The 42006-nt window shown below is 74.4% G+C and carries 29 protein-coding genes and 4 riboswitches; of the genes, 15 read left to right on the top strand and 14 right to left on the bottom strand.

The annotated features are described in order from the left end of the window. The 7 genes from metE to ACFY4B_RS37450 form a co-directional block, all read right to left on the bottom strand. Positions 1 to 2123, bottom strand: a 2123-nt coding sequence (metE, locus tag ACFY4B_RS37480; protein ID WP_387975601.1) for a 5-methyltetrahydropteroyltriglutamate--homocysteine S-methyltransferase, incomplete at its 3' end; no start/stop codon positions are given. A 164-nt stretch (positions 2124 to 2287) separates the two neighbouring features. Continuing rightward, positions 2288 to 2525: riboswitch (cobalamin riboswitch) on the bottom strand. 82 nt (positions 2526 to 2607) lie between these two features. Beyond that, positions 2608 to 2925: a hypothetical protein gene (locus tag ACFY4B_RS37475; RefSeq protein ID WP_387975598.1), complete on the bottom strand. Its 318-nt coding sequence runs from the start codon at positions 2923 to 2925 to the stop codon at positions 2608 to 2610. Positions 2926 to 2943: 18 nt separating this feature from the next. After that, a complete protein-coding gene (locus ACFY4B_RS37470; protein ID WP_387975595.1) occupies positions 2944 to 3828 on the bottom strand; it encodes an ECF transporter S component in 885 nt (294 codons plus the stop codon). After that, positions 3825 to 5468: an ABC transporter ATP-binding protein gene (locus ACFY4B_RS37465; RefSeq protein WP_387975592.1), complete on the bottom strand. Its 1644-nt coding sequence runs from the start codon at positions 5466 to 5468 to the stop codon at positions 3825 to 3827. The genes ACFY4B_RS37470 and ACFY4B_RS37465 overlap by 4 nt, the downstream gene beginning before the upstream one ends. Then, positions 5465 to 6703 carry a CbiQ family ECF transporter T component gene (locus ACFY4B_RS37460; protein WP_387975589.1) on the bottom strand — a complete coding sequence of 413 codons (1239 nt, stop codon included), beginning with the start codon at positions 6701 to 6703 and terminating at the stop codon, positions 5465 to 5467. Before ACFY4B_RS37460 ends, ACFY4B_RS37465 begins: the two co-directional genes overlap by 4 nt. Positions 6704 to 6707: 4 nt before the next feature. Then, on the bottom strand, positions 6708 to 7799 hold the full coding sequence (locus tag ACFY4B_RS37455) for a hypothetical protein (RefSeq protein WP_387975586.1): 1092 nt from the start codon (positions 7797 to 7799) through the stop codon (positions 6708 to 6710). Beyond that, positions 7796 to 10651, bottom strand: a complete 2856-nt coding sequence (locus ACFY4B_RS37450) for a prenyltransferase/squalene oxidase repeat-containing protein (protein ID WP_387975583.1) — start codon at positions 10649 to 10651, stop codon at positions 7796 to 7798. The genes ACFY4B_RS37455 and ACFY4B_RS37450 overlap by 4 nt, the downstream gene beginning before the upstream one ends. Before the next feature lie 107 nt (positions 10652 to 10758). Beyond that, positions 10759 to 10903, bottom strand: a riboswitch (cobalamin riboswitch). A gap of 78 nt (positions 10904 to 10981) precedes the next feature. Then, positions 10982 to 11058: riboswitch (cobalamin riboswitch) on the top strand. Positions 11059 to 11190: 132 nt separating this feature from the next. Between ACFY4B_RS37450 and ACFY4B_RS37445 the strand changes: the two genes are divergently transcribed. After that, on the top strand, positions 11191 to 12603 hold the full coding sequence (locus ACFY4B_RS37445) for a hypothetical protein (protein ID WP_387975580.1): 1413 nt from the start codon (positions 11191 to 11193) through the stop codon (positions 12601 to 12603). Between the two features lie 84 nt (positions 12604 to 12687). On the opposite strand, the gene ACFY4B_RS37440 is transcribed toward ACFY4B_RS37445, so the two are convergent. Next, the gene (locus ACFY4B_RS37440) at positions 12688 to 13167 is read right to left on the bottom strand and encodes a flagellar hook-length control protein FliK (RefSeq protein WP_387975577.1); all 480 of its coding nucleotides are present in this window, start codon (positions 13165 to 13167) and stop codon (positions 12688 to 12690) included. 29 nt (positions 13168 to 13196) lie between these two features. After that, on the bottom strand, positions 13197 to 14288 hold the full coding sequence (locus ACFY4B_RS37435; RefSeq protein WP_387975575.1) for a prenyltransferase/squalene oxidase repeat-containing protein: 1092 nt from the start codon (positions 14286 to 14288) through the stop codon (positions 13197 to 13199). A 97-nt stretch (positions 14289 to 14385) separates the two neighbouring features. Continuing rightward, positions 14386 to 14526: riboswitch (cobalamin riboswitch) on the bottom strand. A 118-nt stretch (positions 14527 to 14644) separates the two neighbouring features. On the opposite strand from ACFY4B_RS37435, the gene cobF reads away from it, so the two are divergent. From cobF to ACFY4B_RS37405, 6 genes are all read left to right on the top strand, one after another. Next, the gene (cobF, locus tag ACFY4B_RS37430; RefSeq protein WP_387975572.1) at positions 14645 to 15403 is read left to right on the top strand and encodes a precorrin-6A synthase (deacetylating); all 759 of its coding nucleotides are present in this window, start codon (positions 14645 to 14647) and stop codon (positions 15401 to 15403) included. Between the two features lie 262 nt (positions 15404 to 15665). Next, positions 15666 to 17549 (top strand): amidohydrolase, encoded by a 1884-nt coding sequence (locus ACFY4B_RS37425; protein WP_387975621.1) that lies wholly within the window; start codon positions 15666 to 15668, stop codon positions 17547 to 17549. A 72-nt stretch (positions 17550 to 17621) separates the two neighbouring features. Continuing rightward, positions 17622 to 18284, top strand: a complete 663-nt coding sequence (locus tag ACFY4B_RS37420) for a hydrolase (RefSeq protein ID WP_049653335.1) — start codon at positions 17622 to 17624, stop codon at positions 18282 to 18284. 50 nt (positions 18285 to 18334) lie between these two features. Then, positions 18335 to 18859: a DoxX family protein gene (locus ACFY4B_RS37415; RefSeq protein ID WP_387975569.1), complete on the top strand. Its 525-nt coding sequence runs from the start codon at positions 18335 to 18337 to the stop codon at positions 18857 to 18859. Next, positions 18840 to 19577, top strand: a complete 738-nt coding sequence (locus ACFY4B_RS37410) for a YoaK family protein (RefSeq protein ID WP_387975566.1) — start codon at positions 18840 to 18842, stop codon at positions 19575 to 19577. Before ACFY4B_RS37415 ends, ACFY4B_RS37410 begins: the two co-directional genes overlap by 20 nt. 55 nt (positions 19578 to 19632) lie before the next feature. Further along, complete coding sequence (locus tag ACFY4B_RS37405; RefSeq protein ID WP_387975563.1) at positions 19633 to 20568, top strand: VOC family protein; 936 nt, start codon at positions 19633 to 19635, stop codon at positions 20566 to 20568. A 16-nt stretch (positions 20569 to 20584) separates the two neighbouring features. On the opposite strand, the gene ACFY4B_RS37400 is transcribed toward ACFY4B_RS37405, so the two are convergent. The 3 genes from ACFY4B_RS37400 to ACFY4B_RS37390 form a co-directional block, all read right to left on the bottom strand. Beyond that, positions 20585 to 21628, bottom strand: a complete 1044-nt coding sequence (locus tag ACFY4B_RS37400) for a helix-turn-helix domain-containing protein (protein WP_387975561.1) — start codon at positions 21626 to 21628, stop codon at positions 20585 to 20587. 86 nt (positions 21629 to 21714) lie between these two features. Beyond that, entirely contained in the window at positions 21715 to 22683 is a 969-nt protein-coding gene (locus tag ACFY4B_RS37395; protein ID WP_387975558.1) for a helix-turn-helix domain-containing protein, read from the bottom strand. Between the two features lie 61 nt (positions 22684 to 22744). Next, a complete protein-coding gene (locus tag ACFY4B_RS37390) occupies positions 22745 to 25528 on the bottom strand; it encodes a BREX system ATP-binding domain-containing protein (protein WP_387975555.1) in 2784 nt (927 codons plus the stop codon). 336 nt (positions 25529 to 25864) lie between these two features. Between ACFY4B_RS37390 and ACFY4B_RS37385 the strand changes: the two genes are divergently transcribed. The 6 genes from ACFY4B_RS37385 (at position 25865) to ACFY4B_RS37360 (ending at position 38038) form a co-directional block, all read left to right on the top strand. After that, complete coding sequence (locus tag ACFY4B_RS37385; protein ID WP_387975552.1) at positions 25865 to 26860, top strand: hypothetical protein; 996 nt, start codon at positions 25865 to 25867, stop codon at positions 26858 to 26860. Further along, entirely contained in the window at positions 26860 to 28212 is a 1353-nt protein-coding gene (locus tag ACFY4B_RS37380) for a cytochrome P450 (RefSeq protein ID WP_387975549.1), read from the top strand. Before ACFY4B_RS37385 ends, ACFY4B_RS37380 begins: the two co-directional genes overlap by 1 nt. 240 nt (positions 28213 to 28452) lie before the next feature. Further along, positions 28453 to 29601, top strand: a complete 1149-nt coding sequence (locus ACFY4B_RS37375) for a serine hydrolase domain-containing protein (RefSeq protein WP_387975546.1) — start codon at positions 28453 to 28455, stop codon at positions 29599 to 29601. 504 nt (positions 29602 to 30105) lie between these two features. Beyond that, positions 30106 to 34989 carry a hypothetical protein gene (locus ACFY4B_RS37370; RefSeq protein WP_387975544.1) on the top strand — a complete coding sequence of 1628 codons (4884 nt, stop codon included), beginning with the start codon at positions 30106 to 30108 and terminating at the stop codon, positions 34987 to 34989. Between the two features lie 85 nt (positions 34990 to 35074). Then, positions 35075 to 36091 (top strand): ribosome-inactivating family protein, encoded by a 1017-nt coding sequence (locus ACFY4B_RS37365; protein ID WP_387975542.1) that lies wholly within the window; start codon positions 35075 to 35077, stop codon positions 36089 to 36091. A 132-nt stretch (positions 36092 to 36223) separates the two neighbouring features. Beyond that, positions 36224 to 38038 carry an amidohydrolase gene (locus ACFY4B_RS37360; RefSeq protein WP_387975540.1) on the top strand — a complete coding sequence of 605 codons (1815 nt, stop codon included), beginning with the start codon at positions 36224 to 36226 and terminating at the stop codon, positions 38036 to 38038. Between the two features lie 85 nt (positions 38039 to 38123). Here the strand turns inward: ACFY4B_RS37360 and ACFY4B_RS37355 are convergent, their stop codons facing one another. Together ACFY4B_RS37355 and ACFY4B_RS37350 are read right to left on the bottom strand one after the other, a co-directional pair. Next, positions 38124 to 39119 (bottom strand): TauD/TfdA family dioxygenase, encoded by a 996-nt coding sequence (locus ACFY4B_RS37355; RefSeq protein ID WP_387975537.1) that lies wholly within the window; start codon positions 39117 to 39119, stop codon positions 38124 to 38126. Between the two features lie 41 nt (positions 39120 to 39160). After that, positions 39161 to 40147, bottom strand: coding sequence for a hypothetical protein (locus ACFY4B_RS37350; RefSeq protein WP_387975535.1), 987 nt, complete (start codon positions 40145 to 40147; stop codon positions 39161 to 39163). A gap of 258 nt (positions 40148 to 40405) precedes the next feature. Between ACFY4B_RS37350 and ACFY4B_RS37345 the strand changes: the two genes are divergently transcribed. Both ACFY4B_RS37345 and ACFY4B_RS37340 read left to right on the top strand, forming a co-directional pair. Further along, entirely contained in the window at positions 40406 to 40546 is a 141-nt protein-coding gene (locus ACFY4B_RS37345; RefSeq protein ID WP_387975532.1) for a hypothetical protein, read from the top strand. Between the two features lie 116 nt (positions 40547 to 40662). Beyond that, complete coding sequence (locus ACFY4B_RS37340) at positions 40663 to 41835, top strand: serine hydrolase domain-containing protein (RefSeq protein ID WP_387975530.1); 1173 nt, start codon at positions 40663 to 40665, stop codon at positions 41833 to 41835. Positions 41836 to 42006 lie beyond the last annotated feature (171 nt).

The following is a 42006-nucleotide window of genomic DNA, read 5'->3' as shown; positions in this document are numbered from 1 at the left end:
ACGGACGCGGCAATGACATGACAGCCACACCCGGCATCCCTGGGTGCCCTGATCTTACGAATGACCAGAACGATCCCACGAAGAAAGGTATGGATGACGTCGGCGTCGAGGTCGTCGATCGCCGTCATGATGGCGCCGAACTCGGCGTAGCACATGTGGGTGTGGATCTGGGTGTCGGCGCGGACGCCGGAGGTGGCGAGGCGGAAGGCCTCGGTGGCCCAGTCCAGGTACGCCGGGCGGGCGGCGGCCCGCAGCGGGAGGGTCTCGCGCAGGGCCGGCTCGTCGACCTGGACGACGGCGGCGCCCCCGGCCTCGAGGTCGACGACCTCGTCGCGCAGGGCGAGGGCGACCTGGCGGGCGGTGTCGGCGAGCGGCTGGTCGTCGCGGACGAAGGACCAGGCGAGCATGGTGACCGGGCCGGTGAGCATGCCCTTCACGGGGCGGTCGGTCAGGCCCTGCGCGTAGCGGAACCAGTCGACGGTCATCGGGTGCGGCCGGGAGATGTCCCCGGCGAGGACCGGCGGGCGCACGTACCGGGTGCCGTAGGACTGCACCCAGCCGTGCCGGGTGGCCAGGTAGCCGGTGAGCTGCTCGGCGAAGTACTGGACCATGTCGTTGCGCTCGGGCTCGCCGTGCACCAGGACGTCCAGTCCGGCCTTCTCCTGGTACGCGATGACCTCGCGGACCTCGGCCTCCATCCGCTCCCGGTACGTGGCGCCGTCGATCCGACCGGCCGTCAGGTCGGCCCGGGCGACGCGCAGTTCGGTGGTCTGCGGGAAGGAGCCGATGGTGGTGGTCGGCAGCAGCGGCAGGCCGAGCCGGGCGCGCTGGGCCTCGGCCCGCTGCGGGTAGGCCTGGGCGCGGCGGGCGTCCGCGTCGGTGACGGCGGCGATCCGGGCGCGCACCGCCGGGTCGCGGGTGATCGGCGAGCCCGCGCGGGAGGCCAGGTCGGCCCGGTTGGCGGCGAGGTCGGCGGCGATCGCGCCGGTGCCCTCGCGCAGGCCGCGGGCGAGCAGCGCCGCCTCGGTGGCCTTCTGCTTGGCGAAGGCCAGCCAGCGGGCGATCTGCGGGTCGATGTCGCGTTCGAGGGTGGCGTCGATCGGCACGTGCAGCAGGGAGCAGGACGGCGCGACGTCGACGGTGTCGGCGAGGCCCAGCAGAGTCGCCAGGGTCGTGAGGGACTTCTCCAGGTCGTTGATCCAGATGTTGCGCCCGTCGATCACCCCCGCCACCAGTCGCTTGCCGGGCAGGCCGCCGGCGGCGGCGAGGTCCTCCAGGTTGGCCGCGGCCGGGCCGGTGAAGTCCAGTGCCAGACCCTCGATCGGGGCCTTCGCCAGGACCGGCAGGGCGTCGCCGAGCCGGTCGAAGTAGCTGGCGACCAGCAGCTTGGGCCGGTCGGTGAGGGCGCCCAGCTCGCGGTAGGCGCGGGCGGCGGCGTTGAGCTCGGCCGGGGTGCGGTCCTGGACCAGCGCGGGCTCGTCCAGCTGCACCCAGTCGGCGCCGGCGGCGCGCAACCCGGCCAGCAGCTCCGCGTAGACGGGCAGCAGCCGGTCCAGCAGGGTGATCGGCTGGAAGTCGGCGGCCACCCCGGGCGCCGGCTTGGCGAGCAGCAGATAGGTGACCGGCCCGACCAGCACCGGCCGGGCCGCGTGGCCGAGCAGCAGCGCCTCGCGCAGTTCGCCCACCGCCTTGGCCGGGTTCGCCGTGAACACCGTGTCCGGCCCCAACTCCGGCACCAGGTAGTGGTAGTTGGTGTCGAACCACTTGGTCATCTCCAGCGGGGCGACGTCCTGGTTGCCGCGCGCCATGGCGAAGTACCCGTCCAGCGGGTCGGCTTCGACCGCGTCCCGGTGCCGGGGCGGGATCGCGCCGACGGCGACGGTGGTGTCCAGCACGTGGTCGTAGAACGAGAAGTCACCGGTCGGGACCTCTTCGACGCCGGAGTCGACGAGCTGCTGCCAGTTCCCCCGGCGCAGGTCGGCGGCGGTGGCCAGCAGCACCTCGGCGGTGACCGAGCCCTTCCAGTAGCCCTCGATGGCCTTCTTGAGCTCCCGGCCCCGGCCCTGGCGGGGGTAGCCGTACGCGGTGGCGACGCTCGCCGCGGCTGCGGACTTCGTGGTCAAGGGACTCTCCTTCGCGAGTCTGTTCTCCTCAGGTACCCGGAGACGGCACGAGGGCGCGAAGGGATGACGTACCCGGCGGCGGCCGTCACGGGAACGTACGGGCCTGGTCCGCCTGGTATGGTCGCCGACCCGCCCACGAGGTCACCGGATAGCCGCGCGCGGGTCGTCCGCGGGCGGGCAGTGGCAGGTCTTCGGACTCGCGGGCGCGTCCGTCCCGTGAAGGGCGGACACCTACTGGCCGTCGCTTCCCAGACCCGTCCCGGGTCCAGTGCGTATGACGGCGGTCGTTCCCACTCACCGCTGCGGGGCAGTCCCGGACTGGCCAGTCGAAAGGCGTCACCGGGTTCCCTCTTGCGACGCCCTGCCTGGCGGACAGGGCGAACCAGCTGCACCGTCAGCTTAGGGGCAAAGCGCCGGGCCCGGCGCGGGAATCTCGGAACCCGTCCGGATGGTGGGACGCCACCATGGCTCGCGGGGCCGGTGGTCAGGTCCGCGTCGGGGTGTCCGGCGTGCACGGCAGGGCGGCGCGGATGTCCGCGAGCAGTCCGGTCAGGCCGCGTCCCGGACCCAGTCGGCCGTCCAGTCGCGCGAGCTGGTCGGCGGGGATGCCCGCCAGTATCCGTTCGGCTTCGCCCAGCAGCTGCCGTCCCCGCTGGAGGTCTGACCTCATCCTGGCGACCTGCGCCTGCGCTCCGCCCAGCTGGCGGCGGGCGGATTCCAGTGCGGCGTGCTGTTCCGGGGTCAGGACGACGACGTCGACCCCGTCCAGCGTCATCGTCCGGTGCTTCGCGGGCTTGGGCACGATGGTCGGCCTTTCGGTTCAGGGGTGCGCCGGGCCGGTGGGCCGCGCGGCGGTCGGCGGCCCCACCGTGGTGTCCGGGCCGGGCGTGGCGTCCTGGCCGGATGGGGCGTGCGGGCCGGGCGGGGCCTCGAAGCGCACCGTGGGCTCGAAGTTGGCGCGGCGGGCCGCGCGGCGGAAGACGGTGAGGACGGCCGGCCCGACGACGAGCACGGCGGTGAAGGTGGTGACGGCGCGGCCGGTGTCCCAGCCGAGCGAGGTGGCCAGGTCGAACAGCAGGTAGCGGTGCCACTGCTCGGTGAAGGGCAGGCCCGGCAGGTAGGCGATCGAGCTGTTCGGGTCGGTGGAGAACGGCCAGAAGGAGAGGTTCAGCAGGAAGCCGAAGAGGTAGCCGGAGAACGCCCCGTACCCGGCCAGCAGCGGCACCTCCCAGCGCCGTCCGGCCCCCGGCAGCAGTCCGGCGAGCATGCCGACGAAGGCGCAGCCGAACATCTGGTACGGCATCCAGGGGCCGACGCCGCCGGTGAGCAGCGCGGAGGCGAACAGCGAGGTGCAGCCGAGGGTGAAGCCGAAGCCGGGGCCGAAGACCCGGCCGGCCAGCACCAGGATGAAGAAGACCGTCTCCACTCCGGCGGTCCCGGCGCCGAGCGGGCGGAGTCCGGCGTTGACGGCGGACAGGACGCCGAGCATGGCGAGGGCCTTGGCGTCGATGCCGCCCGCGGAGATCTCCGCGATGACGACGGCGAGCACCAGGACCAGCAGGGCGCCGAAGATCAGCGGCGGGGCGTAGTTGGAGCCGAACCGCCCGGGCGCGACGACGAACGGCCAGGTGAAGGCCACCAGCCCGATGAAGGCGGCCAGGGCGACGACGACGCGGGCCCGGCCGGGGATCCGGACGGCGGTCACCGGGCGGCCTCCACCGCTTCCACGGCCGCCGCGACCTGACGTACCGTCAGGTAGCCGAGCGGGGCGAGGATCTTGGCGGTCTGCGGGGCGAAGGTGGGCGAGGCGACGATGACCTCGGCGGTGGGCCCGTCGGCGACGATCTCGCCCTCGGCCATCACCACGACGCGGTCGGCGGCGGAGGCGACGAACTCGACGTCGTGGGTGGAGACGACGACCGTACGGCCTTCGGCGGCGAGGGCGTCCACGATGCCGGTGAGCGCCTCCTTCGCCTGGTAGTCGAGCCCCCGGGTGGGTTCGTCCAGCAGCACGACCCTTGGTGCGGCGGCGAGTTGGATCGCCAGGACGAGGGCCAGCTTCTGCCCCTCGGAGAGGTCCCGGGGGTGGGTGCCGTCCGGGATCCCGGGGGCCAGGCGGTCGAGGACCTGCCGTGCGGTCGGCCCGCCGACGCCGTCGGCTTCGAGGTCGCTCTGGGCGAGTTCCTGGGCGACCGTCTCCAGGTACAGCAGGTCGGTGGGGGTCTGCGGGACGAGCCCGACCAGCTGCCGGGCCCGGGCCGCGGGCAGCCGCTTGGGGTCCACGGCCGGGCCGCCCCCGGCGCCGGTGACCTTCACGCTGCCGCCCTGGCGGGGGCCGGAGCCCTGGAGGGCCCACAGGAGCGAGGACTTGCCGGAGCCGTTGCGGCCCATCAGCGCCGTGACCTCGCCCGCCCGCAGCTCCAGCCGGACGTCCCGGACGGCGGCCACCGGCCCGTACCGGACGACCACCCCCGTCGCCTCCAGCACCGGTTCCCCCGCCACCGCTGCCCGGCGCGGCGGGGGAACCGGCAGATCGGTGAGCCGCTCCCGCAGCGGCGCGACGGCCCTGCGGGCGTCCCGGACGGACAGCGGCAGCGGCCGCCAGCCGGCCAGTCGGCCGAGGTCGACGACGGGCGGCGCGATCGCGGTGTCCCGGAAGACCTCGGCCGGGGGGCCGTGCACGACCGTCCCGTCGCCGGGCAGGTAGGCGACCCGGTCGGCGTACTGGACGACCCGCTCCAGGCGGTGCTCGGCCAACAGGACGGTCACGCCGAGGTCGTGGACCAGCCGGGTGATCGCGGCCAGCACCTCCTCGGCGGCGGTCGGGTCGAGCGCGGAGGTCGGCTCGTCCAGCACCAGGACGCGCGGGTGCGCGGTGAGCACCGAGCCGATGGCGACGCGCTGCTGCTGGCCGCCGGAGAGCTCGTACAGGGCCCGGTGGCGCAGGTCGGCCAGGCCGAGCAGGTCCAGGGTCTCCTCGACGCGCTTGCGCATGGTCTCCGGCGGGATCGCCAACTGCTCCATGACGTACGCCAGTTCCTCCTCCACCGTGTCGGTGGTGAAGCCGGCCAGCGGGTCCTGCCCGACCACGCCGACCACGTCGGCGAGTTCCCGCGGCGGGTGGTGGGCGGTGTCGCGGCCGTCCACGGTGACCCGGCCGCGCAGGGTGCCGCCGGTGAAGTGCGGCACCAGGCCGTTGACGGCGCCGAGCAGGGTCGACTTGCCGACACCGGTGCGGCCGACCACCAGGCAGAGCTCGCCCTCCGGGATGTGCAGGTCGACGTCGCGCAGGACGGGCGTGCTCTCGCCGTCGTACACCACGCCGACCCGGTCGAATCGGATCACGTGCTCACCTCGGAGGTCGTGCGGTCGGTGCGGTCGGTGGGGGCGGCGTCGGGACGCGTGGCCGGGCGCGGCCCCGGCCCGGCGGCGGGTCCGGGTGTCCGGCCGGGCGGCGGCGAGACGATCCCGGCGGCGCCCGCCAGCAGCAGGGCGAGCACCGGGACGAGCGGCAGAGTCGGCCAGGTCAGCGGGTACAGCGAGGGGTTGAGGTCGGTGGCGTCGTAACCGACGGTGGCGAACAGCAGCACGGCGGCGGTCACCCCGCAGCCGGCCACGCCCCACTCGGCGGCCCGCCAGCGGTCCGGCCGGTAGGTGGTGCGCCGCACCCGCCGCCCGCCGAGCAGCAGGCCCGCCACGCAGAGCACGGCGCCCGCGAGGAAGGCGGGCAGGCCGAGCGCGGCCGGGGCCGTCCCGTCCAGCAGCCCGTACACCCCGCCGCACAGGCCGCACATGCCGAGCAGCATCAGCGCGCCGGTCAGCCGGCGGGAGCGGCGCGAGGCGGTGCCGGAACGCCCGTAGCCGCGCGAGTCCATCGCGGCCGCGAGGCTGAGCGAACGCTCCAGCGCGTCCTCCAGGACCGGCACCACGATGCTGCGCAGGGCGCGGACGCCCTTGCGCCGCCCGGCACGCAACCGCCGTGCCCGGGCGACGCGTTGGACGCTCTGCACCAGCTGGGGCGCGACGCTGAGCGACACCGTCACCGCGACGCCAAGCTCGTACAGGGCCCCCGGCAGCACCCGCAGCGCCCGCTTGGGGTTCGCCAGGGTGTTCGCGGCGCCGATGCAGCAGATCAGACAGGCCAGCCGCAGCCCGTCGAAGGCCGCCGAGAGCGTGGCCTCCAGCGAGACCGGGCCGCCGATCTCGATGCCCGCGTACCAGGCGGGGGTGGGGATGTGCGGCAGGGAGAAGAGCAGGTGGTCGTGCGGGGTGACACCGGTGGCGAAGACGCACCGGAAGACCACCCGGATCGCCACCACCGTCAGGGCCAGCCACAGGTAGTAGGCGAACCCGCGCGCCCACGGCGCCTCGCTGCGGCGGGCGGTGACCACGAAGCCGAGCACGGCGAGGACGAGCAGGAGCAGCAGCGGGTTGGTGGTGCGGCTGGCCGCCGTCGCCAGGGCCAGCGCCCAGGCCCACCAGGCCAGCGGGTGGAGGTTGCGCGGGACGCGCCGGCCCCCCGCGAGCCGCCCGGGGGCGCGCTGCGGGGAGCCGGACTCGCGCTTGTCGAGCGTGCCCACCGGATCACTCGGCCCGTCGGCGGCGGCGCCGGGCGGCCACCACCGTGGCCACGCCCAGCGCCACGACGAGGACCGAGCCGAGCACGGCGGGGACCATCGACCCGGAGTCGTGCGGGGCGTCGGCCACCGGGTTGGCGTCCACCACCCCGCCGGGCACGGCTGCCGCGGACGTGGGCCCGGCCTCGGCCGCGGCCGTCTGCGGTGTCGACTGGTCGCTCGGGGTGTCCGTCGGCGGGGCGGTGGACGGCTCGGCCGGCACCGGCGTGGGGTCGGGCGCGCCCGACGGGGTGCCGCCGTCCTCGGGGGTGGCGGCGGGGTCCGTCCCCGGGGTCGCGGCGGACCCGGGCGGACGGGCTCCGCCGGGCTGAGGCGCGGCGGGGGCCGGGGCCCGGCCGCCGGTTGAGCCAGTGCCGCCGGTTGAGCCGGAGCCGCTGCCGCCCGTCGTACCGGATCCGCCCGTCGTACCGGAACCGCCCGCCGCTCCGCCGGAGCCGCCCGTCGTGCCCTGGCCGGGGTCGGCCGGCTGCCCGCCCGGGCTGGAGTTGTGGGCCCGGACGCTGTCCGGCGAGATCGTCGGACGGCCTTCGGTGCCCTCGACGTTGGTGCCGCCGAAGATCCACAGGTCGACGCTGCCGGGCTTCGGCTGGTAGAGCATCGCGCCGAGTTGGCTGTAGGACCACTCGTTCTGGCCCGGATCGGCGTGCCAGTACGACCAGTACGCGGTGGCCGGGGGCGTCAGGACGCACTTCTCCTGCTCCGGCGTCGGGTACTGCTTGCCGCCCTGGAAGCCGCTGTAGCCGATCCGGCAGATGAAGGCCGGGCCGTCGTGGCCGGTGCCGGTGGTCTTCCAACCGCCCTGGTTGAGCAGGGTGAACCCGGTGGTGGGCGTGGTTCCGCAGGAGCGCAGCAGCGGGCCGCCCCACTTCCCGAAGTCCACGGCGAGTACGGCACCGGAGGTGGTGGTGCACTGCTCGATCGGCAACGGGGTCGCGGCGGCCGGGACGGTGCCCACGGCGACGCCGCCGAAGGCGAGCGCGAAGGTCAGCGACGCCGCCCCGGACAGCCGGGCGAGGCGCGTGCCGAGCCCCCGGCTCACCGGTGACGCCCCGGGGCGGCCGCGGTGCGGCGACGGGCGACGAGGACGGCCCCGGCGCCGAGCGCGGTCAGCGCGCCGGCTCCCGCCGTCAGTGCCAGTGCCTGGCTTCCGGTACTGGCCAGGCCGCCTGAACCGGTCCGCACCGGTACGCCCCCGGCCTCGGCGGCACTGTCACCCTTCGGGGTGTCGATGCCGCCGGACGACGGGGTGTCGGTGGCCGGGATCGGCGCGGTCGTCGTGGGCGAGCCCGCCGGGGTGCCGGTCGGCGTCCCGGTGGGACTGACCGTCGGGGTGGGCGTTCCCGTCGGGGTGGTGGTCGGCGTCCCGGTGGGAGTAGGCGTCGGCGTGCCCGCGAGGTCGCGGGACAGCGTCCCGAACGAGATGCCGGTGGCACCGCCCAGCACCTGCGTGGACGCGCGGACGTCCGACCCCCGCTGCCCGGCCGCCGCGACGTTGAACCCGCCGTCGCCGTTCTGCTGCCCGGCGAGGAAGTCGAGCGCCTTGGCGATCTGTCCACCGCAGGCGGCCTGGCGCAGCGTCATGCCCTGGACGGCCAGCGCGGCCGAGTTGGTGGAGTCGCCGGACGCGCCGGGGAAGCCGCCGTCGGGCAGCTGCCGCGCGGCGAGCCAGCCGAGCCCCTGGTCGACCGCCCGGGCGGCCTCGTCCCCGGGGACGAGGGCGAGGGCCATGACGGCCATCGCCGTGCTGTCCACGTCGGAGTCGCCGGTGGCGGGGATCAGGCTCGGCCAGGAGCCGTCCGGGTGCTGGAGGCCCTTCAGGTAGGCGATCGCGGGGGCGACGCTGGTGGACTCCCCGGCCCGGAGCTGGGCCATGACGGCGAGCGCCTGGGAGAAGACGGAGGTGGCGTAGGCGTAGTTGCCCGGGGCGGCGCAGCCGGTGGTCGCGTCGGCCTTGGCGCACACCAGCGCGGCGAGGGCGGCGATCAGGTCGTGGCCGCCGAAGTCCCGCGGGTTGCGGCCGACGGCCTGGGCGAGCAGCGCCTCCTTGCCGATGGACCCGCCGCCGGCGTACTCGGTGCCGATCGCGGTCCAGTCGTTGACGGTGCGCTCGCTCGCGTCCTTGCCCTGCTGGTCGAGGAAGTCGACGATCCGGCGCAGCGCGGCGTCGTCGGTGCCGGTCGCGGCGAGGGCGTAGGCCCCGTCGATGGTCAGGCCGAAGTCGGCGAAGGCCGGGAAGCCCTCGTAGTAGTGGCCGTCGATCAGCCGGGACGGGTCGGTGAGGTAGGCGCTCCCCCTGGCCGCGTCGGGTTTCCTCCCCGCGGGCGGGGTCGGCGTGGTGGTGGGGCCGTCCGGGTTGTGCCGGACGGTGGTGAGGTCGGTACCGGTGAGGGCCAGGAGGGCCTGCTCGGTGGCGACGGCGTCCGGGTCGGTGGTCGACTCGTCGGGGCCGAAGCCGCCGTCCTTGCCCTGGCGGGCGGCGAGCCAGGCGGTGGCGGCGGCCCGGTGGGCGTCCTGGCCGGTGGCCCGGAAGACCTGGGCGGCGATCGCGGTGCTGGTGGTGTCGCCGGGGGCGCCGGGGTACGGGAGGAGGGAGCCGTCGGGCTGCTGGCTCGCCGCGAGCTGGTCGGCGGCCTTCCTGGCGGCCGCTTCGTAGCCGGGGGCGGTCCGCAGGGCGAGGGCGGCGATCGCGGTGGCGGACGGGTCGGACTCGCAGTGGTCACCCGCGACGATCATCGAACCGGCCATGCCGCCGTCGGCGCACTGGAAGGCCGCGAACCGGGCGAGGGCCGGGGCGGGCGGCGTCACGCCGGCGCGCTGGAGGGCGATGACGCCGAGGGACTGGACCCAGGGCGAGGACGCGCCGAGGAAGTCCCCGGCGGCGGTGCACCTGCCGTTCTCCCCCGCCCCCGTGCAGACGTGGTCGGTGAGCACGGCGACCAGGTCCCGCCCGCCGAAGGCGCGCGGGTCGCGGCCGGTGCTCTCGGCGACGAGGGCCAGCAGGGCGGCGGCCCTGGTGTCCGGCGCGCCGGTCGGCCCGTCGGGGTGCAGGAACGCGTCGGTGTGGGCGTCGAGGAAGGCGACCACCTTGCGCAGCGCCGGGTCCTGCGTCCCCGCCGCCGCGAGCGCGATGGCGGTGAGGGCGGTCCGGGGGTAGTCGGGCCCCGGGGCGGCCCAGTTCTCCATGTGGTCGCCGCCGACGAGTTGACCGGCCAGCCAGGCCGCGGCGGCCGCCGGGTCGCCCGTGGCGGAGGGGGATCCGGTGGGGCTCGGGGTCGTACTCGGGCTCGCCGTCGCCGACGGGGAGGCGGAGGGCGAGGGGCCGCCGTTCCTGGCGCGGACGGAGTCCGGGGTGAAGTTCGGCGCCCCGCTGGTTCCGCCGATGTCCGTACCGCCGTAGACCCAGGCCTCGACCTCGCCGGGCTTGGGCTTCTGCGTGCCGGCCCCGAACCGGCTGTAGGACCAGGTCTGTTGGCCGGGTTCGGCGATCCAGTACGACCAGTACGCGGTGGCCTGCGGGGTGTTGACGCACGGCTCCTCGGCCGGTGTCGGGTACTGGGCGCCGCCGTTGAAGGTCCCGGTCCCGAGCCGGCAGATGAAGGCCGGTCCGTCGTGCTCGGTGCCGGTCGTGGTGAAGCCGGCGTTGTGCAGCAGGTTCATGCCCGTCGTGGGGTGGGCGTCGCAGCCCCGGACGACGCCGCCGCCCCAGTGGGTGAAGTCGACGGCGACGATCGCGCCCGTCGTCGCCGTGCACTGCTCGATCGGGTCAGCCGAGGCGGTACCCGGGTACCCGAGCAGGACCGTGCCGCAGGCGGCGACGGCGACGGTGCCGGCGACCACCAGCGAGGCGAGGTCCCGGTTCCTGTGACGTGTGCGATTGCTGCTGACCCTCACGACGACTCCCTGGTCGGTCGACACGCGAGGCGACGGCGCAGCCGACGGTCGCCCGCGGGCACGGGGGCCGTCGAAACCGCGTCGTAGTCCGCGACGACGCAAGTGCTCTGTGAACAGACCCCCGGTCCAGGCATTCCGGCTCACCCACCCTCAGGTGGGTCCACGGTTGCGGGTCAGCGCCGGAGTTGGACCGGCTTCCCCTGAATGCCGAGGGCAAAAAATCGGTTCATCAGACCACGCTGACCGACGGAGAGTCAACGGGTCGTCAGGTCGATCACATCACCTCGTCGGGCGACGGACCTGTGCGGTAGCGTCCGCGGTGGCCGAGCGGGGGAACCCGGTGCGAACCCGGGGCTGACGCGCAGCGGTGTGGGGCGGTGACCGTGCCGTCCCGAGCCCGAATGCCCGCCCGGCCACGCACCACGGCGAATGCCGGCCCACGCGATCCGGGCGGCGACCGCTCCGGCAGTCGCGCGCCCCGAGCGGACGCGGGAGTCCCGGGGCAGGGTCGGCGCCCGCCACCCCAAGGAGCCTGTCCCGTGCCCCTCCGCACCCCGTCCCGCGCCGCCTCGGCGACCACCGTCGCGCTGACGGCCGGCGCCCTGCTGCTCTCCGCCGTCCCCGCCCACGCGACGGCCACCCCGGCCCAGATAGCCACCTCCAAGAGCACCGGCGTCACATACCTGAAGTCCCTCCAGGCCGCCGACGGCAGCTACGTCACCGGCGGCGGACTCTCCAACGAGTGGGCGTTCAGCGCGCTCGCCGCCGCCGGAACGGCCGCCGCTGATGTGACCCCCGGCGGGGACACCGGCAGGAACGCCCGCCTCGTCTACCGCAACCAGCTCGCCGCCCCCGGCTGGCCCGGCACCTCACCCGTGGCCACGGACTACGAGCGCGCCGTCCTCAACGCCTACGCGGCCGGCATCGACCCCGCCCGCGTCGGCCCCGGCCGCAACCTCCTCGCCGACCTCACCGCCTACTGGCAGACCGCCGAACCCGGCTACTACGGCCCGTCCGCCAACTTCAACGGCACCGTCTTCGGCCTGCTCGCCCTCGCCGGCGCCAGGACCCGGGCCGGCGCCCAGCGCGCCCCGCAGCCGCTGCTCGACGCCTCCGTCACGGCCGTGCGCGCCAACCAGCACAACGACGGCGGCTGGAACTACAGCAAGGCCGCGGGCGACCCGACGGCACTCGCCCAGGGCAGCGACATCGACATGACGGGTGCCGCCATGGCCTCCCTCTGCACCGCCGGCGTGCCCAACACCGATTCCGCGGTCGTCGCCGCCAAGAACTTCCTCAAGGGCAAGCTCGCCTCCTCCGGCGCCTTCAACGCCATGTTCGGGGTGAACACCGACTCCAACGGCTGGGCCGTGTCCGGCCTCAACGCCTGCGGCATCAACCCCCAGGGCACCGACTTCACCAGCGGCACCGGCAAGACCCCGGTCGACTTCCTGATCTCCCAGCAGTTCAAGCCCGGCGGCGGCTTCAAGTACCTTCCCACCGACACCAGCCCGTCCGCCTACGCCTCCGTCGACGGCCTGCGCGCCGTCGCCGGTGCCGGGTTCACCGCCACCCCGCCCGCCCCGACCACCGCGGGCGAGCCCGCCTGGGCCGCGACCACCGACTTCACCGCCGGCACCGCCGCCCGGCTCCCGCTGGTCGTCGACGACGGCACCGGCGCGCTCAGGGTCTGCGCCGTCACCCTCACCCCGACCGGCACCACCACGACCCTCGGCGACGTCCTCGACGCGGCCGCCACCGCGACCCCGAGCGGCTGCGTCACCTCCGTCACCCCGTCCACCGGCGGCGGCACCGTCACCGCGCTCAACGGCACGGCCAACGCCGGCTCCTCCACCTGGAAGCTCAGCCTGGACGGCGCCACCGCCACCCCGGCCGCCCGGTCCGCGACCGTCCACCTCGGCGACACCGTCTCGCTGCGCTACGGCGGCTGACCGCACGACGCGACGCAGGACGGGGGCACCGGCGCCCCGGCCCCTTCCGGAGAAGGGGGCGGGGCGCCGGTGGCCCCCCGCCTGTCAGGGCGCGGTGGTGCCCGGCTGTGCGCCGGCGCCGAAGGACCAGCCCTCGACGTCGCCGGGGGCCGGGTCGTAGCTGCCCGCGCCCAGGCTGCTGTACGACCAGGGGCCGCCGTGCTGGGCGTGCCAGTACGACCAGTAGGCGCTGCCGGTCGGGTTGGTGCAGGCCGTCGGCAGGGCGTTGATGGTGCAGACGAAGCCCGGGTAGCGCGGATGGAAGGCGTACGAGAATCCGGCGCCGGTGAGCGCGGCCAGGCCGCTGGCCGGGTCGCCGGGCGCGCAGCCGGTCTGGATGCCGCCGCCGACGGCGGTGAAGTCGACCACGACGGTGACGCCGGTGGTGCCGCCGCAGGCGGCCGCCCGCGCCTGCGGGGCCTGGACGGCGCAGACGCCGAGCAGGCTGGCGGTGAGGGCCGCCGCGGCGGCGATCGACCCGAGCGTACGGCGGGCCGGGCGGACCGGGGTGGGGGTGTCGCTCATCGGTGAACTCCTCGCGGTGTCAACGTGGTTCAGCGCGTGGCCGGGGCCGGCGGGCAGGCCTGGGTCGGGGCGTCGGGGGCGGCCCCGGAGGCGGAGAGCGTGGACAGCGGGGTGCCCGCGAGGCCGAGGACGGCCTGCGCCGTGGCCCGGGCGCCGGTGCCCGCGTTGAAGCCGATCGCGTCGTAGGCGACGGCACCGCGGACCGCCGGGTCGGCGGAGCAGCCCTGCTGGAGCTTCACCAGCCGGCCCCACGCCTTGAGGCCGGGGCCGAGGCGTCCGCCGGAGAGCAGCGCCTGGGTGGCCAGGCCGGTGCTGTTGGCGTTGGAGGCGGTCGCCCCGGCGGCCGCGAACCCGCCGTCGGCGTTCTGGTGGGCGGCGAGCCAGCCCAGGCCCGTGTTCGCCTTGGCGGCGCGCCCGGTGGCGGCGAGGGCCTGGACGGCGAGGGCGGTGGCGTCGGCGTCGCCGGTGCAGGCGGCCTGGCCGAAGGAGAGCGGGAAGCCGCCGTCCGCGCACTGGCTGTTCGCCAGGAAGTCCACGGCCGCCGCCGGGGCGCCACCGGGCGTGCGGTGCAGGGCGATCACGGCGAGGGACTGGCCGAAGGCGTTGCTGTAGTCGCCCCACTGGGAGCGGTCGGAGTACCGGCCCTCGGCGGTCTGCAGCGACCGCAGGCGGGCCGGCAGGTCGACGCCGCCGAAGGCCGTCGGGTCCCCGCCGCGGACCTCGACGGCGAGCAGCAGCTTGGCGGTCGCGCCCGCGTAGGCCTCGGTGGTGCCGTCGCCGAGGTAGCCGCCGATGATCTCGGGCTTCGCCAGCCAGGCGGTGGCCTTCGCGGCGGCCTCGTCGGAGCCGCGCGAGGCGGCGAAGGCCAGTACGGCGTCGATGGTGAGGCCCTGGTCGGGGTAGGCGGTCCCGTTGAAGACGGACTCGAAGTGGTCGCCGTCGACGAGCTGGCGGGCCAGCCAGCCGCCCGCGGCGGCGTCGGGACGGACCGTCGGGGACGAGGTCGCGGCGGCGGGCGCGTTCTCGGGCGCGGCGTGGGCGGCGGTGGCCGCCGGGAGTGCGGTGGCGAGCGCCACGGCGGGTATCGCGAGCAGACCGAGGGCGCGGCGGAGCGTGGGCATGGTGACCTTTCCGGGCCCGCGCGCAGGGGCCCGGAGGACGGCGGCGACAGCCGGGGCGGCCCTCGGGGCTCCGGCCCGCGGACCACGACGGGAGGAGGGACGACACGCCTCCGCCGACGGGTACTCGGGCTCGCCTCCGACCAGGAGCCGGCGGCCTACCGTTGCGGGCCAGCGCCGGATTCGAACCGGACTTCCCCCAGCGGCGGAGTCACAACACGACGGCCCATCATGGCGATACGGAAAAGATCCGGTCAAGGGTTCGAACGTGACATCACGGTGGCCGCCGCCCGACATCGCGACGCGCCCCTCCCGGCCGCCGACGCGACCAGGGCGTCCCGGACGGCAGAATGCCTCCCATGCGGCACATCTTCGTCATCGGCATCGGCGCGGGCGACCCCGACCACCTCACCCTGCAGGCGGTCAAGGCGCTCGCCCGCACGGACGTCTTCTTCATCCTCGACAAGAACGAGGACCGGCAGGACCTGATCCGGCTGCGCCGCCGGATGCTGGCCGAGCACGGCCGGCCAGGCCACCGGGTGGTCGAGGTACCGGACGCGGAGCGGGACCGCACCACCCCCGCGTACGCGGCCGCCGTGGACGACTGGCGCGTCCGCCGGGCCGACCTGGTCGAGCAGTTGCTCTCCGAGCACCTCGGTGAGGGCGAGACGGGCGCGTTCCTGGTCTGGGGGGATCCGAGCCTCTACGACAGCGTCATCGCCGTGGTGGACGACGTCCTGGCCCGCGGCGCCGTCGGCTTCGACTACGAGGTGGTCCCGGGCATCAGCAGCGTCTCCGCGCTCGCCGCCCGCCACCGCACCACGCTGACCCGGGTCGGCCGCCCGGTGCAGATCACCACCGGCCGCCGACTGGCCGAGGGCTTCCCCGAGGACGTGGACGACGTCGTGGTGATGCTCGACGGCCGCGCCGCCTTCACCGGGATCGACCCGGAGGGGCTGGAGATCCGCTACGGCGCGTACCTCGGCACCCCCGACGAGATCCTCGTCGCCGGGCCGCTGGCCGAAGCCGCCCCGCGGATCAGCGAGTTGCGCGAGTCAGCCCGCGAGCGCAAGGGCTGGATCATGGACACCTACCTGCTGCGGCGCTCCGGGAGCTGACCGGCGGGCGCCGTCCCGGTTCGACCCCGGCCGACACTCGGACACCGGCCTCGCGCCCGGCCGTCACTCCACCTGGCCGGTGCGCTCCCGGACCGGTGCCGGTGCGCTCTGGGCCAACTCCGCCACCGAGCCACGGCCTAACGTTCCGTCATGAGATCGAGCAGGACGGCCTTTTGGGCTCGTCCGGCTCGACCGCGCCGCGCCGCCGCCCGCTCCGGGCGGCGGCCCGAACCCATGACTGGAGGCCGTCGAGGTGCCTGCAATGCCGGTCGGCGGGCTGGTCCCCCGCACGGAAAACGTCACCGAACACGCCGCCGACGTCGTCGTCCGCAACGCCCGGATCCACACCGGGGACGCCCGCCGCCCGCAGGCCGGCGCCCTCGCCATCCGGAACGGCCTGATCACGGCCGTCGGGGACGACGCGGACGTCGCCCCGGCCGTCGGCCCGTCCACGGTGGTGGTCGACGCGCTCGGCCGCCGCGTGGTGCCCGGCCTCAACGACGCGCACCTGCACGTGATCCGCGGTGGCCTCAACTACGTCCTGGAGCTGCGCTGGGACGGTGTGCGGTCGCTGCGCCAGGGCCTGGCGATGCTGCGGGAGCAGGCCGCCCGGACACCCCGGGGGCAGTGGGTGCGGGTCGTCGGCGGCTGGTCGGCGGAGCAGTTCGCCGAGCGGCGGCTGCCGACCCCCGCCGAGCTGAACGAGGCGGCGCCGGACACCCCGGTCTTCGTCCTCCACCTCTACCAGTCGGCGGTCCTCAACCGCGCCGCGCTGCGCGCCGTCGGCTGCACCCGCGACACCCCGGACCCGAAGGGCGGCCAGATCGTCCGGGGCCGCGGCGGCGAGCCCAACGGCATGCTGCTGGCCGCCCCGAGCGCCCTGGTCCTCTACTCCACGCTCGCCAAGGCCCCGGCGCTGGAGGGCGAGGAGCGCAGGACGTCCACCCGGCACTTCCTGCGCGAGCTGAACCGCTTCGGGCTGACCTCCGCGATCGACGCCGCCGGCGGGTTCCAGAGCTTCCCGGAGAACTACGCCACGGTGACCGAACTCGCCCGCGAGGGGCTGCTCTCGCTCCGCATCGCCTACCACCTGTTCCCGCAGACCCCCGGCCAGGAGCTGGACGACCTCACCCGCTGGGTCGAGACGGTCCGCCCCGGGGACGGCGACGAGTGGCTGCGGCTGAACGGCGCCGGCGAGAACCTCACCTGGGCCGCCGCCGACTTCGAGAACTTCGCCGAGCCGCGCCCCGAACTGAACGCCTACGAAGGGGAGTTCGCCAAGGCCGTGCGCCTGCTCACCGAGCACGGCTGGGGCTTCCGGCTGCACGCGACGTACGACGAGACGATCCGGCGCGACCTCGCGGTGTTCGAGGGGCTCGCCGCCGAGGGGCTCTTCCCCGCCGGGAACCGGTGGCTCTTCGACCACGCCGAGACCGTCTCCCCGGACAGCCTGGACCGGATCGCGGCGCTCGGCGGCTCGCTCTCCGTCCAGAACCGGCTGTCCTTCCAGGGCGAGGTGTTCACCCGCCGGTACGGCGCCGCTGCCGCCGCCGAGGCGCCGCCGGTCCGCGCCATGCTGGCGCGCGGACTGACCGTGGCCGCCGGCACGGACGCCACCCGGGTGTCCTCCTACAACCCCTGGGTCGCCCTGCACTGGCTGGTCTCCGGCCGCACGGTCGGCGGCCTGGCGATCCGGCCCCCGGAGAACCGGGTCGACCGGGCGACCGCGCTCGCGATGTACACCACGGCCGGCGCCGCCCTCACCGGCGAGCAGGACGTCAAGGGCGTGCTGCGGCCGGGCAGTTACGGGGACCTGGCGGTGCTGTCCGAGGACTACTTCACGGTGCCGGAGCCGCAGATCCCGTCCATCGAGTCCGTGCTGACCGTCGTCGGCGGCCGGATCGTCCATGCCGCGGCCGAGTACGAGGGCATGGACGAGGAGCTCCCGCCGGTCAGCCCCGGCTGGAGCCCGGTCGCCCGCTTCGGCGGCTACCAGCCCGCCCGCCCCGCCCACGGCGCGGGCGCCCGCCAGGCGGAGCTGCTCGGCGAGGCCGTCGCCGAGTCCGAGCTGCACCACCGCTGGCGGGTCGCGCGCGGCCTGGCCGCCGAGCAGGGAGCGCCGTTCGACCCCTGCTTCCTCCTCTGATCCACCTGCCCCGCCTTCACGCGGACCACCGCGCGAAGGACCCTGTCCCACCGCACCGAAGGGAACCCCGTCATGGTCGACCTCACCCAGGTCAGCGCCACCCCCAGCCCCGACCTGCTCACCCCCGACAACGCCGTGGTGCTGTTCGTGGACCACCAGCCGCAGATGTTCTTCGGCACCGGCAGCGGCGACCGCACCGCGATCGTCAACGCCACCGTCGGCCTCGCCAAGGCCGCCCGGGCCTTCGACGTGCCGACCGTCCTGACCACCGTCGCCGCCGAGTCCTTCTCCGGCCCACTGCTGCCGCAGCTGGCGGCGGTCTTCCCCAAGGCCGAGGTCCTCGACCGCACCTCGATGAACGCCTGGGAGGACGAGGCGGTCGTCGAGGCGGTCAAGGCCACCGGCCGCGGCAAGGTCGTGATAGCCGGGCTGTGGACCGAGGTCTGCCTGGTCCTGCCGGTGCTGTCCATGATCGACCAGGGCTACGAGGTCTACGTCGTCACCGACGCCTCCGGCGGCGTCTCCCCGCAGGCCCACGAGCACGCCGTCCAGCGGATGACCCAGGCCGGTGCGGTGCCCGTCACCTGGGTGCAGGTCCTGCTCGAACTCCAGCGTGACTGGGCCCGGACGGAGACGTACGGCGTGGTCACGGACATCGTCAAGGAGCACGGCGGCGCGTACGGCCTCGGGATCGTCTACGCCCAGGCCTTCCTCGGCGAGCACGCCGCGGGCTGAGCCGGCACCGCACAAGAAGCACGGGAACCAGGGACCAGGAACAGGACACGATGGATACCGGACTGCTGATCCTCCGCGTGGTGGTGGGCCTGCTCATCGCCGGGCACGGAGTACAGAAGGTGAGCCACCGCCTCGGGGGCCACGGCCTCGCCGGCGGGACGGCGGAGTTCCGCCACGACGGCTTCCGCGGCGGGACGCCCACCGCGCTCGCCGCGGGCGCCGGGCAGATCGGTTCGGGCCTGTTCCTGGCCCTGGGCGCGCTCACCCCGCCGGCGGCCATGGTCGCCATGGGGGTGATGACGGTGGCGATCACCGTCAAACTGCCGCACGGGCTCTGGGTGCAGGACGACGGCTACGAGTACCCGCTGGTCCTGGTCGTCGTCACCGGGGCGCTCGCCCTCACCGGCCCGGGCCGGTGGTCCGTCGACCACGCCGTCGGCCTGACCGCCTGGCCGCTCTGGATCTCCGTCGCGGCCGTCGTGCTCGGCCCCGCCAGCGGACTGCTCACCCGGGCCGTCCTGCACCGCCCGGCCACGCCCGAAGGAGCCACCGCCGTTGCGCGCCCTGCTGACTGACGCCCTGCGGACGCTCGCCCCGCCGCGCACCGACCGGCACGGACCGCTGCCGCCGCTGATGCTGCTGCTGACGGTGGCCACCGGCGTGGTCGACGCGGTGAGCTACCTCGGCCTCGGGCACGTCTTCGTGGCGAACATGACCGGCAACGTGGTCTTCCTCGGCTTCGCCCTCGCGGGCGCCTCCGGCCTGTCGGCCACGGCCTCACTGGTCTCGCTCGCGGCCTTCCTGACCGGCGCGCTCTGCGGCGGACGGCTCGCCGGCCGGACCGCCGACCACCGCGGGCGCCTGCTGGCCCTGACCGCCTGCGTCCAGACCGCCCTGACCGCCGGCGCCGCCGTCACCGCCGCGCTCGCGGACGGCGCCGGCGCCCGCTACGCCCTGATCGTCCTGCTGGGCCTGGGCATGGGCCTGCAGAACGCGGTGGCCCGGCGGCTCGCCGTACCCGACCTGACCACCACCGTCCTCACCCTCACCCTGACCGGCCTCGCCTCCGACTCGGCCCCGGCCGGGGGCACCGCGCCGCGGCCGGGGCGCCGGATCCTCTCCGCCCTGGCGATGCTGCTCGGCGGCCTCGCGGGCGCGGTCCTGGTCCTGCACGGGCGGACCGCCACCGCCCTCGCCCTGGCCGCCCTGCTGCTCCTGGGCACGGCGCTGGCCGCCCACCGGCTCTCGGCCGCCCACGGGCCCGACGCGCCCTGGGCCGCGCCGGCGGCCTGACCACCGCACCGACACTCCGAGCACCCGCACCGACCACGACCGGGAGGTCACCCCCGTGCAACGCCCCCTGACCCGACGCCTCACCCGACGCCTGGTCCCGCTGGTGGCGGCGGTCGCCGCACTGGCGGCCGTCCCCACCGCCGCGCCCGCCCAGGGCACCCAGGCCGCGCCGGCCGCCGGGCACCGACAGTTCGCCGTCGGCCCCCAGTACGACTCCACCCACGTGTACGTCGAGCCGGGCACCGAGCAGGCCTTCGCGGCCAGTTGGGTGGCCACCTTCGGCGGGAGCACGATCGGGCCGAACGCCACCCAGGTGACCCCCACGCCCAGCCGGACGCTCTCCGAACTGGTCGTCTCCCCGGTGGGCACCCTCTCGGTGTTCGACTACACCACGCCCGTCCCGTACCCCTTCGGCACCGAGCGCACCGGCTGGCTGGTCACCGACCTCGACCAGGCGGTCCGCGCCGCCCGCGCCGACGGGGCCGCCGTCACCGTGGCCCCGTTCGCCGACCCGATCGGCCGGGACGCCGTCGTCCAGTTCCCCGGCGGCGTCAACGCCCAGCTGTACGTCCACACCACCCCGCCGTCCTACCCCGGGCTCGCCAGCGTGCCGGAGAACCGGCTCTACCTGTCACCGGACGCGGTGGGCGCCTTCCTGCACAGCTTCCTCGCCTTCACCGACGGCCGGATCGTCTCCGACGACCGCCGGGCCGACGGCGCCGCGATCGGACTGCCCGGCACCGCCTACCGGCTGCTGCGCCTCACCTCCGGCTTCGGCACCACGACGGTCGCCGTGACGGACGGCCACCTGCCGTACCCCTTCGGCCGGGAGCTCACCGGCTACGGCGTGGCGGACCTCGGCGCCACCCTGGAGCGGGCGAAGGCCGCCGGCGCGTCGGTGCTGTCCGGCCCGGTCCGGGCGGGCGACCGGGACAGCGCGATGGTGCGGTTCCCCGGCGGCTACGTCGCGGAGCTGCACGGCGACCGGTGACCCGGCCCGGGGGCGGTCACACCGCGATGCCGTACCCCTCCGGGCGGGCCGCGCCTCCCTGGGCGAAGCCCGCCCGGGCGCACGCCTGCCACTCGCGCGGCGAGACCCCGTAGGCGGCCCGGAAGGCCCGGCTGAAGTGACTGGCGCTCACGAAGCCCCACCGCCCGGCGACCGCCGCCACGGTCGCCGGGCCACCCGTCGGACCGGTCGCCGGACGGGCCGCCGTACGGGCGAGGTCCCGGCGGCACGCGTCCAACCGCTGGCGCCGGATCCAGCGGGTCACCGTCACCCCCTCGAAGCCGAACAGCTTGTGCAGGTACCGCACGGACACGTGGTGGGCCTCGGCGATCCGCTCCGGCGAGAGCTCCGGGTCCCCCAGGTGCCGCAGGATGTGGTCCTTCATCCGGGCCAGGGTGGCCAGGGCCGCCTCGGGCGCCTCCGGTACGGACCGGCCGCGGCGTTCGTGCGCGAGCACCGCGAGCAGGTCGAGCGCCGTGGTGGCGAGCCAGGCGGCCGCCGGCGGCTCCATGCTCCCGGCCGAGCGGGAGAGGCAGTCCAGGTAGGCGCCCACCAGGCGGGCGGTGTCGTCCTCGCGGGTGTCGAAGGCCGTCGCCGTGAGCACCCGCAGGTCCTCCTCGGTGACCCCGACGGCCGAGCGCGGCCAGTGGAAGGCCGTGAAGAGGAACGGCTCCGGCAGGTCCTTGGTGAACGGCCGCCCGGCGTCGGAGATCGCGAAGGTGCCCGGGCGCAGCTCCACCTGGCGGCCGTCCTGGAGCAGCCGGGCGGTGCCGCGGTGCTGGAGCGCCAGGGTGAGGTGGTCCTCGCCACCGCGGGCGATCAGCCGGGCGCTGCGCTCGACCCGCTGCGGGCCGGCCCGGACCAGGGAGACCTGGGCGGCGCCCAGCCGGTGGCTGGTGATCGTCGCGGGCGCGGGCGCGTCCTCGCGCAGGACGACGTCGAGCGGGATGAAGGTACGGGAGACCGCCTCGTGCCAGTACTCGGCGCGGTCGGCGGCCGGCACCCCGGCGGTGTCGAGGACGGCGGACGGGACGACGGACATCTGTGCTCCTGTTCGGTCTGCGGGCCCGACCGCGCCGGGTCGCGCCTCGGCGGCGGTGGCCCAAGTCGTGCTGGTTCGGCGGCTCGTCAGCAGGCCCCGTCGTTCCCGAGCGAGCGCCAGTCGCGCGGCGAGACCCCGTACGCGGCGCGGAAGGCCCGGCTGAAGTGCGCCGGGTTGACGAAGCCCCAGCGCTGGGCGACCGCCGACACGGTCGGGGCGGTCCGGCCGCGGCGGCCCAGTTCGCGGGCGCAGGCCTCCAGGCGGCGCTGCCGGACGAGCCGGCTCACCGTCACTCCCTCGTGCTCGAAGAGCCGGTGCAGGTACCGCACCGAGATCCGGTGGGCGTACGCGATCCGCTCGGGCGTCAGCTCCGGGTCGCCCAGCCGCTGGTCGATGTACTCCCGCACCCGCCGGACCAGGTGCTCGTTCGGGCCGTCGGGGCCGACACTGCCGGGGCCGTCCGCCGCCAGCTGGACGACCAGCGCGCTCACCAGGTCGGCGACCCGCCCGGCCAGCTGGTCCCCAACCGGGCCGGGGTAGGAGTGCGCGGAGGCGGCCAGGGTGCCGAGGAAGGGCCCCAGCACCGGCCCGCAGCCGTCCGCCGGGCCGACGGCCGTACCCGCCGCGTGCCGCAGGTCGCGCTCCGACACGCCCACCATCCGGCGCGGCAGTTGGAACAGGTGGGTGCGGAAGCGCCCCGGGTACTCGACGGCGAACGGCCGCCCGGCGTCGTACAGGACGAGCCCGCCCGGCGGCACCTCCGCGCGGCGCCCGTCCTGCTCCAGCACGGCCCGGCCGGACTCCTGCACCCCGACCCCGACCTGCGGCTCGGTGCGCGGGGCCGGGGCGATCAGGTCGGCGCTACGGGAGAACCGGGCGGTGTCCCCGTCCAGGGTGGAGATCCGCACGTAGCCGAGCCGGTGCGACACCGGGAGCCCGTCGGACGGCCGCCCGGTGAGCGGGTGCGCCCCCGCCGGAACCGGCGCCGCCGGAGCGCCCCGGAACGCGGCCTTCCCCTCGTCCACGACCGCCCCGGCCGTCCCCCGCACACCCATCTGACCGTCCTCCCGTCGAAGCCCTGCGCGACTCAGCCTGGACTTCGACGGCGACGGCCCGTTAGGTCATCTGACTGCCTGGTTCGACAGCGGTCGGAGGAGCCGCCGCTCCGCCGACTCGGCCGCCGTCGAGGGCGTGGGCGAGCGCGGCCCGCGAGGTGATGCCGAGCTTCGGGAAGATCCGGTACAGGTGGGCCCCGACGGTGCGGGGCGACAGCTGGAGCTCCCGGCCGATCTCCTTGTTCGTCAGGCCGGTCGCGGCCAGCCGGGCGATGCGCAGTTCATGGCCGGTCAGGCCGGACGGTCCGGCGGCCGGTCCGGCCGGCGGCAGGGCCGCGGAGTCCCCGGCGGCCCGCAGTTCCTCCTCGCACCACCGGGCCCAGGGGTCCGCCCGGAGGCGGCGGAACACGTGGTGGGCCGCGCGCAGCGGCTCCCGGGCCCCGGGGCGGTGGCGCCGGCGCAGCCACCCGCCGTGGGCGAGCCGCAGCCGGGCGAGGTCGAACGCCCACCGCTCGGCGCCCGGCACGGCGTACGCGGCGCGGTAGGCGGCGTCGGCCTCGTCGTCGTCGGCGGCCAGGGCGGTGGCGGCCGCGAAGAGGAAGGCGTGGCGGCCGGAGATCTCCGCCGAGCGCGCCGCGCGTCCGGCCGCGAGGTGAGCCCGGGCCTCCTCGTGCCGGCCGGTGTGCACGGCGGCCGTCACCAGGTCGAGGACCAGCGTGTGGTGCCAGGGCCGGCCGCCGGGCAGGTGTCCGGGCGGGGTGAGCTCGCAGAAGTGGGCGTACGCCTCCTCGTAGCGCCGGTGGGCGAGCGCGGCCAGGCCGCGCAGGTGGCTCAGGCGGTCGAGGACGTACCGCATCCGGGCGCGGGTGGCGGTCGGCCGGACGGCCTGTTCGATCTCCCGCAGGCCGTCCTCGTCGCCCCGGCCGGCCAGGAAGTGGGCGTGGTACAGGCGGAACACCAGGGCGTTGGTGCGGTAGCCGAGCTCCTCCGCGATCCCGGCCTCGCGCAGGCAGACGGCCGCCCGGTCCCAGTGCCCGAGCAGGAAGTCCTGGTGGCACCTGGCCTTGGCGACCGAGCCCTGGGTGGCGTAGCCGTGCAGCCCGGTGAAGCGGCGCCACAGGTCGCCCTCGGGGCAGTCGAGCGCCGAGGCGGTCCAGAGCAGGAGCCAGGCAGCACCGGCCTCCTGCTCCGCGCTGAGGTCCGCGGCCGCCGCCCGGAGCGCGGCGGCCGTGTCCGGGCCCGGGTCGGTCCAGGCGCGCAGGCAGAGCCTGCCCGCCTCGGAGACGTTCTCCCGGTGCCGTTCCAGGGCCTGCCAGGCCCAGGGGTCGTCCGTGTAGCTGGCGGCCAGGAGGAGTTTGAAGTAGGCCTGCTCGACCAGCCCGCCGAAGGATTCGGCGCCCGGCGCGGTCAGCGCGTCGAGGGCCGCGGGCAGCAGGGCGGAGGAGGACTCGAAGTCGACATGGTGGCTCTGGTCGACGTAGACCACCGCGTACGCGAACAGCGGGGCGGCGTCCTCGGGCACGGTGCTGGCCTTCAGGTCCTCCACCAGGGCCGCGGTGTGCCGCAGTTGCCCGCCGTGGGCGGACATCACCGCGGCCCAGGTGAGCCGGCGGGCGCGCTCGCAGGAGCTGGGGCTGAGGGTGGCGGCGCGTTCGAGCAGCAGCGCGCCCTCCGCGTCGCCGCCGCGCCGGGCGAGGTCGCGGCCGGCCTCCTGGAGGCGGTGCGCGAGGTCCTCGTCGGGCAGCAGCGCGGCGGCGGCCTCGTGGACCAGCCGCCGCGGGTCGCCCGGCGCGAGCGCGTCGGACAGCGCGCGGTGCGCCTCGCGGCGCGCGGTGTCGGAGGCCGCGGAGACGACGGCGGTGCGCACCAACGGGTGCCGGAACACCAGTTGCCCGGCCGGGTCGAGCCGGGCCAGCCCGTCGGCCTCGATCCGTTCCAGGATCTCCCGCGCGTTCTCGTCCGCGACCGCGCTCAGCCACTCGCCGCTGCCGAAGTCCGGACTGGCGGCCAAGGCGCCGAGCAGCAGCAGACGGCCGGCCTCCGGCGGCACCGCCCCCAGCCGTTCGGTGAACATCCGCTCCAGCTTCCGCCCCAGCGGCAGCCGCTCCGGCAGTGGCGCGGCCCCGCGCTGCTGGGCGGCCGCGAGCTGGCGCGGCAGCTCCACCAGCGCCAGCGCGTTCCCGGCCGCCTCCGCCAGCACCCGGTCCCTGGCGGGCGCGGCGAGTTCGGGGTAGCGGGAGCCCAGCAGCAGGGCCGCGTCCGTCCGGGGCAGCGCCCGCACGTCGACGGCCTCGGCGGACCAGAGCCGGGCGGCCAGCCCGTCCGGGCGGGTGGCGCCGACGATCACCACCCGCTGCTCGGCGCAGCGCCGGTGGAGGAAGGCGTAGACGGTCGCGCTCGACGAGTCGATCCAGTGCAGGTCGTCGAGGAGGAGCAGCGTCGGGGCGGCCCGCGCCGCCTCCTCCAGCAGGGCCAGCGCGGCGGCACCGACGGCGAGGCCGCTCGGGGCGCCGGGGCGGACGCCGAACGCGCTCTCCAGGGCCTCCCGCTGGTGGGCGGACAGCGCGGTGGAGCGCTGGAGCGGCGCCCAGAAGGCCTGGTGGAGGGCGCCGAACGCGAGGTCCGTCTCCGCCTCGGAGCCGACCGCGCGCAGGACGGTGAACCCCCGCTCGCGCGCCGCCCGTTCCACCCAGGCCAGCAGTGTGCTCTTGCCGACCCCCGCCTCACCGCGCAGCAGCACCGTGGAACCGCTCGCACCGTCCACGGCCTGGACCAGCGCCGCCGTCAGCAGCTCCGTCTCCCGCTGCCGGCCGACCAGGACCGGAACCCGCCCGCCGTCCACCACTCTCGTCCCCCTCGGGTTCTCACCGCCCACTCCCCGGGCACCCAAGGCTACAATCCGTCAACCCGCCCCGGCACTACGGCGGGTAGGCCCCCGGGCGCGCAGCGTGCCCAGCCCCTGCTCGGCCCCCGCTCCCGCCCGCCGGCCCATCGGTTCCCTCCCGGGACACCCCCCGTGCACGGACGCGCAACCGCCCCGGCTCCCGCCGCCGTAGCGTCATACGGCGCACCGGACCGGCGGTCCGCCGCGACCGCCTCACCTTCGGCGGCCACGCCGACCTCACCGGCTCCTTCCAGAACTGACCGGCCCCCCACACACCAGACGAAGGCCGACACACCCATGACCGATCCCCGCGACGGGCAGCCACCCAGCGCCCCGGACGACCTGTGGTGCCCCTTCCCCTCCCTGACGAACCCCCACGCCGAGCAGGCCGACCGGCAGAGCCTGGACTGGCTGGCGCGCCACCGGCTGCTGGACGGGCGCCACCGGCAGTCCGACCGGATCGGCCGCCAGCGCAGCGGCCACCTGGCCGCGCGGACCAACCCGGAGGTCTCCGCCGGGATGCTGCGCCTGCTGTCCGACTGGTACGTCTGGCTCTTCGCCTTCGACGACGGGTACTGCGAGGACCGCGAACGCGGCGCCGCCCCCGGGCCGTTGGCCCGTACGACCGCCCTCCTCGCCCGGGTGGTCGACCCCGAGCCGCCCGGCGACGAGCTGCCCGGACCGGCCGGTGCCTACGCGACGGCCCTGCGGGAGATCCGGGACCGGGTCGCCGCGCAGGCCTCGCCGTCCCAGCTGTTCCGGTGGGAGTGCACGGTCCGCGACTACCTCTCCGCCCAGGTCTGGGAGGCCGCCAACCGGGAGGCGGGCACCGTACCGGGCCTGGCCGAGTACGTGGCCATGCGCCGGCACGCCGGGGCGACGTACACCTGCCTCGCCCTGGTCGACCTCGCGGCCGGCGACGAAGTGCCGGCCGCGGAGGCGGACGGACCGTCGCTGCGCAGGCTCAGGGACCTCACGGCGAACCTGGTGAGCTGGGACAACGACCTGTACTCCCACGCCAAGGAGGCCGCCGGCGGCCAGGGCCGCCACAACCTGGTCGAGGTCCTCGCCCGCCACCACCGCTGCTCCCCAGCCGAGGCCCGACGGTCGGCCGTCGCCATGCGCGACGCCGAGATGCGCGCGTTCGTCGAACTGAGCCGGACCGTCCGCACGGACGGCAGCGACGCGGCCTCCGCGTACGCCCGCAGCCTCGGGCTGTGGCTGCGCGGGCACATCGACTGGTCGCGCGGCAGCTCCCGGTTCGACGTGCCGTCCCCCACGGCGAGGCACTGATGCGCGAGGACACCGCCCCGCCCGGCAGCGCGCCGCGCGCGCCCGGCCACCTGCCCCTGCTCGGCCACCTGCTCCCGCTGCTGACCAGCCCCGTGCCGTTCCTCCAGTCGCTCGCCGACCACGGCCCGGTGGTGCGGATCCACCTGTGGCGCAGGCCCGTTCACGTCCTCACCGACCCCGGGCTGGTCCACCGGCTGCTCGTCCAAGACGCCGCGAGGACCGAGAAGGGCTTCGTCTTCGACCAGGCCCGCGGCCTCCTGGGCAACGGCCTGTTCATCTCCGAGGGCGCGTTCCACCTCCGCCAGCGGCGCCTGGTGCAACCGGCCTTCCACCGCGACGGCATCCGCCGGTACGCCGCCCTGGCCGCGCGGCTGGCAGCGGCGGCGGTGTCCCGCTGGGAGACCGGGCGGCCCGCGCCGATCGAGCCGCGGATGCACGGACTCGCCCGGGACATCGTGGTCGAGGCACTGTTCGCCACCCGCCTGACCCCCGCCCAGAGGGCCCGGATCGACCGGGCCGTGCCCGTCGTCCTCACCGGCTTCGTCCAGCGGGCGCTCTACCCGTCGCCGCTGCTGGAGAAGCTGCCCGTACCGGCCAACCGGCGCTTCGACGCGGCGGTCCGGGACCTGCGCACCACCGTGGACGAGATCGTCGCCCGGGCCGCCGCCCCGCAGCAGGGCCCGGACGGCACCCTGCTCTCCCTGCTGCTGACCACCCGCGACGAGGAGACCGGCCTCACCATGCCACCGGCCCAGGTCAGGGACGAGGCCGTCTCGCTGCTCCTGGCCGGCACCGAGACGACCGCCACCACACTCGCCTGGCTCTTCCACGAACTCGCCCGGCACCAGGACCTCCAGGACGAGCTGAGCGAGGAGGTGCGCGCCGTCGCCCCCGACGGTGCCGTGTCCCCGGACGACCTGCCGCTCCTGGAACGCACGGGCCACGCGATCAGCGAGACCCTCCGCCTCCACACCCCCAACTGGATCCTGATGCGCCGGGCGACGGAGCCCCTCCGGTACGGCGGCGTCGTCCTGCCCCCGGGGGCGGAGATCCTCTTCAGCCCCACCGCGCTGCACCGCTCCCCGCTGCTACACCCCGACCCGTCGCGGTTCGACCCCGACCGCTGGCGCCAGCCCGCCGGCCACGCCCCACCCAGGCTGTCCATCCCCTTCGGCGCGGGCCGGCACAAGTGCGTCGGCGAGTCCTTCGCCTGGACCGAGATGCTCGTCGTCACCGCGGCCGTCCTCGCCCGTCTGCGACTCAGCCCGGCCACGGCCACCCCGCTCCGGGAGAGCGCGACCGCCGCCACCGTCCGCCCACGCGGCCCGCTGCTCGTCGCCGAACCCCGGTGATCCGCCGGCGGCCGGCGCGTGCGCGCAGGGGCAGGCCCCGGTGCCCGGGTACGACGACCGGCCGGCGGACGTGGCGGCGGTGGCCGTACTGCCGTGAACCCGTCATTCCTGCGGATACCGGGGGATAACCCCACCCACGACCGGGTGGGTAGCGGCATCGTCGCAGGTGGTCCGCTCCGGAGAGGGTTGGGGCAGCGGCGTGACCCGCCGGCTTCCTCGACAAGCAACCGGAGTTGATGCATGCGCAATCAGGCGCAGCAGACCGTCCACCCGTCCCGGCACCGGAAGGTCCTGGTGGCCGCGATGGCCGTCGGTGCCCTGACGACGGGGGTGCTGGCCCCGTCCGCGGCCTTCGCGGCACCGAAGCCGGACACCGTCCAGCAGGGCCTCGACGCACTGGTGCGGGACGACGGCATCGTCGGCACGCTGGCGAACGTCGAGAAGGGGCACGGCCGAGCCCGCGACTACACCGCCGGGGTGGGTGACCTGGCCACCGGGGCGAAGGTCCCGGTCGACGGTCAGGTGCGGATGGGCAGCAACACCAAGACGTTCACGGCGGTGGTCGTGCTCCAGCTGGTCGGAGAGGGGAAGATCGGCCTCGACGCGCCCGTCGAGACCTACCTGCCGGGCCTCGTCCGGGGGGACGGCATCGACGGGCGGAACATCACCGTCCGTCAGCTCCTCCAGCACACCAGCGGGCTCCCGGAGTACCTGCGGGGTGATGCCTCGTTCCACTACTACGAGCCGCGCGACCTCCTCGACAACGCACTGCGGTTCAAGGCCGACTTCGCCCCTGGCGACCGGTTCAACTACAGCAACACGAACTACCTCGTGGCCGGCCTGATCGTCCAACGGGTCACCGGCCGCCCGCTCGCGACGGAGATCGACCGCCGCATCGTCAAGCCCGTCGGCCTGCGCCACACCTATTTCCCCACCCCCGGCGACACGACCATCCGCGAGCCCCACCCCAAGGGCTACTACCGCGAAACCCCCGACGCACCCCTGCGCGACGTCACCGAGACGGACCCCTCCTTCGGCTGGGCCGCCGGCCAGATGATCTCCACCAACTCCGACCTCAACCACTTCTTCTCCGCACTCCTCCACGGCGGCCTCCTCCCACCCGCCCAGCTCGCCGAAATGAAGAAGACCGTCCCCGCCGAGGCCGTCGGCCCAGGCGCCGCCTACGGACTCGGCCTCGTGAGCAGGCCCCTGCCCTGCGGCGGCGGCCTCTACTGGGGCCACGGCGGCAGCTTCCCCGGCTACGAGACCCGCGGCGGCGTCACCGAGGACGGCAGCGCCGCGGCCAACATCGCCGTGACCTCCCGCCCGACCGACAAGGCCGCCCTGAGGCACGTCGAGAACGTCGTCGAAGCAGCCCTCTGCCGCTGAGGCCGCTCAGGCCGCTGCGCCCGGACAACACCGGCGTACGCACCGATGGTTCCGCGGCTCCAGTCTCCGGCCCGGGGCGGGGTACTCCCCCGCTCCGGGCCGGAGGCCGTCTACCCGGCAGCTCCGCGATGCCGAAGGGCCGCATCAGCCTCAGCGGGTCGGCGCACTCGAACGCCTCGTTGGCGAGCCGGTCCTGGCCGTCCGGCGTCACGCCCTCGGCCGGTCCGCCGGACGGAACCCGGACCGGGCAACGATCCGAGCGGACGCTCCCGCCGGGCGGAATCCGCACACGATTCGTACAGTGACAACTGCGGAGCGAGACCCCGCGTCCCCGCCATGGCGCAGCAGCGGTCCGGCTCGAACGGACCTGAGGCGGGACGCCGGCCGGCGCTGCCCATCAGAACCCGCCCTGCCGGAGCGAAGGACCGTGCCCACCCGCCGTTCCCCACCGGCTTCCGGTCACCCCTTCCCGCTGAGCAGTCCACACCGAGGAGCAGCAGGACGATGGCACGTACGGCAGCCACCAAGAGAACGGCGAGCGCCCGGCGGCGAGCGGGCGACACGGACGAGGCAAAGGTCGCCGATGCCTCGGTCAAGGCGGAGTTCCTCGGCGACGACACCCACATCGACCCCGGCTCTTCGAACAGCAAGGGGACCGTCTTCGAGAACGCCACGCTCGACTTGAGCCAGGGCACCGTGCAGCCTCCCGAACCGGTGGCGGGCGAGAAGGCGGTCCTCTCCTGGACGGTGACGAACCTCGGGCCCGACGACGTCACCTCCGCCGTCTGCGAGTACGACATGGGGGACGGTCTGAGCGAAGTCGACTTCACCATCGACGACAAGCGCGCCCCGGAGCACAAGCTGCCGCCCTTGAAGCGTGGCGAGAAAGCCGTGGTGGCCCTCACCGTGCAGATCGCACCGAACGCCGGCATCCCCCTGGGTGTCCTGTTCGGTGTCCACACCGCCGACGCGACGCCAAACCGGCAGACCATCGTGGACCCCGTGTCGAAGGTGGACCTCTCCCTGACGGGTGACTCCGCCGACGGCACGGTGCCGGCAGATCAACCCGTCAGTTTCCGTTGGAAGGTGGAGAGCCGAGGACCGTCCAGCGCAGAAATGGTGAGTGTACGGGCCGTCCTGCCTCCCGGGGTGCGCTTCGACTCCGCCTACGAGGACGAAGCCCCACAAACCAAGGGCACCCTACAAGCCGATGGCAGCGTCCTCTGGCAGCTCGGCTACCTGGACCCACCCCAATCGCGCACGGTGACGGTCAAGGCGAAGACCTCCCCGACCACACGGGACACCCTGGTCGCCACCGCCGTGGCGACCTTCAGCAGGCCGGACGGCTCTGGCAGTCCGGCAACCACCCCGCAGGTACCCGTCACCCTGAAGGTCCAGGAACTCGCCACGCTCACCTGCACAGCGGCCGCCGTCCCCCCGCAGACGGTCGCCGGGCGGGACGAGGTCACCTACACCTGGACCTTCCACAACGAGGGCCCCTCCGTCGTCCGGGGCCTCGCCGTCACCGCGACGCTGCCGGACGGTCTGGCTTTCGTCTCCGCCACTGACCACGGCACGCTCCAGAAGGGCGGCATCGTCAGCTGGGCGCTGCCCCCGGTCGAGTCCGGCGACACGTCCGTCGCCGTCACCGCGAAGGTCGACCCCGGGGCCCTCGGCCCGCTGACCGCCTCGGCGAAGGCCTCCGCCACGACCCTGGATGCCAAGACAAAGAAGCCGATCAAAGTCCCGGCGACCGAGGCGACCGTCACCGCCACCGCAGAGGCCGTGCTGTCGCTGCGCGCCGAAGCCACCGACCCGGCCCAGGTGGTGGCGGGTGACCGTGACCACCCCGCTGCCTTCCGGTGGACACTCACCAACAAGGGAAGTTCCACGGCGACCGGCGTCACCGCACGGGTCACCCTGCCGCCCGGCGCCACCTTCGTGTCCGCCACCCCGACAGCCACTGTCAAGGGCACGGACATCAGCTGGGATCTGGGCACCCTCCCGCCGAACCGCCCGGCCGACCTCACCCTCCGTGTCTGGCCCGCCCCGGAGGTTCGCGGCTCGCTCACCCTCAAGGCCGGCGCTGAGGCGCAGACACTCGACCCCCGCACCGGGAAGCCGGCCAGAACGCCCGAGGCACCGGCCACGGTCCAGGTGGCGGTGCAGGACCGACTCGAGATCATCGAGACCCGGTTCAGCCCGGACACGGTCCAGGAAGGCGACCAGCTTGCCCTGGCCTGGAATGTGAGGAACACCGGTCCGTCCCTGGCCCGCAACGTGACCCGTACGGTCAAGCTGCCGAGCGCCCTGAGCCTCGCCGACGGCCAGCAAGCCACCTATCCTCAGGAGGAGTTGGCGCCCGGCAAGGCCGGCGGATGGTTCACGGTCGTCACGACGGTCGGCCACACGCAGGACCACCAGGTCACCGTCACGGGCCTGTTCACCCGCGATGGCTCCACCGAGGCGACCAGCAAGGACATCACCATCCCCGTCAAACAGGGGAAGGGCAACTTCCGATTCCCCTTCGACTTCGGGCCCTTCGGCTTCCCGCCCCCGTTCGGCGGCGAAGGCAGCGGAAAGGACCACGACGAGTCGGACGACGATGACGACGACGAGAAGGACAAGACCACCACACTGAAGTTCACCAAGGCGAAAGCCGATCCGGAAACGGTCGACCCCGGCAAGTTCCTGACCTACTCCTGGACCCTCAAGAACACCGGTCGCAACGTCACCGCCAAGAACATCTACGTGTCGATCACCCTGCCCGCCGACGTCAAGCCGACGGAGGTTCACGGGCTGCCCGCTACCCCCACCCCCAAGATGATCATCGGCTACCTGGGTTCGCTCGCCCCGGGCAAGACCCAGGACTTCTCGGTGAAGACCCTCGTCGACGACGGTGCCACCGGCTCGCTGCCCGCCCGAGCGTACGCCTGTTCCGCACAGGCCCGCCCGGCCTGGAAGACCGCCGAGGCCACCGCCCGCGCCTCGTCCCAGCTGGACCTGACCGGGGCGGTAACCCCGAACCCCGCCGACGCCGGAAAGCGGATCACCTACCACTGGACGCTGGCCAACAAGGGGCCCTCCGACGCGTCCGGGCTCACCGTCCGGATCACCATGCCCGACCAGGTGTCCGACCCGAAGGGCCTGGTCACCGAAGGCGGATCGCAGACGGCACGTTGGGACGAGCCGAAGCGGCAGCTCGTCTTCGACTCCCTCGGCACGCTGTCGAACGGCCAGCAGCTGACCTTCGAGGCCACCGCCACCGTTCGCAAGGATGCCGCCGGCCCGCTGGAGGCGACCGCCCACGCCCAGGCCACCGACGCCGCCGACGCCAAGAACACCCTGACGGCCGAGGTCAAGGTCGCGTTGAGCCTCACCGGCGAGGCTGTCCCGCCTGCGGTGGTCGCCGGGCGCGACCTGACCTACGTGTGGACCCTCGCCCACGCCGGCGGGCCCGCCGCAGAGAAGATCGACCTCACCGCCGGCCTGCCGGCCTCCCTCACCTACCGCACTTCCTCCCACGGCGGAGCGACGTCGGACGGCAGAAGGGTCCAGTGGCCGCCGATCGATCTCAAGCCGGGCGAGCAGCGCACGGTCACGGTCACGGCCCTCGTCGACCCGGCCGCCAAGGACATCCCCGCCGTGACCGCCACCGCCAAGGCGGGCGACACCGCCAACGCCACGGGCCGGATCGGCTCGGTGCAGGTCACCCGGGCGAGCGCGCTCACGCTCAACGGCATCGGCACCCCCAGCCCGGTGACGGTGGGCGAACATGCCTCGCTCGTCTGGACGGTGGTCAACCGCGGCCCGTCGGTGGCCTCCGGCGCCGTCGCCGACCTCACGCTGCCACCCGAACTGAGCAATCCCAAGATCACCGTCTCGAACGGCAGGAAGGCGCCCGTCCAGGCCAGTCCGACATCCCTGCCCGACCTCAAGCCCGGCCTGTCCGTCACCGTGACCGCCACCGGCACCACCACCGCCGACGACCTGACCCGGGCGCCGGGCACGGTGAGCGGACGGGCCGTGGTCAAGGAGGAGGGGCAGACTCCGGCCGACGCGGCCGCGCGGATCGAGATCGACTCCGACGCCGTCCTGACCCTCACCCCGGACCCGGACACCGCCGACCTCCGCACCTTCGATGCCGGTGCCACCGTCCCGTTCACCTGGACGGTCGCCAGAACCGGCACCTGCGCCACCGGCCCCGCCTCCCTCCAGGTCGCCCTGCCCCCGGAGCTCACCGTCACCGAGGCCCTGATCGACGGCCAGGCCCCGTCCTCGCTGTCGCAGAGCGACGGACACCTCACCCTCGGCCTCGACGGCCTCGCCACCGGGAAGCAGACCGTGCGGGTCACCTGCCGGGTGTCGCCCCGAGCTCCCGCCACCACGGCGAAAGGCCCCGATCCACTCGCCGTCACCGCACTGCTCTTCGCGGACGGCGCGAGCCCGGTCATCCACACCGCACGGCTGAACGTCACCGTCCGCAGCACCGTACGGATCAGCGCCTTCCAACTCCCCTACCCGGTCACCGCCGGCGGCGAGAGCGTCCTGGTCTGGTCCCTCGGCAACGACGGGCCCTCCAGCGCCCGGGACACCTCGTTCGTCCTGACGCTCCCGAAGGACTTCGCCTTCCTGGACGCCACCGTCGACACCGCCCCGCGCAGCGGCACCGTCGATCCGGCGCACCCCGGCCGGTGGACCGTTCCCGTGGGAGAGCTCGCACCGGGCGAGGCCGCGCAGATCGCCGTACGGGTCGCCGTCTCCCCCGACCCGGCCGGCCCGAAGGCCGCCGTCACCCGGTCCGCCACCGTCGGCACCACGACCGGTCTGGCCTCCGGCAGCGACCCCGTGCCCATCGGCAGCACCGCGCAGGTCGCGATCACCACGACGGTCTCTCCCCCCGCACCCCTGGTCGGCGACAACGTCACCTACGTCTGGAACCTCACCAACACGGGCCAGAGCACCGTACGCGGGGCCACCTTCGAGGTCACCGTGACGGGCGAAGGGTTCGTCCCCGACCACGGATCCACCGTCGCCAAGGTCACCCCGTCCGAGGACGGGAAATCCCTCACCGTCGTCTTCGTCGTCCCCGCGCTCGCGCCGGTGGCCGAGCAGACGTTCACCCTGGTCGGGAAGGCCACCACGGCCGTCATTCTGGTGGCCATGCCCGTGGTCAAGGACGGGACGGGCAAAGCCCTCCAGCCTCCGGGCCCTGAGAAGCGCACGCAGGTCGGCCGCATCACCACGCCCCCGCGTACGACACGGACCTCCCGCACCGCGCCTCGCCCGACGGACGCGAAGCCCCGCCGGGCCGCAGCCAAGCGCACGACGCCCGCCAAACGCACGGCGGCGCCCGCCGGGCGACGCAAGCGCCTCCCCGCTTCCTGAACCGCCCTCCGGCCGCACCCGGTCGCGCGCAGCCCCCTCGCCTCCGACCCGCGCGGGCCCGTCGGGCCCCGAAGGAAGTCTCCCCATGCCTAAGTCGTCCGTCCTTGCCATCGGCCTCGCGGCCGTGTCCCTGGCCGCCTGCTCCGGCGCTCCGACCGCCGACCCACAGGCAGCACCGCAAGCGCCGCTGCTCCCCGCGCTCCTGGAATTCGGGGGGCCGCAGTGGGAACGCGCGGGCGCCTATGCCGCCTACATCGCGTCGATCCGCGACGCCGTGGCGCCCGCTGCTGACGTGGAGACCTCCGTCGGCATGCGAAGGCTGCACGTCAGCCCGTCTATTCAGCAGAAGGTGGTGGACGCCAAACCCAAGAATCCCAAGTCATACACGACGGAGGACTTCGTCGGGATCCGGATCACCAGCCGCGACCAGTCGCAGCACATCACCTTCCTGATGCGCAAGGACGACCTCTACGTCATCGGCCTGTACAACGAGGACAAGAACAGCTACATCCGATTCGAAAAACCCCAGCAGAATTGGCGCGACTATCCCTTCCCTGCCGATCGGACCGGCAGCTGGACGAAGGGCACGCAATACCCCAAGCTCTGCGAAAAGATCAGCTCTGGAAGGCTGGAGATAACGGACAACAGCCTGAACAGCGCGGTCAAGGAATTCGCCGACAAGGGCAACGGAGCTGACGGAGCATCCCTGTGCCAACCGGCCGTTCTCTTCGCCGAAGCCGCACGGTTCGCCCCGATCACCGAAGCGGTCCAGGCCGGATGGCCACAGGCCGGCAAGGCCACCACCCTGAACACAGACCTGCTGAACTACATGACGAATTGGTCCGATATGTCGAAGTATGCCTTCTGGAAACCGGCGCAGAAGAGCTCCCGGGGAGAGAAGGACAGATTCGGCGCCAATGACTTCAACGTCGGCCCGCAGGAACCCCCGCAGTACGTCCACCGCACGGCGGTGAAGCCGATCGTGTTCGAGGTCGTCAGCGTCTACAACGGCAACGGCAGCAGAGCGGGGCGATGCGGCGGGGTGTTCGTCGCGGACAAGAAGGGAGACGGCCCTTGCGCGCCCGCACCCGGCGACTCCTGATGGTCCACCTCACTAGCCGTACCTGCCCCAGCGCCGTACCCGAGCAGCGTTCAGATTCAGATTCATGTTCACACCCCGATAGCCACGGGTAGGCAGCGGATCACCGAACGTAGGCAGCGGAAGGGAACCGGAATGAGCGGTCAGCCGGGAGTGACGACGGACGCCGGCGATGTCCAGGCTGCGGCACCGTACGACGAGGCCGATGTCATCTTCCACGGCGGTGAGATCGTGACGGCGGCCGCCGACTCCCAGGAGTCCGATCCCCGTCCCGAGGCGGTGGCCGTCAAGGACGGAGTCATCGTCCACGTCGGCGACTACCAGGAGGCCGTCGACCGCTGGCAGGGCCCGCGGACGAAGGTGCGGGACCTCGCCGGGCGCGCGCTGCTGCCCGGGTTCATCGACGCCCACGGCCACCTGGGCGGCATCGGGCTGCAGGCCACCCTCGCCAACCTGCTGGCCGCCCCCGACGGCGACGTCACGGACATCGACTCGCTCCTGAACAAGCTGCGCGCGTGGGCGAAGACACCGGTGGGCGCCTTCTCCAAGTGGATCATCGGGTTCGGCTACGACGACGCCATGCTCGCCGAAGGCCGGCACCCCACCCGCGAGGATCTCGACAAGGTGTCCACCACCCGGCCGGTGCTGGCCATCCACCAGTCCTTCCACCTCGGGGCCGTGAACAGCCGGGGCCTGCGGGAGTTGGGCTACACCAGGGCCACCGCCGACCCGGACGGCGGCGTCATCCGACGCCAACCCGGCCCCGTGGCCCGGCCGTTCGGCGAACCCAACGGCGTCCTGGAGGAGACGGCCTTCAGTCCGGCCTCCGAAAAGGCCACCGAGGGGCTGCCGTTGACCGCGATGGCCGCCCTCTTCAGCAAGGGCGTGGCGTCGGCCGCGAGCTTCGGCTTCACGACCGTCCAGGAGGGCGGCGCCACACTGAAGAACCTGAAGGCCCTGCGGGACGCCGCGGCCCTCAAACCCTTCAAGATCGACGTCGTCGCCTACGCACGGGCCGACGAGGCCACGGCCTCACCGGAGCCGGACCCGGTCGGCGTGAGCCAGGAGTACCACCGCGGCGTGCGCGCTGCCGGCGTCAAGATGTACCTGGACGGATCCCCTCAAGGCCGCACGGCCTGGCTCACCAGGCCATACGAGGAGCGGCCGGAAGGCACTCCCGAGGGCTACTCCGGCTACCCCACCATCGAGGACCCCAAGGTCGTCCTGGACCAGGTGAGCACCGCGTACGCCAGGGGCTGGCAGGTGCTGGCGCACGTCAACGGGGACGCCGCGATCGACCAGTTCATCGAGGCGGTCCGGACCGCCTCCGCCGAGGTCGAGCCCGCCGACGCCGACCGGCGGACGGTGGCGATCCACGCCCAGACCGCCCGCGAGGAGCAGATCGAGGACTTCGCCCACCTGGGCGTCATCCCGTCCTTCTTCTCCATGCACACATACTACTGGGGCGACTGGTACCGCAAGACCGTCCTCGGGCCGGAGCGGGCCGCCACCATCTCCCCCGCCCGCTGGGCCGTGGACCGGGGGATGGTCTACACCTCGCACCACGACGCCCCGGTGGCCCTGCCCAACTCGATCGCCATCCTCTCCAGCCAGGTCACCCGCCGCACCCGCACCGACCAGGTCGTCCTAGGGCCCGAGCAGTGCGTGTCGGCGTTGGACGCGGTCAAGTCCATCACCATCCACGCCGCCCACCAGTACTTCGAGCAGGACCGCAAGGGCAGCATCGAGGTCGGCAAGCTCGCCGACCTGGTGATCCTCTCCGCGAACCCGCTGACGGTCCCGCCGGAGGAGATCAAGGACATCGCCGTCGCTGAGACCATCAAGAAGGGCACCACCATCCACCCCGCCACCGCGGCCGGCACCGACGGCGACGCCTCCGAGGCCGGACTCGAGGCCCCGACGGACTACCAGTGGCACGGCTGCTGCTGACATCGCGTCCCGGGCTGCGGCCACCCAGGGCCTCCGGGCTCGGGTGGCCGCACCGTACGTGCCGTTCGCGGCAGGCGGGGGCCGGTCAGCGGGCGAGGACGTGGCCGTCGTCGGGTCGGTGGTCGCGGGAGCGGCGCAGGTCGGCGGTGACGTAGGTGCGTTGCAGCCAGCGGTCCGCCCCGTCGTAGCGGGGCCGGAAGGCGGTACGGCCGTGGACGGTGACGCGGTTGTCGATGACGACCAGGTCGCCGGGGGCCAGGCGCAGGGTGCGGGCGGTCGCCTCGCAGGCCCGGCCGAACGCGGCCAGCGCGGCGGCGGCCCGAGGGGTGAGCGGGGTGGTGACGAGTTGGGCCATGCGGATGTCAGGGTCCTCGGCCGCGCCCGACAGCACCGGTCGGGGTTCGGCTCCGGCCCCGCTCGCGGCGTCGGGGCCGAAGGAGGGCGGCGGCGTGGTGCGGAACTCCGGTGCGGACAGGGCCTCCCGCTCGGCCGGGGTGAGGAGGGGCAGTGCCTGGCGGATGCCGGCGACGCGCATCCCGGCGGTCCGGTCGTGGTCGGCGCGCAGGCACAGGAAGACCACGTAGTCCGGCGGGTGGGGGTGGAAGCCGTTCTCGGTGTGGAAGGACAGCGGCACCGATCCGGCGTTGCCGTGGAAGGCTTCCTGCCCGGGCACGGGCACGACGTCCTGCACCAGGGCCCCCGACTTCTCTGCCAGGTAGGCGAGCGGCTCGCCGAGCCCGCAGGCCACCATGGTGAGCAGCGCGGCCGGGACGGTCGCCTGCCGCTGGACCGAGCCGGGTACGGCCGGGGTCGGGGGCAGGGCCGCCCGGTCGACGGGCAGGCCGCCGATCACCAGGGTGCCGCGCGGGCCGGAGTGCCGGCGGAACCGGCGCACCGCCCGGCGCAGCGGCAGCGGGAGTTCGTCCCAGGCGTCCCGGGCCCGTGCCACCCATGCGGGGCTGTCGACCTGGTCGCCCCCGTCGGCGGACAGGGTCCGGGCCAGTCGCTCGCACGTGTCGGCGTCGGCCGGGCCCAGGTTCCAGTCCGCGGCGGCGGCGGTGTTGTCGGTGGTGCCGGGCATCGGTTCTCCTGCCGGGGGTGTGGACGGGCGGACGCGCGGACTCACGAGTGGCGCAGGCCGGCCACGGCGTCGGCGACGTAGTGGTCCCCGAATCGGATCAGGGGGGCGTACTGGGCCGCGCGGCGGTGGCGCATCTGCCGTAGTTCGGCGACGGCGTTGTCGGGGCCCTCGGGCCGCTGGGCGATGGAACGGCGCAGCCGGACCATCGCGTACGCGAGGGTGACGTGCCGTTCGGCGTCCACGATGTCGGCTTCCAGGAGGGCGTCCCGCGCCTCGGCCAACTCGGGCTCGCGGTCCGCCAGTTGCTCGTAGGATTCGGGGACCAGCGTCAGCAGGTCCTTCATCGCCGCCCGGAAGAGCTTGTACCCGCGGTGCTGGCGCCCGCTGAGCGGGATGTCCGTCGACGGCGGCGCCATGGTCCGGCGGATCGCGGCCATGTAGTAGTCGGCCGGGATCGTACTGGCGTGGTTCATGGCCGCGGGGAAGCCGCGCACGTACTCCGTCGCGTCCGCCAGCCGCCCCAGCGCGGCATCGCCGTCACCGTCGCGCAGGTGGCGGGTGGCGTCGGCCACGGCGACCGCGGCGCAGACGTTGAACAGCACGTGGACCTGGTGCCCGATGAGCCAGCGTGCGCTCCACGCGCGCTCCAACGACGGCCCCGCACCGGGCTCCGGGACGGCCGGCGCCGGAACGGGCCCGGATTCGGTGCCCGGCGCGACTCCGGTGAGGTCGAGCACCGACCGCCGCATCCCGGCCAGCTCCAGCGCCAGGTCGGCACCCGACAGCGGAGCCTCGCAGAGGTCCTCCAGGCCGCGGTGGACGACCAACAGGCCGTGCAGGGCGGCCTGCTGGTCCGACAGCTCCACCTCGCGGACCCGGAAGTACGACTGGCTGGTCGACTCCGCCGGCACGTCCTCGCCCGCCAGGGCCGGAGCCAGCGCCGCCAGCGCGGCCACCACCCCGCCCGCTGCCGCGGCGGCCTGCCGCAGCGCGGCGGTCCGCTCGACCGGTCCGGCATGGGTGGCCACCCCGGCCAGCACGCGCGCGGCCCGTCCCGCCTCAGCGGCGACCCGCGGCCCCAGCACCGGGTCGGGCCGCCCGCCCCGGGGCTCACGGAAGACAGCGACAGGAGGATGACCGGCGACCGGCGACAAGCCCATGGTTGGGATAGCTTGCCAGGAACACGCCACACGAAACCCTGATCCGCACCTCGACTCGCCTTCCGCGCACCGACGTTGGAAGCCCGGCCGGCGAGAATCGACGGCCTGACCCCTACCCCGAACCAAGTGTCCGACGCACCGCGGCGCTCCTGCACCCACCCCGCAGAGGTCGCCGACGCCATCGCCGGGCCGAACCTCCGCGGCGACGGCGCCACGGTCGTCCGCTCCCGCCGCCTGGTCGCACTGTCCGCCCCAGCAACCTGGTGACCTGCGGTTTCCTCACCGGAACGGGGCAAGCGCCGGCGGGTCACCCCGCATGCGGGGCGGTGGCACCTCTGTTTGACTGAGGACGGATGATCCCCACCCCGAGAGGGAGCACGCCCATGCCCGTGGCCACCGGAAGAGGCCCGGCCACCCTCGCCGCCGTGGCCGCCGCACTCCTGACCGCGCTCCTGCCGGTCCCGGCGTCCCCAGCGGCCGCCGCCGCACCGGCCGACGGGGCCGGCCGGCCGGAGCACGCACGGACCCGGGCCGCGATGGAGCGGGCGGTACGGGACGGTGCGCCCGGGGTCCTCGTCACCGTGGCCGAGGGCGAAGGCCGATGGGTGGGAACGGCAGGGGTGGCGGACCGCAGGACGGGACGCCCGCCCCGTCCGGCGGACCACTTCCGGGTGGGCAGCATCACCAAGACGTTCACGGCCGTGCTCGTGCTCCAGCTGGAGGCGGAGGGGCGGCTCGGCATCGACGACACCGTGGAGAAGTGGCTGCCGGGCCTGGTCCGGGGCCACGGCCACGACGGCCGCCGCATCACCGTCCGGCAGCTGCTGAACCACACCAGCGGTGTGTACAACTACCTCAACGACCCTGCCCTGCACCAGATCGGGCCGATCTGGCTCGAGCACCTGCACGACACCTGGACACCCGAGGAACTCCTGGCCGTCGCGATGTCGAAGCCGCCCACGGCCCAGCCCGGCGAGAGGTTCGTGTACTCCAACACCAACTACCTCCTGGCCGCGATGATCGTGGAGCGGATCACCGGCAGCTCCTACGAGCACGAGCTGCGCCGTCGCATCATCGACCCGCTCCACCTGCGGGGCACCGACTCGCCCGGAACCCGCGAGTCGCTGCCCCGGCCGTCCGGCCGGGACTACTCCACCGCCCAGGTCCAGTTGCCCCCGCCGGGCGTCGACGTCACGGAGTTCAACCCCTCGGCGATCCGCGCCAGCGGCGAGATCATCAGCACGGCCGACGACCTCGACCGCTTCTACCGCGCCCTGCTCACCGGCCGGCTGCTGCCTCAGGCGCAGCTGCGGGAGATGACCACCACCGTGCCCGCCGGCATCGACGACCAGGGCCTCGGCATCGCCCGCATGACCACCTCCTGCGGGGTCGAGCTCTGGGGGTACCGCGGCGGCGGCTACGGCTTCGAGGCCCTCGCGGTCTCCACCCGCGACACCCGCCACCGGATGACCGTCTACTTCAACACCGACAGCCTCGCGCTCCAGGGCGCGGCGGCCCGGGACCTCGCCGACGCGGAGTTCTGCCGGCACTCATGACCCGGGGCCAGACGCGTACGCCTGGCGGTCACCCCCCACAGGCCGTGGTGGGGCCCCCCCCCGGGGGGGGGGGGGGCCCGGCCGGGGGGGCGCGGGGGGGGGCCCCCCGCGGGGGGGGGGGGGGGGGGGGCGGGCGGGCCGCGCGATGGTGCGCCCGGCCGCCCCGAGGGG

The sequence above is a fragment of the Kitasatospora sp. NPDC001261 genome (assembly GCF_042896795.1).
Classification (GTDB): Bacteria; Actinomycetota; Actinomycetes; order Streptomycetales; family Streptomycetaceae; genus Kitasatospora.
The sequence above is the reverse complement of the archived record's forward strand: the minus strand, read 5'-3'. Positions and strand labels throughout refer to the sequence as shown.

What these genes read in the sequence shown, in the direction of transcription:
- ACFY4B_RS37395 (WP_387975558.1), bottom strand. Translation starts at nt 22,683, where the DNA reads ATGGGTGTGCGGGGGACGGCCGGGGCGGTCGTGGACGAGGGGAAGGCC.
- ACFY4B_RS37370 (WP_387975544.1), top strand. Translation starts at nt 30,106, where the DNA reads ATGGCACGTACGGCAGCCACCAAGAGAACGGCGAGCGCCCGGCGGCGA.
- ACFY4B_RS37385 (WP_387975552.1), top strand. Translation starts at nt 25,865, where the DNA reads ATGACCGATCCCCGCGACGGGCAGCCACCCAGCGCCCCGGACGACCTG.
- ACFY4B_RS37365 (WP_387975542.1), top strand. Translation starts at nt 35,075, where the DNA reads ATGCCTAAGTCGTCCGTCCTTGCCATCGGCCTCGCGGCCGTGTCCCTG.
- ACFY4B_RS37375 (WP_387975546.1), top strand. Translation starts at nt 28,453, where the DNA reads ATGCGCAATCAGGCGCAGCAGACCGTCCACCCGTCCCGGCACCGGAAG.
- ACFY4B_RS37355 (WP_387975537.1), bottom strand. Translation starts at nt 39,119, where the DNA reads ATGCCCGGCACCACCGACAACACCGCCGCCGCCGCGGACTGGAACCTG.
- ACFY4B_RS37415 (WP_387975569.1), top strand. Translation starts at nt 18,335, where the DNA reads ATGGATACCGGACTGCTGATCCTCCGCGTGGTGGTGGGCCTGCTCATC.
- ACFY4B_RS37400 (WP_387975561.1), bottom strand. Translation starts at nt 21,628, where the DNA reads ATGTCCGTCGTCCCGTCCGCCGTCCTCGACACCGCCGGGGTGCCGGCC.
- ACFY4B_RS37435 (WP_387975575.1), bottom strand. Translation starts at nt 14,288, where the DNA reads ATGCCCACGCTCCGCCGCGCCCTCGGTCTGCTCGCGATACCCGCCGTG.
- ACFY4B_RS37440 (WP_387975577.1), bottom strand. Translation starts at nt 13,167, where the DNA reads ATGAGCGACACCCCCACCCCGGTCCGCCCGGCCCGCCGTACGCTCGGG.
- ACFY4B_RS37380 (WP_387975549.1), top strand. Translation starts at nt 26,860, where the DNA reads ATGCGCGAGGACACCGCCCCGCCCGGCAGCGCGCCGCGCGCGCCCGGC.
- ACFY4B_RS37420 (WP_049653335.1), top strand. Translation starts at nt 17,622, where the DNA reads ATGGTCGACCTCACCCAGGTCAGCGCCACCCCCAGCCCCGACCTGCTC.
- ACFY4B_RS37340 (WP_387975530.1), top strand. Translation starts at nt 40,663, where the DNA reads ATGCCCGTGGCCACCGGAAGAGGCCCGGCCACCCTCGCCGCCGTGGCC.
- cobF (WP_387975572.1), top strand. Translation starts at nt 14,645, where the DNA reads ATGCGGCACATCTTCGTCATCGGCATCGGCGCGGGCGACCCCGACCAC.
- ACFY4B_RS37425 (WP_387975621.1), top strand. Translation starts at nt 15,666, where the DNA reads ATGCCGGTCGGCGGGCTGGTCCCCCGCACGGAAAACGTCACCGAACAC.
- ACFY4B_RS37360 (WP_387975540.1), top strand. Translation starts at nt 36,224, where the DNA reads ATGAGCGGTCAGCCGGGAGTGACGACGGACGCCGGCGATGTCCAGGCT.